Source organism: Arcobacter rhizosphaerae, assembly GCF_049472155.1.
GTDB lineage: Bacteria > Campylobacterota > Campylobacteria > Campylobacterales > Arcobacteraceae > Arcobacter_B.
On record NZ_JBMOVW010000005.1, the window covers coordinates 1 to 57,671 of the forward strand.

The window sequence follows — 57,671 nt, forward strand, 5'->3', positions numbered from 1 at the left end:
ATTACCAAGCATAGAAGCAAAGACTTCTTCGGAATCCATTGATCCCTAAATTATTTGTTTCAAATCCTATATATTAATACAAAGCATTACTGATTATTATTGTAATAATCTTGTAACATTTTGTTGAACAGCATTAGCTTGACTCATAGCATAAGTACCAGCTTGCGCAATAATATTTTGTTTGTTGAAATTAGCACTTTCAGCAGCATAATCAACATCTCTAATAACAGATTCAGCAGCTTTAATATTAGTTTGCTGAGTCATTTGGTTTCTAATAGCTGATTCTAATTGGTTTTGAGTAGAACCGAAGTCCGCTCTCCATCCATTTAGAGTATTTAAAGCTGTATCTATAGTTGCCATATATCCTCTAGCTGCACCAGCACTAAATGTAGCTGCTGCACCACCAGAAGCGGCACCTGATTTAATTGCTTCTAAACCTAAACCTGAAACATTTGCTTTAACACCAGCAGTAGTAGCAATAGTATCAGTACTAGTTTCACCCATTTGGAACGTTAAGGCAGTTGCACTAGTTCCATCAGATGCTTGAAGTAAATTAGTACCATTATAATTTGTTTGTTTTGCAATATTATTTAATTGATCTAATAATTTATTTATATCTTTACCAATAGCAGTTCTACCTTCTTCTGACGTAGTATCAGTACCAGCTTGGATAAGTTTAGTTTTAACAATATCTAAAATATTAGACTGTTCAGCCATAGCTTTATCAGCAATTTGTGTTAAAGCAACAGCAGAGTTACCATTTGAAATTGATTGACCAATTGAACTAGCTTGAGTTCTAAGTTTATCAGCAATAGCAAGTCCTGAAGCATCATCACTTGCTTTATTGATTCTTAAACCAGAAGAAAGTTTTTCTAATGAATTTTTTAAACTATAATTTGTATTTGTTGCAGATTCTTGTGCTTGCATAGAAGCAATATTTGTATTAATTCTCATAATAAATCCTTTTTTGAGATAAAAAGATTTACCCTGACACGGGAGCCTAAAACATTCTCACCTAAATGAGCATAGAGGTTTACCTCTTCGGAAACAATTGTTCCCTAAATTTTATATAATCTAATTATTGCACACCAATTCTTAAAGTTAGATTAAATTAAAAATATTTAGAGGTATATTTTATTTTTATAAAAAGTTTTTTGCTTATTTATTATTTATTTCTTGATTTTTACTTAGTTTTTGAACAGCTTCAATAGTTTTGATATTGCTAGTTACTCTTCTTTTCATATTGTGTTTTTTTACATGTTTAGCAAGTATTTTTAAATATTTTTTATGATTTCTAGAACCTTTTTCAAAAGTTGCTAGTTTTTTTTGAATTTTTAAAATATCACTTGGAATTGAAGAGTTTTCCATAATAATCCTTGACTAAATGTGTTGAAGTTTTGAAATATATTTTTTATTATGAAACTACTGTAGTAGTCTCATAACATTTTGTTGTACGTTATTAGCTTGACTCATAGCATAAGTACCAGCTTGAGAAATAATATTTTGTTTGTTGAAATTAGCACTTTCAGCAGCATAATCAACATCTCTAATAACAGATTCAGCAGCTTTAATATTAGTTTGCTGAGTCATTTGGTTTCTAACAGCTGATTCTAATTGGTTTTGAGTAGAACCGAAGTCTGCTCTCCAAGCATTTAAAGTATTTAATGCATTATCAACTGTCGCTAAGAATCCTCTAGCTCCTGCTGCATCAAATCCACCAGCAGAAGTACCTGCATTTGCTCCAGATTTTAATCCACTTAAAGCAAGTCCTGAAACAGTTGCTCTTACTCCTGATGTAGTTGAAATAGTATCAGTACTAGTTTCACCCATTTGGAATGTAAGCTTAACTGCTGAATCTCCAGCTGTACCTTGAAGTAATGATGTACCATTATAATTTGTTTGGCTTGCGATATTATTTAATTGTGTTAATAGCTTATCAATATCTTTACCAATTGCTGATCTACCTTCTGATGATGTAGTATCAGTAGCTGCTTGGATAAGTTTAGTTTTAACAATATCTAAAATATTAGATTGTTCAGCCATAGCTTTATCAGCGATTTGTGTTAAAGCAATAGCAGAATTACCATTTGAAATTGACTGGCCAAGAGAACTAGCTTGAGTTCTCAATTTATCAGCAATAGCTAAACCAGAAGCATCATCACTTGCTTTATTGATTCTAAGTCCTGAACTTAATTTCTCTAAAGAGTTTGTTAAAGTTTTATTTGTATTTGTATTAGCTTCTCTTGCTTGTAGTGAAGCTATGTTTGTATTAATTCTCATTTTATACCTTTTTTAGTATACATTACATTATGATAAATAATATCTAAGCTAAGTTTAAATTTTGTTTAAAATAACGCCAGATTCGATATGTTTAGTGTATGCAAACTGATCAAATAGTGCAAATTTTTCTATTTTATGTGTTTTACTTAAAACCTCTAAATCCCTATGAAGGGTTTCAGGGTTACATGAAATATAAATTATTTGATTATAGTTTGTAACAAGTTCTCTTGTTAAATCATCTAATCCAGCTCTTGGTGGATCAACAAAAATAGTACTAAATTCATACTCTTTTAGGTTTACATCTTTAAGTCTTGTAAATTCTCTTTTTTCTTCAAGTGCTTCTACGAATTCTTCAGCACTCATTCTAATAAATTTGATGTTAGAAGTATTGTTTAATTCACAATTTTTTAAAGCTGAATTTATTGAGGTTTTTGAAATTTCAGTGGCTAAAACATTTCTAAATTTTGTGGCTAATGGGATTGTAAAGTTTCCCCCACCACAGTATAGTTCACATAAATCTTTTTCTTGTGATTCAATATTATTAAGAACCCATTCGATCATTTTTATATTTACTTTTGTATTGGGTTGAGTAAAACCACCTTCTTTATATTGAAAGTGAAAATTTTGATTGTTAATGTGTAGTGTTTCATTTATATAATCAGCACTTAATACGACTTTTTGCTTTCTACTTCTTCCCATAATTTTAATGTTGTATTTATTTTCTAATTCTTTTGCTTTTTCATTCCAAGCTTCATCTAATTTTCTATGATAAATAATAGTTACAAGCATATCTTTAAGTGTTGAACCTAAGAATTCAATAGCATATATTTTAAAAGACATTGTTTCATTTGATGATATATCGTTTAAAAGTTTTGGCATAAGCTCTTTTATCTGTAGACTTACGATTTGACATGAATCTATTTGTAAAGCAGTTTTGTCAAAACTAGTCATAGCATAAGATAAAGTAGGTTTATCATTTTTATCAAAGTCTTTCCAAATTCTAAATTCTGCTCTATATCTAAAGTTTTCTTCATCACTTTTAATGATATCAAACTCTTGAGTTGTAAAATTTGAAAATCTTTGTTTTTCTCTTTTTATTTTTATTTCTAGTTGTTCTTCATAAGTTTTGTCATACAGTGTACATGAACCACATTTGCCAAAATATTCACAATTCATCAATTATCCTCTTTTATTTAATACGATATTATATAGTATTTACTATAATACGCCCATGAAAGAAAATTGGCAAGAACAACTACACACATTATTAAATTGTGATTTAAAAGAGCTTTACCCTTTAGCACGGAGTTTAAACAGAAAATTAGAGTTTTACGTAGGACCTACAAACTCAGGAAAAACTTACAATGCTATGAAAGAATTAAAGCAAGCAAATTCAGGATTATATTTAGCACCATTAAGGCTTTTAGCATTAGAAGGTTATGAAGATTTAAAAGCTTCTAATATAGATGCAAGTTTAGTCACAGGAGAAGAGCAAATCTTCAATGAAGAAGCTGCTCATGTTTGCTCAACAATAGAAATGCTTGATTTTGATTTGGATGTTGATGTAGCAATAATTGATGAAGTCCAAATGCTTGATGATACAGATAGAGGTTGGGCATGGGTTAATGCTATTATTGGAGTTCCTTCTAAAAAAGTTATTATGACAGGAAGTGTAAATGCTTTAGAAGCAGTTAAAAAAATAGCTTCTTATTTAGGTGAAGAACTTAAAGTTGTAAAACATAAAAGAAAAACACCTTTGGATGTTATGCAAAGACATACATCTTTAGATAATTTAAGTAGTGGTACTGCACTTATTGCATTTTCAAGAGCAGATGTTTTAAAATTAAAGCAAAAGTTACAAAAAAAATACAGGGTTTCAGTAATTTATGGAAATCTATCTCCTGAGGTAAGACGTGATGAAGCAAGACGCTTTAGAGAAAATCAAAGTGATATTTTAATTGCGACAGATGCAATAGCAATGGGATTAAATCTTCCAATTCATACTATTTTATTTACAACAGATACAAAGTTTGATGGTGTAAGTAGAAGAAAACTAACAGTAAATGAAATAGTTCAAATTGCAGGACGTGCAGGAAGATACGGACATTTTGAAGCTGGACTTTTAGGTGCAACTAGAAGAGATGTTTTAAAACATATTCAAAATGAATATAAAAAGCCTATAAAAACAATTAAACCTCCTTTTAAAGTAAAAATAAATGCGGCACAATTAGAAGGTTTAGCCAGTCATATTAAAACAAAATCTTTAACAAAAACTTTAATATATTTTGCGAAAAATATGTCTTTTAGTGGTCCTTTTATTGCTTCAAATATTTCCTCAATGCTAGAAGCTTCAAAAATTGTAGATTCAAGGCATAATTTAAAGCTTGAAGATAAATATTTATTAGCACAAGCTCCAATTACGACTAAATCTCCAATTATTTTACAAGCTTATCAAGCATATATCGCAGCTGTTATTAGAAAAAAAGTTTGTAGATATAGACCTTCAATCACTCTTCCTAAAAAAAATGCAATTACTCAAAGGGATTTACTTTTAGTTGAAGATGAAGTAAAAAAAATATCTCTATATTTATGGCTTTCTTATAAGATGCCAGAGATTTTTCCTGATCATGATAAAGCTTATATTTTAAGAAACTCTTTTAATTCATTTATTGAACAAACTTTAAAGTCTAATTTAGTTCAAGATGTAAATAATAACTTTAAAAAGACTCAGAATAAAACATTTAATAACAAAAATAATAAAAAAAGAGTATATGGAAGACGAAGGAATAGAGATACTTTTAAGTAGAAAAAACAACACAATTAGATAAAATATGTAAATTATAAAGATATACAAAAACTAAAAGGAATATATGCCATGATAAAATTGTTTAAAGGTAGTGATTATGATACTTTTCAAAAAGAGCTACTAAAAAGCAATATAGATACTAGCAAAGTTCAAAAGCTAATAGATAATGGTATAGATTTGAATCAAGTTGATGAAAAAGGACGAACAATCCTTTTTTCTCTTGTAGCAAAAAGAAAAATTGATGCTATTAAAATACTTTTAGAAAATAATATTGATGTTTCCATTGAAGATGAGTATGGTAAGACTGTTTTAGCAGAAGCTGTATCAAGAGCTGATGGAATGATGATAAGATTTTTACTTGATAATGGATGTTCTGTAAATACTAAAAATTCTTCAAATAGAACTATTCTTCAAGATGTTGCACTAGAAGGGGACTATAAAACTTTTAGAGTTCTAATGAACTATAATCCTGAATACAATTTAAAAGATAATTACAATAAAACAGTTTTATATGATGCTGTAGAAGGTGGAAATATAGATATTGTAAAAGAAGTAATACATAATATTGATGATATCAATCTTTTAGATGAGAATGAACAAACAGTTTTATATCCTGCTGTTTTAAAAGAAGACTCTGACATAGCAAAAACACTTATTTTAAATGGGATAGATATTAATAAAAAAGATATAAATGGACAAACTGTACTTTTCAACGCAATTTTGCAGGGTGAAGAAAATATTGATTTGCTTACACTTTTAATTAAAAAAGGCATAGATCTAAATACTTTTGATAAAAATAATAGAACTATACTAGATGAGATTTTATATATTTTAGAGTTACAAAAATTAAAATCACAAGACCTAGAAGGAAAATATGTAGTTGTTAAGCCTGAAAAAAACTATTTGGATATTGCTTCTTTTCTAATTAAAAATGGACTTTTAGTAGATAGATTTGATGATGAAGGTAATACTACACTTTCAAAAGAGATTGAAAAACAAAACTATGAAAATATTGAGTTCTTATTGAATAGTGGTGCTAATATAAATACTAAAGATGAAAAAGGTCAAACAGTATTATTTAGAGAAATAATAAAAGGCTATCCAAACTTTAAAATGATTAACTTTTTGGTTGAAAAGGGTATTGATATTAATATCAAAGATGAAAATGAGAAAACAGCTTTTGATTATTTAATAGAGAAGGTTTATAAAACAGAAAACTTATTACAAAATGATGAAGCCGAACCAAAGGGTTATTTGATTTTATTAAAGAAGCTGTTACCTTTAAAGCCCAAATTAGATGCAGTAAGAAGTGATGGGCAAAATGTTTTATTTGATGTAGTAAAATATAATCATTTTGAATTAATAAAAACTTTACTAAACTATGGGATTAATCCAAATATAAAAGATAAAGATGGAAATACTCCTTTATCAATTATGGTTGAAGCAGGTTCAAAAATTAAAATAAAAGAAGCAAGAGAACGTTTTTTTGAAAGATTAGTATTTTTCTTAAAATTTAGAGTAAATGTTGAAGTTCAAGATAAAGATGGAAGAACTGTTTTTCATAAAGCAGTAATTGCAGATGATTTAGAACTTGTTGAAAAACTATTAACTAAAAAAGCAAATTTAGATATAAAAGATAAACAAGGAAGAACAGCTTTACATCATACTCAATGGAGTGGAAACTATAAAATAGCTAGATGGTTAATTGCAGCAGGGGCTAATATGAATGAACCTGATAATGCAGGTTTTACACTTTTAAACTATGCAGCAATTTTTGGTCATGTAAAGTTAGTTGTAGCACTAATTGCTTCTGGAGTTTTAATGTATAATAAAAACCCAAAGAGTAAAAAAGTGGCACAGTTTTTTAAAGATAAAGAAAAAAATCTTCTCAAATTATTAAAAAGTAATATTAGTGATGATAAAATGCGACAATCATTAAGAGAAGTTGCAGAAAATTTAATTAAAGAAGTAAATGAAGTTTTAAAAGGATAATTTATATGAACAATAAGTCAATCATTATTTTAGCTGCTGGTGCTGGTACAAGAATGAAATCTCAAAAGCCTAAGGTTTTACATGAAATTTCTGGAAAACCAATGTTGTATTATTCAATAAAAGAAGCTTTAAAATTAAGTGATGATATAACTGTTGTTTTATACCATCAAGCTCAAAGAGTTCAAAGTGAGATGGAAAAATATTTTGAAAATATTAATTATGTAATTCAAGATCATAAAAATTATCCAGGTACTGGTGGGGCTGTTATGGGAATAACTCCTAAATATGAACAAACATTGGTTTTAAATGGAGATATGCCATTAATTCAAGCAGATGAACTTAAAAAATTTGATATTGATGCAACTATTGTAATGTCTGTATTAGAGCTTGATAGTGCTGATGGATATGGAAGAGTTATTGTTGAAAATGGAAATGTTAAAAAAATAGTTGAACAAAAAGATGCATCTTTAGAAGAATTAGCAGTTACAACTGCAAATGCAGGGATTTATCAGTTTGAGACTAAATTTTTATTAGATAATCTTCCAAAACTTTCAAATGAGAATGCTCAAAAAGAGTACTATATTACAGATTTAATTGAAATGGCAATAAATGAAGGTAAAACATTAAAGCCTTTAGCAGTAAATGAAGAAAACTTCAAAGGAGTTAATTCAAAGGTTGAACTAGCTGATGCAGAAGTTATTCATCAAAATAGAATAAAAAAAGAGTTTTTAAAAGCTGGTGTTATTATGAGATTACCTGATACTATTTATATAGAAGAGGGTGTTCAAATAGAGGGTGAGTCTATTTTAGAAAATGGAGTAACACTTTTAGGAAATACAAAAATTGTAAATTCTCATATTAAAACAAATACAGTAATAGAGGATTCAATTTTAATTGATAGTGATGCTGGGCCAATGGCAAGAATTAGACCAGGAAGTGAACTAAATTCTACTCATATTGGTAACTTTGTTGAGACTAAAAAAGCAAAATTAAATGGTGTTAAAGCAGGACATCTAACATACCTTGGAGATTGTGAAATTGATGAGGGAACAAATATAGGTTGTGGTACAATTACTTGTAATTATGATGGAATTAATAAATATAAGACTATTATAGGTAAAAATGTATTTGTAGGTTCAGATACACAGTTAGTTGCACCTGTAACACTTGAAGATGATACAATAATCGGTGCAGGTTCAACAGTTACACAAGATGTAAAAAGTGGCCAACTTTATACTACAAGAGCTAAAAAAAGAGCAGTTGAAGGTTACTTTTATAAACATTTTGAAAAAAAGAAATAAAAGAAGATAAATGTTACTAAAAGACAAAAAAATATTAGTTGCAGTTACTGGTTCTATTGCAATTTATAAAGCCTTAGATTTAATAAGATTGTATATAAAAGCAGGTGCAAAAGTAAGAGTAATTATGACTGAGAGTGCCAAAAAATTTATTTCACCTATAACTTTTGAAGCTATTTCTCAAAGTAAAGTTTTAGATGAGCAAAATGAAAATTGGGATAAAAGTCAAGATTATAATCATATTGATATTGGTAAATGGTCTGATATTTTTGTAATAGCTCCTTGTAGTGCAAATACAATTAATAAACTATCAAATGGAATAGCAGATAATTTATTAACTCAAGTAGCTCTTGCATATCCAAGAATGAAGCTTTTAGCTCCTGCTGCTAATACAAATATGCTAAGAAATCCTATAACTCAAGCTAGTATGAAAATGCTTAAACTTTGTAATTTTGAAATTATTCAAACTCAAACAAAAGAGCTTGTTTGTAAAGATGTAGGTGATGGTGCTATGGCTGATCCTGAGGCTATTTTTTATGCAACAGCAAGACAATTATTACAAGATGAATACTGGATAAATAGAAAAGTTGTATTAAGTGGGGGTGGAACACTTGAAAAAATTGATGATGTAAGATACTTATCAAATTTCTCTTCTGGAAAAATGGCTTCTTCTTTAGCAATGGCACTTTACTTAAAAGGTGCAGAGGTTTGTTTAGTTAGTTCAAGAGGTCATGAAAACTTGCCAAGTGATATTCATCTGATACCTGTACAAAGTTCACAAGAAATGTATGAATACTTAGTTGATTCAGTAAGAGTTGCTAAAAAAGGCGTTCTAACAAAAACTACTTTAATGGATGATTCAAGACCAGAACTTATTCAAAAAACTCCATTTTTATTTATGGTAGCAGCAGTTAGTGATTATGTTCCTAAGTTCCCACAAGAGGGAAAAATGAAAAAAGAAATGATTGGAGAGTCTTGGAACTTAGAGCTTAAAAAGAATATTGATATTTTAAGTTCTCTTGATAAAAGTGAAATGATAAGTGTAGGATTTAAAGCTGAAATGGATGAGACAACAGCTTTAAATTCTGCTTCTTCAATGTTAGAAAACAAAAATCTTGATGCAGTTTGTTTAAATATTTTAAATGAAGAGAACAATTTTGGTTCAGATACAAATGATATTGAACTTATTTTAAAAGATACATCATTTTCATTTAGAGGCGAAAAATTAGCAATATCAATGGGAATTTTAGATAAATTACAAAATGAGTTTATAGAAAATGACTAATGAACTAAAGATTCCAACTCATATTGCCATAATAATGGATGGTAATGGTAGATGGGCAAAAAGTAAAGGTCTTAAAAGAACAGCAGGTCATGAAGAAGGTGCTAAAGTTGTAAGAAGTATTACAAAATATTGTAATAATATTGGAGTAAAATTTCTTACTTTATATGCCTTTTCAACTGAAAATTGGAAACGTCCTAAACTTGAAGTAGAGTTTTTAATGAAGCTTTTAGATAAATATTTAAAAAATGAGTTAGAAGTTTATTTAAAAAATAATGTTAGATTTAAAGCAATTGGAGATTTGAGTAAATTTTCTAAAAAACTTCAAGAAACAATAAAAACAACTGAAGAAAAAACTTCTAAATCTACAGGTTTAACACAAGTACTTGCTTTAAATTATGGTTCAAAAGATGAAATTATAAGAGCTATTAAAAAATTAAATGAAAAAGCTTTAGATGTAACAGAAGAAAATCTTGAATCATGCTTAGATACAGCAGGTATTCCTGATGTTGATATAATGATTAGAACAAGTGGAGAAGTTCGGCTTTCAAACTATTTATTATGGCAAAATGCTTATGCTGAAATGTTCTTTACTCAAACTTATTGGCCAGATTTTACAAAACATGAGTTAGATGATATTATAAGTGATTTTAACTCTCGTGAGAGAAGATTTGGAGCTATTTAGTTTTATTTTTGGAGCGGTTATAGGTTCATTTTTAAATGTTCTTATTTCAAGACTTCCAAAAAATATATCAGTTGTAAGCCCAAGAAGTTTTTGTCCTTCTTGTAAAAAAACTATTTCTTGGTATTATAATATTCCTTTACTATCTTATATTTTTTTAAAAGCAAAGTGTGCCTTTTGTAAAGAAAAAATTCCTTTTTCTTATTTTATAGTTGAGTTATTAAGTGCTTGTCTTACTTTGGCTTTTTTTGTGAAATTTTCTCTTTCTTATGAGTTTTACATTTTTATACTTCTTTCTTATGTTCTTATTACTTTATCGTTTATTGATTTTAAATATAAAGCTGTACCTGATTATCTTTTACTTTTAGTATTAGTACTATCATTTTTTGTCACAAAACAACCTATATTAGAAGCTTTTAAAAGTGCATTTATTTTTGCAGGTGCTTTTGTTTTATTAAATTTTGTGTTAACTTTTTATGTTCAAAATATTAAATCAAGAATTTTAAAAGATGAAAGTTTGAAAACCCAAGAAGCCTTAGGTGAGGGGGATATCCCAATTTTAGCCATGATAGCAGTTATTATTGGAGTAAAAGCTGCAATAATTGCAGTGTTTTTAGCTTCAATTTTTGCTATAATACCAGCAATTTATTCAAGTTTTATAAAAAAAGATATTCAAACACCATTTATTCCTTATTTAGTTTTAGGTTTTTATGTTGAGTACTTTTTTGTATTAGAAGATTTTTTAAAGGTTAATATTTGAAATTAAAACAATATTTATATTCTCAGTTAGCAATTACTTTTTTCCCAATATTTTTTGGACTTTATTTTATTACATCTGTTGTATTTTTAGTAAAAATCGCCTCATTGACATCAATAATTACAATAAACTTTTTTGAGTTATTTACTTTATACACTTATGTTGTTCCACAAATTGTATTTTATACAGTGCCAATATCTTTTTTTATTTCACTTGTAATTACTTTATCTAAATTAGCAAGTGAATATGAGCTTACTGTTATTACATCTTTTGGATTGAATCCTTTAAAAGTAATGAGAGTTTTTGCTCCTTTAACAATACTATTATCAATTAGTTTAATAGTTGTTTCTATAGGTCTTATACCTAAAACTAAATTTCTAACAAAACAGTTTTTAGATGTGAAAAAGAAAGAGGCTAATTTTAATATTAAAGCAAGTGAATTTGGTCAAAAGTTTGGTGATTGGTTAATTTATATTCAAAATAAAGATGATAAAACTTATGAACAAATAAAGCTATTTAAAACACAAAATGAAAAAGATCAATTTATCATAAGTCAATCAGCAGTACTTAAAAATGATAAAGGAGATTTATCTTTTAAATTAGATAATGGAAAAGCATTTTTTATTGATGAAAAAGAAATAAATCAAGTTAATTTTGAATCAATGTTAATTAATGATTCTATAGCAAACAGCAGAATGGGGCAATTTACAACAACTTATGATTACTGGAAAGTGAAAATAAAAAAAGGTGAAGATATTGATGACTTTACTTTTTTTATTTTAACATCTATTTTTCCTACTATTTCATTGTTTTTAGTAATAGCTTTTGGATATTTTAATCCAAGATATGAAAAAAATAAAGCTGTAATGTACTCTTTAATTGCTGTTGTGATTTATTATGTAATAGCTAAGCCTTTAGGTAAGGAGTTAGAGCTTCACAGTTTATATATTCTTCCTTTAATTTGGTTAGTAGGGACATATTATATTTATAGTAAAACAGTAAAAAAAGAGTATTAGTTTATGAATTTAAAATTTAATATTTCTTATGATGGTTCAATATATAAAGGTTCTCAAAAACAGCCTGAGGGTGGAACTATTGAAGATGAACTTTTAAAAGTATTTAAAAGAATAAATATTGATACGAAGATTATTTTAAGTGGACGTACTGATAAAGAAGTTCATGCAACAGGTCAGGTTTTCAATTGTCAAGTTCCTTCTTTTTGGGAAAATCTTGAAAAACTAAAAGAAGTTTTAAATCATCAATTACCAAATTCAATAAAAATAAATCATATTTCAAAAGTAAATAATGATTTTCATGCTAGGTTTCATGCAAAAAAAAGAGTTTATCGATACTTAGTAAGTACGAAACCTACAAATCCATTTAATAGTAAGTATATAACTTATGAGCCTAAAATAAATGAACAACTTATAAATGACGCAATAAAAGAGTTTATAGGTATACATGATTTTAAATATTTTCATAAAATGGGAAGTGATAAAGATATTACTGTAAGAGAAGTTTTCAACGCATCTTTTTATAAATATAAAGATGTTTATGTTTTTAGGTTTGAAGCAAATTCTTATTTACGCTCACAAATCAGATTAATGGTTGGATTTTTGCTTCAAATATCAAGAGGTAAACTAAGTAAAAAAGATTTAGTTGAACAGCTAAGTTTAAAAAAGCATTTATATAAAGTTCCTGCTTTGGCAAATGGTCTTTATCTGGCAAAAATTAAGTATTAAAATAGGAGTAAAAATGGTTTTTAGAAAGAAAAAGTTTTACACCTTATCTGATATAAAAAATCAAATTGTATATACTCCTTTAATTTTTGTAATAATTTTAGCAATCTTTTCTTCTTTTGTAGTTTATTTATTTTATAAACATCAAGAAGTAAATAAAATAAAACTTTTAGTGCAGAGTGAAAATTTTTATAATCAAAACATTTTAAGTGATTATATAAGTTTAATCAATATAAAAAGAAGTGAAAAAATTGACTCACAAGAAAATAATCTTATAAAATATGTTTATGAATTAAAAGGTTATACAAGGTCTTTTTTATTAAGTAATAAAGCGATTGATTATCAAATTCTTGAAAATTATATGTATAATTTAGAACAAACACAAAATGTAGAGTTTATACTTTTTGATGCAATTAAATATAAAGTATTACACGGTCATAATATTTTGGAGTACCTACGTAAACAAACAAATTCCAAAATAGTATCTGAAAAGTTTAATCATTTTATGCTTAAAAATATTCAATATAATAGTAATGATAATATGACATATTGGATAGATAATCAGAAAAGAGAAGTTAGATTATCTTATTTTAACTTTATTAATCCAAATGGTTTAATGCTAGGAGTATTCTCTAAAGTAGATGATTTAAAAGCCTTAACAAAACAAGCAATTTTAAACTCTATATCTAACTCAAGTAAATTAGAAGAAAAAGCACATTTTGTTTTTTATGATATAAATGAAAAAGTTGTTTATAATTATAATGGTAAAAATAAAAAAATTTTAGTAAAAGATATAAGTCGATTTGATTTATTAGATAACAATGCTTATATTTATACTTTCCCTAAATACAACTATAAAGTTATTGTTAAAAATAATCATTTTGAAAGTAAAAAAAGAAAAATAAAACTAGATCAAGAAAATAAAATGCTTATAGGAATTTTTCTAATTTTATTTATTGCAATCTTACTTATTACAACTGCAAATATTTTTGGTAGGTTTATTAATAGTATTTTTAATAGATATAACAAAAGATTAGAGAGAAAAAATTTATTACTTTCAAAATGGAAAGATAGATATGAATTAGCAATTATAGCTTCAAATGATGGACTATGGGATATAAATTTAAAGACTAATAAAATTTTCTTTTCTAATAAATGGCTTGATATGTTTGGCTATAAAAGAGATGAAATACAAAACTTTAAAGAGTGGCTTACTTTAGTTCATGAAGAAGATAAACCAGAAGTTCTAAAAAAGTTTAGCCAACATGTTGAGGGAAAAACAGAGCATTTTATTTGTGAATATAGACTAAAAGATAAACTAGGGGATTATAAGTGGATTTTAGTTAGAGGAAAGGCTTTTATTGATGAAAATGAAAGCAGAATGCTTATGATGTCTATGGATATTGATGATAGGATGAATTTAACTAAAGAATTAAGAGATGTAGAGCTTTTAACTGAATTTGGGCGAATTGTAATTTTTAGATGGCAAAACAATGAAGACTTAACTGTAAAATTTGTATCTAAAAGTATTGAAACTTATGGGTATAGTCCTTTAGAATTTATAGAAAGTGATGAAGCATTTTTTAATTTTGTTTATGAAAAAGATATTTTAAAATTAAAAAATAGAATTATTAAAGCTATAAGTAATGATGAGAAATCTTTCACTAGTATACACCGAGTAATTGATAAACAAAAAAATATAAAATGGGTTTATAATAGAACTATTTTAGTTAAAAATGATTATGGACAGGTTACCTCTTTATATGGTTACTTAAACGATATTACTAAAATAAAAATGAATGAAGAAGATCTTAAAGTAAGAGTGAAAGAAGAAGTAGAAAAAAATATAGAGAAAGATAGAATGTTAATTCAACAAAATAAAATGGCCTCAATGGGTGAAATGCTTGGAAATATAGCACATCAATGGAGACAACCTTTAAATAATATAAATTTATTGTTACATTTTATCAGAGATAATTTTAAAAACTTTACAAAAGAAGATTTAAATGAATCTGTTGCTAGTGCTAAACTTCAAATTGATTATATGAGCCAAACAATAGATGATTTTAGGAATTTTTATCAACCAACAAAAGATAAAAGAATATTTGATATTAAAACTTCAATAATACAAAGTTCTAAAATTGTTGCTACTTCTTTTGAACAAAATAGTGTTGAACTTGAAGTTGTAGGTGATGATATTGAGATTGAAAATTATGAAAATGAGTTTGAACAAGTAATAGTTAACATATTAAATAATGCAGTTGATGCTGCAATTGTTAAAAAGAAAGAACTTAATTTTAATCCTAAGGTATATATAGAAATTAAAAAAGAAGATGATATAAAAATCTCAATTTCAAATAACTGTGGAAATGTTCAAAAAGATGTTCTTGAAAGAATGTTTGAACCTTATTTTACAACAAAATTTGAGAATCAAGGAACAGGTATCGGTCTTTATATGTCAAAGATAATTATAGAGAAAAACATGAAAGGTAAAATAGAAGTCTTTAATAAAGCTGATGGCGTAGAGTTTATTATAACATTAGGAGCTTAATAAAGAATTTGTTATAATGCTAGTTATTTATAACATTACAAGAGTTGGAAGAAGAAAATGAGCGAATATAAAACAAGAGTATTATTGGTTGAGGATGAAGATGTAGCAAGAAAAACTCTTGCATTTTATTTAAATACTATATTTGATGAAGTTATAGTTGCAAATGATGGAGAAGAAGGCTATTCTATAATAAAAGAAAATATCCAAGTTAATAAAGAGTTCGATTTAGTATTAACTGACCTTAAAATGCCTAATAAAAATGGTATGGATATGATAGAAGAAATATTAAAACTTGTACCTTCTCAAAGGTTTATAATTGTAAGTGCCCATAAAAATGAAGAAGATCTTTTAAAATTAATTAATTTAAGGGTATTGGGATATTTTGTTAAACCTTTAAATATTGATAATATGATGGAAATGCTTCAAAAAGCTAAAAATGAAGTATTAGAAGACAAAAAAGATACTTCTAAAAATAGTGACTTAATAGAGTTAAATAAAACATATACATATAATCTATCTAACAATAAATTATATAACCAAGAAAATATTGTAAAACTTTCAAAAAAAGAATCTGATATTTTAGTAGTGTTAACAAAGAATTTAGGAGAGGTTGTTTCAGTTGAGACTTTTAAAGAAGAAGTTTGGGGTGATATTGAAACTAACGATTCTGCTTTTAGAACAGTAATGAAAAGATTAAAAGATAAAATTATAGAAGATGATTTTGTAATTTCTCATAAAGGTTATGGGTATATAATAGAAAAACCTTTTATAAAATAAAACTATATTTTCTATTAAAATAAAAAAAAGGCAAAGAGTTAGACTCTTTGCCTTTTTTTATAGTTCAGATTCGTAAACTGAAACTTTTTGTGCTTTACTTTTTGCTTTTTGTAAAAAGTAAAGAACGGCAAATATACCTATACCTATGGCATAAGATATATAATGAGATGGTAAATGTAAGAATGATTCTACTATTTTTGGTAAGAACATAAATGGAACGATTGATAGGAATATAAATCTTTCTATTATATTTGTTCTTGTTACAAAATATCCTTGTGTGAAACAAGAGAATGCAACCATACCAATAAACGCAGTAGTAAATATTACTAAAATTTCAACTGGATTAGTAATCCAAATCCATCCTTTTGGATCTGCTGGGTTCATCGCATCAACACCTGATATTAATAATAACTCTGGGTTGAAGAAGAACATAAATGGTAAAATCGCTGTTCTAATATCATATTTAAACCCTTGAATACCTGTTTTAATTGGATCTGCTTTTGCTAAACCAGCAGCAGCATAAGCGGCCAGACCAACAGGTGGGGTATCATCAGCTAAAATACCAAAGTAGAATACAAATAAGTGTGCAGCAATGGCTGGAATTAAGAATCCATTATCTTGTGCAAGAATTAAAATTACAGGTGCAGTTAATGATGCCATTACGATATAGTTAGCAGTTGTAGGTAATCCCATACCTAATACTAATGATACAAATGCTGCTAAGAATAGAATAATAAAGATATTTCCACCTGATAATGTTTCAATTACTTCTAATAATACTTGACCAAGACCTGTTAATGTAATAGATCCAACAACAATACCTGCTAAAGCAGTAGCAATTGCAATAGGAACCATATTTTTAGCACCACTAATCATACCTGCTAAAATATCTACAAATCCAGATAACCAAATCTCTTTTGTTAATTTCTCTTTTGCTAGGAAAGCTCTAAATGGATGTTGTACAACCATTAATAACATTAATAACATAATTGCATTAAACGCAGCACTTGCAGCACTTTCTCTTAATACCATTAGAGTATACATTAAGAAGAATATAGGAACTAAATAGTGAACACCTTGTGCAAATGTTTTCCATTTTGGAGGTAAGTCCTCATCATCCATACCTTTAAGACCTAATTTTAATGCTTCTAAATGAACAATATAAAATAGTGCAAAATAAGAAACAAAAGCAGGAATAAATGCAGCAACAATTACATCTGTATATGCCATACCTAAGAATTCAGCAATAATAAATGCAGCAGCACCCATAACAGGAGGCATTAATTGACCATTTGTAGAAGAGGCAACTTCAACTGCCCCTGCTTGTTCTGGCCTAAATCCAGCCTTCTTCATTAAAGGAATCGTAAATGTACCAGTAGTAACTGTATTAGCAATAGAAGAACCAGAGATAATACCAGTAAATCCTGATGCAACAACAGAAGCTTTTGCAGGACCACCTCTATATTTACCAAGCATAGCAAATGCTAAATTAATAAAGTACTCACCAGCACCTGCTTTATCTAATAAAGCACCAAAAAGTACAAAAAGGAAAACAAATCCAGCAGATACTCCAAGAGGAACACCAAAAATACCTTCAGTTGTTAAGAACATGTGTCCAGCAAGTTTATTTAATGAAGCACCTTTATGGATAATCATTTCAGGCATATAAGGACCTAAAACATCATAAGCTAAAAATATAATAGCAATTAAACTAAGAGCAAAACCAAGTACTCTTCTACCTGCTTCTAATAAGATTACAATAGCTAAAAGAGCAATAGAAATATCTACAAGTGTATAATCTCCCGGTCTTAATGATAAATCTTCATAAAAAACAGCAATATATGAAGCTGTTCCTAAACCAACTGCCGCAAATGTATATCCAAACCATCTAATTTTTTTAAGAAAATAAGGTTTTCTAAACATTGGGTAGATTAAAAATGCTAATACAATAGCAAATGATAAGTGTACAGATCTAGTAATAGTAGAATTAATTGGTTCTAATACGATATATAATTGAAATAGTGACCAGCTTAAAGCAATAACAGAAATTAACCAAAACTCATAGTGTTCTGAACCAAAGACTCTTTGTCCTTCAAGTTCATTAACTACGGCTTCGGTTTCATGTGCCTGCTCTTCTTCTAATTCACTAAGTTTATGAGGCTTCTCTTCATAAATAGCCATAGTAAATCCTTTAATAATTATATTATTGTCATACGTCATCCAAATTGTGTTTTAAATGGCGTATAAAAATTAGGTTTCAAGGGCCTAAGCCCTTGAGTAGAGAGGAATTATTTTAAAATTCCAGCTTCTTTGAAGTACTTTTTAGCACCTTCATGCATTGGAGCAGAAAGACCATCTAATAAAGATTCTTTTGTGATATTTGCGTAAGCAGGGTGTAATTTTTTGAAAGCATCGAAGTTTTCTAAGATAGCTTTAACAACAGTATAAACTGCTTTATCACTAACATCAGTACTTGAAACTAATACAGCTTTAACACCAAATGTAGGTGTACCTTCTGGGTTTCCTTTATAAATTCCACCTGGAACATCAGCTTGTGCAAAATATGGATTAGCTTTAACTAATGCATCAACTTTATCACCTTTTAAAGGTGTGATTTTTACATCAACAGAGTTTGAAGCATCTTTAATATTTGCAGTTGGGTGACCTACCATGTAGAAGTAACCATCAATTTTATTATCTCTTAATGCATCTGGCATTTCAGCTGCTTTTAAAGCACCTGCAAATTTTAAATCATCTTTAGACATACCAACAGCTTTAAATAATGCTAAAGCAGTAGCTTCATTTCCAGAACCTGGATTTCCTAAGTTGATTCTTTTACCTTTAAGATCCATAACACCATTGATATTTGCATCTTTTCTAGTAACTAATGTAAATAATTCAGGATAAATAGCCATAACTGATCTTAAGTTTTTAACTGGCTTTCCTTTGAATTTTTTTGTACCTTGTGCAGCTTGGTAAACAACATCAGATTGTGCAATACCAAAGTCTAATTCTCCATTTTTAATAGTATTAATATTATAAACAGAACCACCAGTTGATTCAACAGAACATCTGATCTTAGTTTCTTTTTTGTATTTATTAACTAATCTACAAACAGCACCACCTGTTGGATAGTAAGTTCCTGTAACACCACCAGTACCAATAGTAATAAACTCAGCAGCAAATGCTGGAATTGTAAGTGCTCCTAATAAAGCAGCCGTAGCAATTTTTCTCATTTTTTCTCCTTTAGTTTTTTATATAAATTAGATGTAACAAAGTACATAGAATAATTATATCAGATATAGATAAATAATCAAACTGTAGCCATTACAATTAATTACATAAAAATTGTATAAAAATTACAATTAATCATTAATTTAGCATATAAAAATTAAAACTATTCTTAAAAATGGCTACCAAAGTGTATAATAAGTGGGATATGTTACATTAAATGTTAAGAAAATTTATTCTAAAAAATATAAAAAATTTTAAAAATTTTTCAAAATAACACTTGACAAAGATACACTCAATAAGTTATAATTCTTTAGCAGTTTGAGAGAACGAGTGCTAAAAATTAAAAAATGGTAAAGAATTATGATTGATAAAAAAGAGTTTTTACTACAGTCTATCATTAGAGCATATATTGAACATTTAGAACCAATTGGATCTACACAACTTAAATCAATGTATGATATAACTTATTCGCCTGCAACAATTAGAGGATACTTTAAAAAATTAGGTGATGAGGGATTTTTAGCACAAGAGCATATTAGTAGTGGAAGAACTCCAACTACAGAAGCTTTAAAACAATATTGGAAAAGTAAGTTAAATTTTAAGATTTCTGAAATTAATTTAAAAGCTTTACAATATTATGCATCTCAAGTAGGAGTTACTGTATTTTTAAAAAAAGAAGACTCTGATTTACTGCAAAATATTATAAATGTTGAAGATAAATATATGATATTAGAGTTTACTTCATTTGCGATAAATGTAAAATATTCTAATGCACTTTATAGATTTTTAAAAGATATGATAAGTTTATCTTTAAAGGATATTTTAAAAATCTCAAAAGATGTAGGCGCGTATGAAGTTTATAATGCAATTATTTATACATTGCAAAACTCTAACTTTGAAGTTTTTAATTACAAAGAGTTTTTAAATTTAGCTTTAAGTTATAACTTTGATGAAATGACAATTGATAGTTTTTTAAAAGGTGAAATTTTAAATAAGGTAGAAGAAGGATTATATTTTGAAAATCTTTTACCTCAAGATTATATTGGTATTTGTCATACGTGTAGCATTGAAGGTAAAGATGTGAAAATGTTAGTAATTGGAGAACTTGCAAAAGATTATGAGTTCTTTTATAAAAAAATAATAAGCTTTTAATAATAGGAGAAGAAATTGAGTGAAGAAAAAAAAGACGAAGTTTTAAACGAAGAAATTGTTGAAGAGCAAGAGACTCAAGAAGCTTCTGAGGAAACAAAAGAAGTAAATGAAGAAAAAGAGTTAAGCCCTGAAGAAAAAATAGCTCAATTAGAAGCTAAATTAAAAGAATCAGAAGATAAGTATTTAAGAGTTCATGCAGATTTTGAAAATATCAAAAAAAGGCTAGAAAGAGAAAAATATGCAGCTATTGATTATGCAAGTGAAAAGTTTGCAAAAGACTTATTAGCTCCAATTGATACTTTAGAAATGGCTTTAGCTGCTGAGGAAGCATCAAAAGATATGCCAGCAGAAGAGTTACTTGGAAAGTTAAAAGAAGGTGTTGAATTAACAATCAAAAACTTCTATACAGCATTTGAAAAACATGATATTTCAGTAGTAGAAACAGATGGTGAGTTTGATCCAAACTTCCATGATGCAGTAATGCAAATTGATAGCCCTGATCATGAAGATGGACAAATAGTTCAACAGCTTCAAAAGGGTTATAAATTAAAAGAGAGATTATTAAGACCAGCAATGGTAAGCATCTGTAAAAAATAGATAAAAGTCCTCTTTTGGAATATTTCGGCGTTGGTCTGCAAAATTTAAGAGACTCACTTACTGAAAGTAAGCTCCTCCCTTGAATTTTTTGCCCGCCTTGAACTATCCTCAAAATAGAACTTTTATATTTTGAGGATTGACCGGAATGTCATAAAACTAATAGATTTTAAAATGTATATTTGAAAACAAAAATAAAAATTTGATAAGGAAAAAAAATGAGCAAAGTAATTGGAATTGACTTAGGTACAACAAACTCTTGTATGGCAGTTTATGAAAATGGAGAAGCAAAAGTTATCTCTAATAAAGAGGGTAAAAATACTACTCCATCAATCGTAGCATTCACTGATAAAGGTGAGGTTTTAGTTGGTGATCCAGCAAAAAGACAAGCTATTACAAATCCTGAAAAAACTATTTATTCTATTAAAAGAATTATGGGTCTTATGATGGATGAAGAAAATGCTAAAGAAGCACAATCAAAAGTTGGATACAAAATCGTTGATAGAAATGGTGCAGCAGCTGTTGAAATTGCTGATAAAGTATATACTCCACAAGAAATTTCTGCAAAAATTTTAGGAAAATTAAAAGCTGATGCAGAAGAGTATTTAGGAGCACCTGTAACTGATGCAGTTATTACAGTTCCTGCGTACTTCAATGATGCGCAAAGAAAAGCAACTCAAGAAGCTGGTACTATTGCTGGTTTAAACGTATTAAGAATTATCAATGAGCCAACAGCTGCTTCATTAGCTTATGGTTTAGATAAAAAAGGTGAAGAAAAAGTATTAGTATATGATTTAGGTGGTGGTACTTTTGATGTTACTGTATTAGAAATTGGTGATGGTACTTTTGAAGTATTATCAACTGATGGTAATGCTTTCTTAGGTGGAGATGACTTTGATAATGCGATTATTGATTGGTTAGCAAGTGAATTTGAAGCTGAAAATGGTTTTGATATTAAAAATGACAAAATGGCATTACAAAGATTAAAAGATGCAGCTGAAAATGCTAAAAAAGAGTTATCTTCTGCTGATTCAACAGAAATTAATTTACCATTTATCTCTATGGGTAATGCAGGACCAGTTCACTTAGTTAAATCTTTAACAAGAGCTAAATTTGAGTCTATGACTGAGCACTTAATCAATGAAACTTTAGATCATATCAAAGTAGCACTTGATGATGCTGGATTAGATAAAAATGAAATTGAAGAAGTAATTATGGTTGGTGGATCAACTAGATTACCAAAAGCTAATCAAGTAGTTAAAGAGTACTTTGGAAAAGATTTAAATAAAGGTGTTAACCCTGATGAAGTAGTTGCTGCTGGTGCTGCTGTTCAAGCTGGTGTATTAAAAGGTGATGTAAAAGATGTATTATTATTAGACGTAACACCATTATCTTTAGGTATTGAGACTTTAGGTGGAGTTATGACTAAGTTAATTGAAAAAGGTACAACTATCCCTGTTAAAAAATCTCAAGTATTCTCTACAGCAGAAGATAACCAACCAGCTGTATCTATTCACGTTGGTCAAGGTGAAAGAGAGTTCGCTAAAGATAACAAATCTTTAGGTATGTTCGAATTATCAGATATCCCAGCAGCTCCAAGAGGTGTTCCTCAAATTGAAGTAACATTTGATATTGATGCGAATGGTGTTTTAAATGTATCTGCTAAAGATAAAGGAACTGGTAAAGAAAATAAAATTACTATTTCTGGTTCATCTGGATTATCTGATGAAGAAATCGAAAAAATGGTAAATGAAGCAGAAGCAAATAAAGAAGCTGATGAAAAAAGAAAAGAAGTAATTGAGGTTAGAAACCAAGCTGATGCTTTACTTCACTCAACTAAGAAAACTTTAGAAGAGAATGAAAGTGCTGTTTCAGAAGAAGAGAAAAAGAAAATCATCGATGCAGCTGCTGAACTAGAAGAAGTTCTAAAAGATGAAAATGCAACAAAAGAGCAAATTGAAGAAAAAGTAAAAGCTTTAACTGAAGTTTCTCATAAGTTAGCAGAAGCTATGTATGCAAAAGAGCAACAAGCTCAAGGTGGTGCACAAGGTGCTCAACCAAACCAAAAAGCGAAGAAAGACGATGACGATGTTATCGATGCTGAAGTAGAGTAATCTCTACTTCATGCAAACCCTAATTTTTTTACTATTAGTCTTTTTAATAGTTATATTCTCAGTTTTATTATACTTCAAAAGTAAACACTCTCGTGTTGATAAACTAAATAAAGGTATCTGTCCAGATTGTGGAGCTACTACAAAAACTTTTTATGATGAAAATACAAAAACAACTTTTAAATCAGAAGCTATAAGTGCTAGAATGCTAAAAAGTGGAGGATGTTCAGGAGTAAATGATATAGAGTATAAATGTAAACAATGTGGATTAAAAGAGGTTTATTCTCAAGGCTAATAATAAATAAAAGTAGAAACTACTTTTATCTATTATTGATTAATTTTAAATTTTCTTCTTTTAAAATTAAAATACCTACTAAAATAAATACTATATTTTTAACTATATATTGTCCTATTATTGTAAAAGCATAAGGTGCTTGTGTAAAACTTAATTCAGGGAATATGAATAAAGGTAAAAATGTTAAAAACATGTGAATTAAAAATAATAATGTTATATATCTAGTATATATACCTAAAATAAAACCTATTCCTACTACAACTTCCCATGTTGCTAAAAGTTTAATTGAAATTTCACCAGGAATAGCTTCATTGAAAATCCAATTGATTGTGTTTATTGCTAATGTTTCTGCTGGACTTAATTCTGGAAAAAATTTTAATATTCCATACCATAAAAAGATTATTCCAAGTGAAATTCTTAAATAATTCACTATATTGTTCATACAAACTCCTACTATTAATTTTGATAATTATAATCAAATTATGCTAAAATATAGTGTTATTAATGACTGTTAACCTTTTATTTATATAATAATAAAACTCAAAAATATTAGAACTCTCAATGTTTGAGTATTAGGAGAATTATGAAGCTTATTATATTTACAATTTCTTTAATTTTATTTTTTTCAGGATGTTCTTCAAATAAACAAGAGCCAACTCCTACTTTGAAGAAGTCAACTTATGATTATATGCATGGTTTTTTTGATGATGATTTAGATGAAGCTTTAATTGTTTTTAAAAAAGCATGTGAGAAAGCTTCAAAGAATCATATTTTTGAGAATGTGTGTGAAAACTCTTTATATTATGAAAATGGTGAGGAGTTTTTTACAAAATATTTTACTCCAAGAATTTTGGTTTCAAATAAAGGTGACTTAGGTTTAATTACAGGTTATTATGAACCTTTACTCTATGGGAGCTTGAAAAAAACTCAAAGATATAAGTATCCAATTTATAAGACACCAAAAGATTTAGTCACATTAAAAGATAAGCAAAAGTATATGAATTTTAAGAGATTTAAATATAAAGCAAAAGTAAAAGATGGACTTCTATATCCTTATGATTCAAGAGAACAGATTGAGAAAAGAGAAGATTTAGAACCCATAGTTTATGTAGATAATAAAGTAGATTTATTTTTTTTACATATTCAAGGCTCAGGTAGAGTACAACTAGAAAATGGTGAGATTATAAATATTGGTTATGCAAATCAAAATGGAAGAAAATATGTAGCTATTGGTAAGACTATGCTTGAAAAAGGTTACTTAGAAAAAGAAAATATATCTTTACAAACAATAAAAAAGTTTTTAGATGAAAATCCAAATAAAATTGATGAGATTTTAAATACAAATCCTAGTTATATATTTTTTACAAAAAATGAACAAACAGCAACAGGGAGCTTAGGAGTACCTCTTCTAGCAAAAAGAAATATAGCAGTTGATAGAAGACATATTCCTTTAGGAATGCCAGTTTTTATTCAAACAAAAAATCCAAAGACGAAAGAACCTATAAATAAATTAGTTGTTGCAGCAGATACAGGTGGTGCTATAAAAGGTGAAGTTAGAGCTGATTTCTTTTTTGGTTATGGAAATAATGCCGAAGAGTTGGCAGGACTTATGAAGGAAAAAGGAAGACTTTTTATTTTAGTACCTAAGATATAGATGTTGTTCTTATGAACAACATCCATTTCCACAGCAGTTATCTCTTGCATCACTATAAAATGAGATAACAAAGTTATTATACATTTCTTGAACATCAAATTCGTGTTTTTTACAGAATTCTTCGTTCATTTGATTTTTCATTTCGATTGCTTTTAAAAGAGCTTCATCTTTAGATTGAAAAGTTAAATTATTTTGTAAATTACTTCTTTTAAAGCAACCACATTGATTGGCTACTATAATTTTGTACATTAATATAATCCTTAATATTTTTTAAATGAAATGAAACTTTATCAAAACTTTTCAAAGAAAAAGTTTATCTTTAAAATTACATTAACTAATTATACTTAATTAAAGCAGTTTAAGAAGTAAATCTTGATAATATTACATTACTAATTTATAAAAGGAAAAATATGCACATTACAAATGTAATTTCTCAATGGTTTGGCAAATTTGCGAAAACTCAATTCCCCTCACCTATTCAAAGTATTATTAATAGAGGGTATGTTAAGTTTTTAGGCTTAAATATGAGTGAATTTAAGCACCCAAAACATTATAAATCTTTAAATGCTTTATTTACAAGAGAGCTTGAGATACAAAGAGAAGTTAAGAGTGCTGCTAATGAGTTTATCTCACCAACTGATAGTTTAATAACACAGTGTGGAAAAATTCAAGGGGATTTAGCTTTACAGATAAAAGGAATGGAATACTCTTATGAGGATTTATTAACTTTTTATTGTAAAGATAATTTTGAAAGGTTAGAAAATGGAGATTTTATGAATTTTTATTTATCTCCAAAAGATTATCATAGATACCATTCTCCTTTTGATTTTGAGTTAAAAAAACTTATTCATGTTCCAGGTAAACTTTATCCTGTTAATTTAAAGTATTTAAATAAAGAACTAGAACTTTTTGTTCAAAATGAAAGAGTTATTATAGAGTGTGAAACAGACGGAAAAGTTTTCTATATGGTTTTTGTAGGTGCACTTAATGTTGGACAAATGGTATTTGAATTTGAACCAAGAGTAGAAACAAATATTGATACAGCTGAAATTAAAGTATATGAATATGAAAATATTAAAATAAGCAAAGCTGACTGTTTAGGTTACTTTAAAATGGGCTCTACAGTTGTTATGCTTTGGGAAAAAGATTTTGTTCAAATAGAAGAGCTTTTAGAGCAAAATATTAAATATACAGATAAAATTGCTACATTAAAATAAAAATAAATTTTATATTAATGTAAAAAAATTACGTTATAATTCCCTTAATTAAAAATAATTAGGGAAATTATGACTAACAGAATATTTTTTAAAGTAACATGGATGTTAATCCTCTTACTTCTTGCATATTTATTTTTTGTAGTTTTTTTCTTATCTCCTAAAATAAATACATACCTTGCAAATACTCAAAAAGAACAAATAAAAGAAAAATTTGAAAAAATTGTATCTACTATAAATTATAAATCTAAAAGCTTTAAAGATAAAGAAAAATTTATTTATGAAATTGATTTTTTACTAAAAAATATAAGTTTAGGTAAAAATGGCTATGTTTATATTTTTGATAAAACAGGAAAATTAATAGTTAATCCTTCTTCTGAATTAAATACAAAGAATGTAAAAGAAATAAAGTTAAAACAAGAAAATATTACTTTATATGATAAGGTTATGGAATCATATAAAAAAGAAAAAACATTTACATATAATTGGAATAGAGTATATGATCCTAATAATTTTACTTATGAAAAAGTTTCTTGGATAAGATATAATAAAACGTTGGATTACTATATAGTTTCATCAATTTATACAGAAGAATTTTCGATCTTTTTAGCAGGTATAAATTCACTTCTTTTAAATATTTCCTTATTACTTTTTTCAGTGTTAGCGATTATTGGGATTTTTATTACAATCAAAGTTATTAGTCCTTTAAATAAAATGTTAAATGAAGTTAAAGATGAAAAAACAAAAGAGTTTTATCTTAGTAAAAAAACAAATGATGAAATAGGTTTTCTTGCTAATCAATTTAATAGTATGATAAATCAAATTGAAAATAATAAGCAAAATTTAGAAGTTGAAGTTAAAGCTAAAACAAAAGAAATTCAAGAAAAGCTTTTTTATGATGAGTTAACTACTTTAGAAAATAGATATGCTCTTGAAGAGAATATTAAAAATGAAGATTTTGTTTCTTTGATTATTATAGATATTGATTCTTTTAATGATTTAAATGAGCTTTATGGATTCTCTTCTGGAAACCTTGTATTAATTGAAGTAGCAAAAAGGTTAAGAACTTTAGCTATCAAATATAATTCAACTGCTTATAGGATTTATGGAAATGAATTTGCGATTGTTAAAAATAATATGTTAGATACAAAAAAGTTCCAAGATTTAATGAGAGAGCTAAATAAGTTATTCAAGAATAAATCAATATATTTAGAAAATTTAAATATAGATATTTTTATAGATATTACCACTGGTATATCTTTAGGACAAGAAGAACCTCTAAAAACAGCTGGAATTGCACTAAAAAAAGCAAAATCAAGTAATCTTAAATCAGTTTCTTATTCAGATGAATTTGATACAAAAGAGTTAATAAAAAAAGCTATATATTGGAGAGATAAGATAAAAGATGCAATAGAAAAAGACAATATTGTACCTTTTTTTCAAGCTATTTGTAATGATAAAAAAGAAGTTGTTAAATATGAAACTTTAATGAGAATAAGAGATAAAAATGAAAAAGGAGAAGAAGAGTATATTCTTCCTTATAAATTTTTAGATGTGGCTATTAAGACAAAACAATATCCTTATTTAGCCTCTCAATTATTCAAAAAAACTTTTGAAGCTTTAAAAAATACAGATAAACAAATAAGTATAAATTTAAGTTTTAAAGATATTCAAGATAGAACTTTTGTAGAAATGTTAGATAATTATTTAAATCATATTGATAATGTTTATAAAAATAGATTAGTTTTTGAACTTTTAGAAAGTGATTTTATTTCAGACTATAAAATATTAAATGAATTTATAAAAAAATATAGAGCTCAAGGTATAAAAATAGCTATTGATGATTTTGGTACAGGATATTCAAATTTTGCTCATATTTTAGAAACAAGACCTGATTATATAAAGATTGATGGTTCTTTGATAAAAAGTATTAATGAAGATAAAAACTCTTATGAAATAGTAAAATCAATAGTAGAATTTTCAAAGGCATTAAATATAAAAGTTATAGCTGAATTTATACATAGTGAAGAGGTATTTAAAACTGTATTAGAAATGGGTGTAAATGAGTTTCAAGGGTACTATTTAGCTAAACCTAATATAAATATTGATTGATTTTAATAAAACACAAGCTTATTTATGTAAAATAAAAAATAAATTTATAACACTAAGGATTAAAAATGTCAACTATTACACAGCTAGGTTCACTTCCTTTAGCAGGAACAAAAAAAGGACAAATTTCTATTTCAAATGTAACTGAGCCTTATGGGAAAGATACAGCAGATATTGTAAGTATTGGTATTTCTTTAAATGGTCAAGATGTTCAGTGGAAATCACATATTCCTTATGAAAATTTAGATGAGGTTATTGAAATTTTACAAAAAGCAAGTGCAGATAAAAAAGCTTCAGAAGCTTAATTTATTAGACCTATTAAGCTTTATGCTTAATAGTAGGTCTTAATTCTTGTTGCCATAAGGCCATACCACCAAATAAATGAGCAGTATTTTTATACCCTTGTTCAATTAAGAAATTACCAATTGTTCTAGTTCTATTTGCATGGGCACAAATAAGTACAATGGTAGTATTTTTAGATGGGACAATTTTTTCTAAATCCTTCATCCACTCTTCAACATTATGGTTACCATATATATCAAAAAAAGTCATTTTATGGGCATTTTTTATAACACCTGTTCTTTCCCATTCATCTTCTCTTCTTACATCTATCATTACAACACTTGAATCATCTATCATTTTTTCTACAGTTTTAGGTTGTAAGTCAACTAATTCACTCATTTTAATTATCCCTTTAAATATAATAAAAAATTATAATAAAAAATATATATAATATAAGTTAAACAAATTAACAAACTCTTTATATTTATAATATATAATGTCATGATTATAATAATGATTTATTTAAAGGCTAGTTTTATGAAAAAAATATTAATTACATTTCTTTTTACAGTGGTTTCACTTTTTGCATTTGAAGAGTTAACTACAGATAATTTTCAATCTAAAATAAAAGGTAAAAATGTTATTATCGATTTTTATGCTGTATGGTGTCCTCCTTGTAAAGTATTAAATAAAAAACTACAAGAGTTTGATATAATAAAATCAGATAATATAAGTATTTATAAAGTAAACATAGATGAGCAATTATCTCTTGCAAAAAAATACAATATCACTAAACTTCCATCATTAGTATATTTTAAAGATGGAGAAGCTATACAAACAATAGTTGGAATACAATCAGCAGTTGAACTTCAAAAAAGTTCAAGAAAAATTTTCGAATTAGAATAGGAGTAATTTAAGTGTTTATAATCAGATCGATAATTTTATTAGCATTACTTTTTCAATCAGTTTTTTCAATTGAGAAAAGAGTCATTTTAGAACCACATCAAGCTTTTCAACCAAGCTTTAGTAAAACACAAGACGCAATTAATTTTAAGTTAGGTTTAGGACAAGACATTTATCTTTATGATGATAAATTAAAAGTTTTTATTACTAAGCCATCAAAGATAGAAATTACACAGGATTTAAATATCCCCGAAGCTGTTCCTTATGAAGAGTGGATGGTGCAATTTGATAACTTAGATATTAATATTCCCATTTCACTTTTAAAGTCAAAAATTGATTCAAATAACTATGAGATAGAAGTTAAGTTTCAAGGATGTTCAAAAGCTGGACTTTGTTATGCTCCAATGAGTGAAAAATATACTTTAGACTTAGTAGGATTTGGTGATACGAATAATTCTGTTGTAAAGACAGATGTTCAAAAAGAAAAAAGTGTTGAAACAAAAGAAGAAACACAAGCTTTAAATGAAACAGATGAAATAGCAAATTTACTTAAAGGTGGAAGCTTTTTTGTAATACTTGGATTCTTTTTCTTAGCAGGACTTGGACTATCTTTAACTCCTTGTATTTTCCCAATGATTCCTATTCTTTCATCTATTATTGTTAAAGCAGGAAATGAAAGTGAAATAACACCAGCAAGAGGCTTCTTCTTATCTTTTGTGTATGTAATTTCAATGGCATTAGCATATACAATTGCAGGAGTAGTAGCAGGAGTATTTGGTGCAAACTTACAAGTAGCACTTCAAAATCCGTATGTTTTAGTAGTATTTGCAGGTATATTTGTTGCACTTGCCTTTTCTATGTTTGGATATTTTAAATTGGAGTTACCTCAAAGTATTCAAAATAAAATCACAAAAACAACAGATGGAAAAGAAAAACAAGGTGTTGCAGGTATTGCGATTATGGGATTCTTATCAGCACTTATAGTAGGTCCTTGTGTTGCAGCGCCACTTGCTGGAGCTTTAGTATATATAGGACAAACAGGTGATGCTGTACTTGGTGGAGCAGTACTATTTGTAATGAGTATGGGTATGGGTGTACCTTTACTTTTAATTGGATTAGGTGCAGGAAAATACATGCCAAAACCAGGTGGTTGGATGGATTCTGTATCAAAAATATTTGGTATTGTAATGCTAGGTGTTGCAGTTTGGATGCTTGATAGAGTGTTAGATCCTATTTATGTTATGTGGTTATGGGCTTTATTATTATTAGCTACAGCAATTTATTTAAAAATATATCAACATATTTTAGCTCAATTGATTACAGTTGTGATTTTTATATATGGTGTTTCTTTAATGGTAGGTGCTTTAAGTGGTGCTACAAATCCTTTAAAACCTTACTCTATGTTTACATCTTCAAAAGGTGTAGTTTTACAGCAAAAAGCTTTAGATTTTAAATATGTAAAGAATTTAAAAGAGTTAGAAGATGCTATAAAAGCTTCTTCTAAACCTGTAATGTTAGACTTTTATGCTGATTGGTGTGTATCTTGTAAAGAGTTAGAAGCAATTACATTTAAAGATCCTGCGGTTATTGAAAAGCTAAAAGGCTTTACTTTATTAAAAGCTGATGTTACAAAAAATACAGATGATGATAAAGCTTTACAAGCTAAGTTTGGAGTAGTTGGTCCTCCTGCACTTATCTTTTGGGATGAAAACAACAAAGAAATCAAAGCTTCACAAATTGTAGGCTACAAAAATCCAAAGGATTTCTTAGAAATTGTAAATAAGAATTTCTAAGAAAAACCACTTTAAAACTAATATTTGTTATACTTCCTAAAAATTTATATAAAGGTTTTTAATGAACTTTAAAACTATTTTAGGAAGTGTAGACTTTCTTGAATCTCTTAGGGGAAAATCAGCTTCTTTTTTATTGAATACAAGTGTTACAAAAACTTGTGAAATACCTAATATTTCCCAAGCTGGAATTCCTGGAAGATTATACCTTACCCCTACACTTGATAGTGAGTTTTTATGTGTAAAAGAAGTTAGATCTTTAGAAAATATAGCTCAAACACCAAAAGGTGTACCAACTCCTGCACTTATTACAAGAGCTGTACATGAATTAAAACCTTTTTTAAATATAGAAATACTAAATTTAGGTTTAGAAGTAATTCCTAAATTAGACTATTTTAAAGTTCATAATTTTGATTTAAAACCAAGTGAAGCTATAAATAAAAATGCAAACATAAACGCTATGGATGTTTTCCAAAAAGGTGTTGAATTTGCTCAAAATCTAGAACTTCAAAGTGATTATGTGATTTTAGGTGAGTCAGTTCCAAGTGGAACTACAACAGCTTATGCAACAGCTAAAGCATTAGGATATAAAGCTGATGAACTATTTTCAAGCTCATTTAAAAATTCGCCAGATGATATAAGAGCAAAAACTATAGATGAAGCTATGGCTTTAATAAATGAAGAGGATGATGTTTTTGCTAGATTGTCAAAAGTATCTGATAATATGTTGATTTTTACAGCAGGGTTTATACTGGGGTCAACGGGAAGAGATGATTTAAAAGTAGTTCTTGCAGGTGGTACACAAATGGCAAGTGCTTTACTTATTGCTAATTCAATTGTTGAGGGCATGGGTGGAGTTGTTGATACTAAAAATATTGCTTTATGTACAACAAAATGGATAAAAGAAGATAAAAATTCAGATATAAAAGCTTTATTAGAGCAGTTAAACTTTTCTATAAATGCTTATGCAAGTGATTTTGACTTTAGTTTATCTTCACATCCTGCTTTAAAGCTTTATGATGAAGGTGAAGCAAAAGAGGGTGTTGGTTGTGGAGGTGCTCTTTGTTATGCTTCTATAAATGGAGTTGATAAACAAGCTCTAACAGATAAAATTGAAAGTTTCTTAGGATAAGATAGTGGAAGTATTTATTTCAACATTTTTAAAAATGTTTTTTATTATGACACCATTTTTTGTGTTGTCAGTATTTTTAACAGTAACAAATGAAGCAACAGTTAAAGAAAAAAAAGCTTTAGCTATAAAAGTTACTATCTCAGTTATTGTTATGAGTTTAGTTTTAGTTTTCTTTGGAAAACATATTTTTGAAGTATTTGGTATAACTTTAGATGCTTTTAGAATAGGTGCAGGGGCTTTACTATTTTTATCAGCTGTTGATTTAATCAAAGGAAATAAAGAGGGTAGTAAAAAAAGCGTTGATAATGTAAGTGATTTAGCAGTAGTACCTTTAGCTATTCCTATTACAATAGGCCCAGGTACTATTGGTATTTTACTTGTAATGGGTGCTACTTTTGATAATACTTCCTCTATGCTTATGGGAAGTCTTGCTTTAGTTTGTGCTGTTTTAATGATAGGTTTTATGCTTTATATGTCTACTTACATTGAAAAAGTAGTGGGAAAACAAGGTTTATTAGTAATCTCAAAAATCACAGGTTTATTTTTAGCTGCCTTATCAGCTCAGATTGTATTTACAGGTATTAAAAACTTTTTAGGATTATAATGAAAATATTTTACTTTGGTGGTCAAAAGTCAGGAAAAACTTCAAAAGCTAGTGCTAAAGCTTTAGAGTTATCAAAAGATAAAAAGCCATATTATGTGGCAACTTATGATAACTCATATAATGATGAGGCTATGGCTGAGCGAATTTCAAGACATATAGATGAGAGAAAAGATGACTTTTTATCTATTGAAGAGCCAAAGGATTTAATAAAAGTTGTAAAAGAGGGTAAAACTTACCTGATTGATTGTATGACAATGTTTATATTAAACAATATGGATGATGGAATAGACTCAATGAAAGAACAGTTGAATCAAATATTTGCACTTGATTGTAATGTAATTTTTATTTTAAATGATATTGGAAATGGTGTAATTCCTATGGAGAGATATAGTAGAGACTTTGTGGATATCTCAGGTCTTTTAGGACAATATTTAGCTCAAAAATGTGATGAGGTTTATGAGGTAAAATATAGCTTGGAGAAAAGACTAAAATGAAAACAGTTTTAAATGCCTTTTATTTTGCCCTTTCATATTTCTCAACTATTCCTGTTTTTGTAAAAAACATGGAAATAAACAACGAAACTTACAAATACACTTTAGCTCTTTTACCTTTAGTTGGAGCTATTATCTCAACACTTGTGATAGTTTTAAATCTAGGATTAAATGAGCTATTTAATCCTTTATATGCTTCTTTTATAAGTGCTGTTATATATCTTGCTTTATATGGTTTTTTACATCTTGAAGCAGTTTGTGATGTGGTTGATGCTTGGTTTGCTTCACATGGTGGAAAAGATGCTTATAAAATCATGAAAGAACCAACTATTGGAGCTATTGGGGCTTTATATACTTTTAGTTTTGTTTTACTAAAAGTTGCAGCTATTACGTATTTACTTTTTGAAGAGCAGTATGTTCTGTTTTTTATAATCTGTATGTTTTCAAGGCTGAATTTTATTTATCTACTTGGCTATTTTAAATTTGCTAAAGATAGTTTTTTATCTCTTGCCTTTCAAGATGCAGGAGTAGGAAAAGTTAAAATTTTTAGTCTTTTATATATAGTTTTTGCTCTGTTTCTTGGCTCTCATGTTTTAACCCTTTTATTTGTTTCACTATTTAGTTTTTATTTGATTTTAAAGAAGCTAGATAAGCAGTTTGGTTTTGTAAATGGGGATTGTTTAGGTTTTACTTTAGAGCATGTAGAACTAATCTTACTTAATGTGGTATTGGCTTTAGTAGTATGAATACTTTTGAGCATGGTGGTCAAGTAGAAGCTTTTGCCAAAGAGCTTGAGTGCGAAGTAAAAGATATAATAGACTTATCTTCAAATATCAACTTTATTAAACCAAATATCAATTTGGATTTTAACTCACTTGATATTTCAGCTTATCCAACTTATGATAGTTTATATGAGAAAATAGCTTTAAACTATAGTGTAAAGCCAAATCAAATTGAGCTTTTCAATGGTGGAAGTAGTGCTATTTTTACTTTGTTTAGGCATCTTGATTTAACACACTGTACTATTTATAGTCCTGCTTATTTAGAGTATAAAAAAGCTTCTATAAACTTTGGCTATGAACTTCGAACTATAAATAGATTTGAAAATGTTTTTTTACCTGTAAAAGAGGGAAGTTTAGTAGTTTTTGTAAATCCTTCAACTCCTGATGGAACTTATTATGATATTGATAAACTACTTGAGTATTGGATGAATAGGCATTGTACTATTTTGATTGATGAGAGTTTTTTAGATTTTTGTGATGGAAAATCAGCTACAAAATATATCAAAAAATACGACAAACTTTATATCTTAAAATCAATGACAAAGTTCTATTCAAGTGCAGGTATTAGAGTTGGAACTATTGTTTCAAATGAGCAAAATATAGATAGTTTAAGAAGGTTTGAACCAATGTGGAAACTATCTCAGTTTGATTCAAACTATTTACAAGCTGCTTTGGAAGATTACACTTTTAAAAGAATTGCAAAAGCTATAAATGTAAAGAATAGAATCCAATTAGAAAAGATACTTCAATCTTGTAATCTAATAGAGCATATCTATCAAAGTAGTGCAAACTATGTTCTTGTAAAACTTAAAAACATAACAGCAAAACAGTTTCAACAGAAACTAAAACCTTATAAAATCATGATAAGAGATTGTAGTAATTTTGATTTTTTAGATGGTACTTATGCAAGAATAGCTGTGAAGTCTTCACATAGTAATGAAGTGTTAAAAGAGGCACTAGATAAGATATGCTAATAGACAATAAGTTTTTAAAATACTTCTCTTTTATACTATCTTTTGTATTTATAGCTTATGTGATTTATATGATAATCACTTCATTTTTTATTGTTAAAAATCAGTTTATAGATATAAGTGATAGCACTTATGTAAATCAAGTAAGAGTTGATGATTATACAAAAAGATTAGCTTCATACTTAACAAAAGATTGTATCAAAGGTGATGAAAAGTGTGAAGTTCAAGCAATGCTTGATTTCACAACAGCAATACCATATAAAATAAATGAATCAGTTGCAAGAAGTGCAAAACAAGTTGTAAAACAAAACTTTGGTGACTGTGATGATAAATCAAATCTTTTAATCTCTCTTCTTAAAGTAAGTGGTTATGAAGCTTACTTTGTACTAGTCCCAAAACATATATTTGTAATAGTAAATCTAAAAGAAAAAATAGCAAATAAGAAAGCTTTATATGTAAATGATAAGAGATTTTATATCTTAGAAAGCACAGCAACAGGTTCTAAAATAGGCTTTAGATTGAAGTATAAGTTTGATGAAATAGAAGCGATAATAGATCCTTTTGAGAATAAAAAGTTAGTAATTGAAAAGTTGGAGTATGGATGATAGCAGTAATTCAAAGAGTTAGTTCTTCCCGTGTAACAGTTGAAGGAAAAGTGGTTGGAAAAATAGGGCAGGGTTTAAATATCTTACTTGGTGTAAAAAAAGGCGATAAACAAGAAGATATAAGTAAGCTTGTAAGTAAGATAGCAAACCTTAGAATCTTTTCTGATGATGAAGGAAAGATGAATTTATCTCTTTTAGATGTAAAAGGTGAAGCTTTGATTATCTCTCAATTTACTCTTGCAGGAAATGTGAAAAAAGGAAGACGACCTAGTTTTGATAGTAGTGAAAAACCTGATATTGCAAAAGCTATGTATGAACAGTTTGTAAAAGAATTTGAGTCTTTAGGAATTCACACTCAAATAGGAGAGTTCGGAGCTAATATGGATGTTGATATTCACAACGATGGCCCCGTAACTTTTATTTTAGATAGTAGTGAGTTAAATTAGATATTTACTCATCTACCATTTATGGAATAGTTTGAATCTCAATGATTAAACAGTCCCGTAGAAATCATTAAGAATATAGTAAACGAAGGATATAAATTTAAATAGGGAAACTTTTGGTAATTATATTTTATTTCATGTAAGGATGTAGTTTATTTTTACCAGTTTCTTTCGCTATATATAAAGCTTCATCTGCTTGTTTGTATAACTCATCTATTTCTAGGTTTTTAGTTGCTTTTTGAGTTGTGATACCTATTGATAGAGTTATTTTTTTATGTTGAGACATTTTATGCTCAATATTTAAATCAAATACTTCTTTACGTATTTGTTCTGCAATATTTATGGCACTGATTTGATTTTCTCTTTCTATAACAAATAAAGCAAACTCTTCCCCTCCCATTCTAAAGGCAATATCATTGGCCCTTTTTTGATGATTAAGTAATATTTTTGAAACTTCTTTTAAAACTATATCACCTTTTAAGTGTCCATAGTTATCGTTATATTTTTTAAAGTCGTCAATATCTATCATTATAAAAGATACATTTTGATTAGCATTTATAGCGTTTTGTATTTCTTGAGGAATTATTTCATTAAAATATCTTCTATTATAAAGTGAAGTTAATTGATCAATATTCGTAAGTTTTATAATATCTTCTGTAGATTTATCTAATTTTTTAGTAATACCTTTAACGTAAACAAAATAAGTACTTACTATAAAAAATCCTACTAAAAAAATCAAAGTACTTAGTTTAGTCTTTTCAGATAGAAGGTTTATCTTATCTTCTTGGGTATTTATAAGAACTATTATTTCTCCTACATTTCTTTTTTCTATATCATAAAGTTCCAACATACCTATTTCATAGTTTATTGATATGTTCTTTTGTATTTTAAATATATCTACATCTTTATCTATCAAGTTTTTTATATTATCATCAATATTTTCAATTGTTGAATTTATTATATAGTATTTTGCAGTTTCTGGATAGTTTTTTATTTGTTTATTTAGTTTACTTGTAAGTCTTATATTTTTTAGATTTATTAAATCTTTTTTTATGGCTACAAGTATTTGTGCATTAAGAATATTTGATAAATATTGAGTCATATAATCTACTTCTTCTCCTAATTCTAAAAAACCTACAAGCTTTCCTTTTATAAAATACGGAGTTACATAACGACTAGTTAGATTGTGAGCAATACCAAATTCAATTCCTACACTATCTTTTAAGGTATTTTGAGCTTTTTTTAGTGTAAATCTATCTATTTTATCAGAGTGTTTTTTATAATTATGAACTCTTAAAAATACTCTTGAATCTAAATCATGAAAATAAAAGTGCGTAATACCAAAAGATTTATTCAATCTTAAATAGGTGTCTTTTGTATAATCATAAAGAGCTTTTCTATTTTTTTGAAGATATAGTTCAGCAATTGTTTTATCATTTTTGATATTATGTAAGAGTTCTTTATAAATATTATTATTTTCATTTATTTTACTTTCATAGATTCTTTCAATATTTAGCAAAATATCTTTTGTCCGATTTTTTTGATAATTATTGTTTAATTTATCAAGTGAAAACAATGAAAAAGCACCAATTATTACAAAAGCTATAAAAAATGGAATAAATACTTTTATAAATAAATACTTATGACTTTTCATTATTTTCCTTAATATAAGAATTTATATTAAGTATATAGCAATAATAATTACATATAAATTATAAGGTTTTACTAGTATTAGAGAATTTAGGAAGATTTATTTCAAAAATAACACCATTTGTTAAATTTTTTGCACTTAAATTACCTTTGAAGTGCTTAGTTGCAATTTCATAAGATAAAAACAATCCTAATCCTGTTCCTTTTGATGAGTGTTTCGTCGTGAAATATATATCAAATATTTTAGGCAGAATATTCTCTTTTATTTTATCACCGTTATTTTCAATTAGAATTTTGATTGAATCTGCTTTTTCTTCTAATGATATTTTTATATATTTATCTTTATTAGTACTTTTTACTAAAGCATCTTTTGCATTATTTAAAATATTTAAAAGCAATTGTCTAAACTTGATATTATTACCTTCTATACGAAGTTCTTTATTATCATAATTTTTAATAAGTTTTATATTTTCATGTTTTAAAGTAGCGTCTATTAGGTTTGTTGTAAGATACATACATTTTGTAACATTGAAATAAATTAAATCATGTGAGTCATCTGTAAATAAAGTGAAATTTTCAATAACTTTTGATAAGTCTTGTGTATAATCAACAATTGTATCTAAATTTTGAATAAGCCTTTTATCTTCAAGTATATTTAATTGTTTTTCTATTTTCATACTACTTGCTAGGGTTGATATTACTGATAAAGGTTGTCTCCAATGATGAGCAATATTTTTTATTATTTCTCCCATTTGAGCAAGTCTAAAGTGATGTTTTAGCATATTTTCTTTTTTGCGATTTTCTTTTATTGCCTTTTCTATTTTATGGGCTAATACACTATTTAACTCTTGAAGTTCTTTTTCTTTTTCTTGTGTTAATTTTATAGATGGAATTACTATAAATATAGCTTCTAAAAATAGCGTAAATAAAGTACCAATTAAAATAAAGAGCTCTCTTTCTAAAAGGTTTTGAGTCATATCCTGACTCTCTTTTTCAAACTGATATACTGCATGATTTAGTTTAGGCAAAAGATTAAAAGAGTAATCATGTATTTTTTCTAAAGTCTCTTTTTGTTTATTTTTATAAAATTCTTTAAGCATGGATATATAAGTAGTTACTTTTTTATCTAAGTTATAAGGCTTTTTAAAATATATATTTTGGCTTTCTTTTGTATTTAGATTATTAGTGATGTATTTATGCTCTTTTTCCATAAGAGTAATTAATTCATAAAAATGTATTTTAAAATTTTTATTATTTGATTCATAAAATCTTTCTGCCATAAGTGCAGTTTTTTGAGAAAGCATTCTTTGTTTTCCACTAAGATTGATTATATTTGCATAAACTTTTTGTTCTTTGATTAAAGTACTCATAGTATAGTAGGCGAAGAAAGACCATGATGCTAGAGTTATGAATATAATAGTATATATGACTTTTATGTCAAATAAGTTTTTTATTTTCTGATACATTATAAAATCCTAAGATAGAAAAATATCATATAAGTGTTTTATAAATACTTAAATATGTTTTTATTTATTTGTGATAAAGTATGAGAAAATGACTCTAATTTAATTTTTACTATAATATCACAAAATATAAGTTCAGGAATAAAATGAAAAATATCTCTATCTTTGGAACTAGTTCAGATGCTGGTAAATCAACTATCACTTTCGTAATAGCAAAAATACTTCAAGACTTAGGTTATAGTGTTGCTCCTTTTAAAGCACAAAATGTATCTAATAACTCACATGTATGTGATGATGGTAGTGAAATAGCAATAGCTCAATACTTTCAATCAGAAGTTTTAGGGGTAGAGACATCTTATCACTTAAACCCAGTACTTTTAAAATCAGGTCGTGGAAGTTCTGCTTCACTTATAGTAGAAGGTCAAGTAGTTACAAACAAAGATGTAAGAGAATATTATAGAGATTTAGACTTATTAAAACCTGCAGTTAAGAGATGTTATGAGTACTTAGATGATAATTATGACATAGTAGTAAGTGAAGGTGCAGGAAGTCCAGTAGAGTTAAATCTAATGGATAAAGACTTATCAAATATCTTTATAGCAGATGAATACAATACAAAAATTATACTTGTAGCAGATATAGAAAAAGGTGGAGTGTTTGCTTCTATTTATGGAGTTTATCACTTATTACCAGAGAAACTAAGAAATAATGTAGTTGGAGTTATAGTAAATAAATTCAGAGGTGATTTAACACTTTTTGATGAAGGTATTAGAATTATTGAAGAAGAGTTTAAAATCCCTGTATTAGGAGTATTACCATATATTCCATTTAACTTAGGATTTGAAGACTCTGCAAGTCTAAAAAACTTCGTACAAAAGCCAAAAAAGAAAAAACTAGATATTGCTGTTATCTCATATCCTTTTATGAGTAACTATAATGATATAGAACCATTAATTGCTGATGATGAAGTATTTGTAGAGTTTGTAGATTATAATATATCTTTAGAGAAGTTTGATTTAGTAATTCTTCCTGGTTCAAAACTTGTAATCAAAGATTTAAAATGGCTAAAAGATATGGGGCTATTTGATCAAATAAAAAACTATGATGGATATATCTGTACTATTTGTGGCGGATATGAGATGATGTTTGAAACACTTAATGATAAGTATGCTTTAGAAAATAGCGAGCCTTTAGTAGAAGAGGGCTTTGGAAAAATACCATCAAATATTGTTTTTGAGAAAAAAAAGGTTTTAAAAAAGCAATCTTATGATTTATTTGATTGTAAGATATATGGTTTTGAGATACATCATGGGGTTTGTGATAAGTATCCATTATCTTATGAGTCTAATAAATTCAAAGGAACATTTGTTCATGGTATCTTTGATAATGATGAGTTTAGAACATCATATTTTAAAGCAATCAATAAGGACTATATAGGTTATAGTTTTAAAGAGTATAAGAAAAATACAGTTGATACTTTTATAGATGAGATGAGAAGTAGATTAGATGTGAAGAGGATAGAGCAGAGTGTTTTATAGTATTGCTTTAATAGCTTATGTTCTTGATTTAGTTTTTGGTGAGTTTGAAAAACTGAAGTTTATAAAACATCCAATTATTCTAATAGGAAATTATATCTCTTGGTTTCAAAAGAAGTTTTATAAAGACTCTATTTTAAGAGGTGCATTTCTTACAATATCAACAGTACTAGTGGTATTTGTAATTTCGTATGTTTTATCACTAATTGATAATATATTTGTTCAAGGTTTTCTAGCTTCTTTTACTCTAGCTTCAAAGATGTTATATGAGAGTGTAAAAGATATAGTTAGTTCCAATGACTTAGAAGTAAAAAAACAAAAGATTTCATATTTAGTAAGTCGAGATACAAGTGAGATGTCAAATAGTGATGTGAATAAAGCAGCAGTGGAAACTTATGGAGAGAACTTAAGTGATGGTGTAATAGCTCCTTTGTTTTATCTTATATGTTTTGGAATAGTGGGTGCTTTCATATATAAAGCTATTAATACACTTGATTCTATGGTAGGATATAGAAATAAAAAATATGAGAACTTTGGTAAAGTATCTGCAATATTAGATGATATAGTAAACTATATTCCCTCTCGAATTACAGCCGTGTTAATAGCAGTGTTTTTCTTATCAAAATCTGCACTTTTAGAGTTTAGAAAATATGGGGAAAAACATGATAGTTTAAATGCAGGACTTCCTATCTCAGCTATTGCTTTAGGTTTAGGTGTTAAACTTGGCGGTCCTACTTCTTATTTTGGGAAACTAAAAGAAAAACCATTTTTTGGTAGAGGTAGAGAAATTATAGAAAATTATGATGTGCTAAATGCATTATCAATTAAAAGAAAACTAGATATATTTATAATAATTGTATTAATTTTAGGAGTACTATGATGACTTATGAAGAGTGGTTTATCAAGCAAGGTAATCTTCATGCAAATGTGATGAAGAAACTAGGTGATAAATCTGTTGATGAGGTTATAGAGTATTTTAGATTTGACAATATGGTTAAGAATGAACCAGATTTTTGTCCTTTATACAAAGACAATAAAAAATGCCATGATTACGAAGATTTAAACTGCTATTTATGTGCCTGTCCAAACTTTAGATTTAAAATGGAAGGTTTTGAAGTAGTTGAGGGTAGAACACTTTTTTCAAAGTGTGGAATTAACTCAAAAGATGGAGCTCAGTATAAAGGTGATGATTATATTCACCAAAACTGTTCTGGCTGTATTGTGCCCCATAGGGCCAAATATATTAAAAATAAATTTTCAAGGGATTGGTTTGAAGTTATGAAAGATGTTAGAGAAGAATCTTAGTTCTTCTCTTTCATATTTATCACAAAGTGATTTTTTTCATCTTTATAGAAGTACTCTAACTTATAACCATGTAAATTAGCAATAGTTTTAACTATATAAAGTCCAAGACCAAAGCCATCACTTCTTTTTTCTTCTTGACAAAAAGCTTCTGTATAATACTCAAGTTCATGCTTTAAAGGTTCACCTTTTGAACTTACAATAATTTGTTCTTTTGAAGCATTTATAATAGCTTTTTTATTTGGTGAAAATTTTATTGCATTATCAATTAAATTTTTAAGAACTATTGAAAACATATAAATATCAACTTCAAATTTAAAATCTCTAATTTTTGAAGCAATATTTTCAGGGTTGATCATCATAATTTCTAATGTTTTATTATAGATATTGAAAAAAGATGTAAGCTCTTTATACACAACTCTATTTTGAGATGTGATTTTCTCAACAGTTGCTAACTCTTTGATAATGGCATCCATTCTTTTAAAAGCTTTTTGAAGATTATCTCTAGCTTTTTCATCTTCAAGAGTCTCAGCTATGAACATGGCTTTTGTAATAGGTGTTTTAAGTTCATGCATCATATTTCTCATAAATAAATCTTTTGATTTAGTTTGATTACTTATGATAGTTAAAGCTTCGTTAAAACTTTTTGCGATGGTTCCTATTTCATCATTGCTTACACTTTTTATTTTTACATCTTTTTTCCCATTTGAAAACTCTATAATTTGTTTATTTAAAAGCTTTAAAGGTAAAAGTTTTCTCTTTAAAGTTATGTATAAAAAAAGTAAAGTTACTAAAGATAAAATCATTGCAAGTATAATAATAGCAACACTATAATTATGGTTTCTAATATCTTTAAGCATAATATTATAACCATATTGTTGTACATAAATATAATAGTGTTCATTGTATTTATAAACTCTATATGTTCCTAAATAGTTTTGAGTAATAGTAAGCTCTTGGGCTTGCTTAATTATTTCAAGTTTTGCATCTCTTTCTTTTATAGGTTCAACTTTAAATTTTTCGAAAAGATTTTCAAGTGTTTCAACTGTAGGAAGGTTTTGAAAAGCACTCAAAAAGTTTTCTGCAATTAGTTCATATCTATTTTGTAGGGTTATTTCATGTCTTTGTTGATCAAATCTTATAAATAAAGCAAATGTAATCATAATGGCCACAAATGCTAATGAAAATATCATATTAATAAAAGCAGAAATAGAAATATTTTTTGTCATACTAGTTTATATCCAATACCTCTAACTGATTTGATATAAGTTTCACTATCATCTATTTTTGCTAGTTTTGTTCTTATTCTTGAAATAATTACATCGATATTTTTAAGAGATGAATCATCTTCAATATGATCACTTGCATAAATAAAATCTTCTCTTGATACAACACCACCATTTCTTTGAATAAGAAGCTTTAGGATGTCATATTCTGCTAAAGTTAAAGTTAAAGCATTATCTTTAAAATTGATTTGCATATCATCTTCTTTGATTTCAAATGTTGTATTAGCTTGCTTTATATCACTTTTAACTTCAGGTGTGTTTGTCTCAACTCTTTTTAGAATAGTTTTTATTCTAGCTTGAAGCTCTCTTGGGTTATATGGTTTTGGAAGATAATCATCAGCACCTCTTTCTAAGCCCATAACCTTATCTAAAATATCATCTCTTGCACTAGAAATAATAATAGGTATTTCACTTTTTTCTCTAATTTTAGGAATTAATTCTAAACCATCAATTTCAGGAAGAGTTAAATCTAAAATTAGAAGTTTATAGTCTTTATTAACACTTAACATTGATAGCCCTGTGTATGGGCTATCTGTGTTAGTAACTTCTATATCAAATGAGGCTAAGTAATCAGTAATGATTTGAGCTAATTCTAAATCATCTTCTATCATTAGTACTTTAATTATGACAAATCCTTTTTATTTAGTTACAAATAGAATTGTTTGACCATATCTATTTACATAAATTCTTTTGTGTTGTTTATTATACTTACTTAAAGCTTTTTCAACATCACTAAAATCTTTTATTTCAACATCTTCAATTTGAATTATAATATCTCCTGGTTGGAAACCAGTTTTTTCAGCTTTTGATTTTGGTTCAACATCTGAAATTAGAATACCTTGTGCACTTAATGGCAGTCTATATTGTTTTCTAATATTCATATCAATATTTTTAAGTCTTAATCCACCAAGAACTTTACTATTATTTGAAGAAATTTTTATTAAAGATTCTCTATTTCCTAAAACTATATCAAGTTTAATATTTTTCTTATTTCTTTCAAGTGAAATAGTTACTTTTTGTTGTGGTTTAAATGAAGCAACAACATTTTGTAAAGATGTTCTATCAGTTATTTTTTTGCCATTTATAGCATAAATTAAGTCACCTCTTTTAACTCCATATTTTTCAGCTGGAGTTCCAGTAGACACATCAAGAACTAAAGCACCTTTTTTATGATTATATACTTTTGACAAGTCTTTATCTAAGTCACCAATAGCAACACCTAAATAACCTCTAGTTACTTTCCCATCTGTTACAAGTTTTTTAACTACATCTTTTACCATGTTTACGGGAATAGCAAAACCAATTCCATTATTACCACCACTTTTTGATAAAATTGCAGTATTAATACCAATTAGCGCACCTCTTGAATCTATTAAAGCACCACCTGAATTACCTGGGTTTATAGAAGCGTCTGTTTGAATATAATTTTCATATCTGTTGATACCAACTTTATTTTTATTAAGTGCTGAGATAATACCTTGTGTTACAGTACTTCCTATACCAAAAGGATTACCCATAGCAAAAATTACATCACCAACTTTTAGTGAAGATGAATCACCTAGTTTCATAGCTTCAAGGTTTTTACCTTCAATTTTAATAACAGCTAAGTCACTATCTGCATCTCTTCCAATTAATTTTCCATTATATTCTGTTGTATCATCACCAATAGTTACTGTAATTTCTTCTGCATTTTCAATAACATGATTATTTGTTACAATATATCCATCTTTTGAAACAATTACACCAGACCCAAGCGATCGTTGAACTCTATTTTGTCTAAATTGATTACCAAACTGTTCTCCAAAAAATCTTTTGAAGAATGGGTCATTAAACATTTCAAGAGGTAAATTATTTACTCTTGTATTTACATGTCTTTTAGCAGAAATATTAACTACTGAATGCATAGAGTTTTCAATATTTTTATTAAATGATAATATTTCAGTAGTAGAATTAGGAACCACTCTTTGAGGGTTTTTATTCATCATTTCAAAGTCAATTGATTGTGCAAATAATTGACTTGCAATCATTGCTGAAGCGAATAAAAGTTTTTTCTTCACAATTCATCCTTTCGAATTTTGATAATATAATTGTAGAGTATGTTTGTAAACTATTTTTCAATAAATAGTTAATAAATGGTTAATAGTTAAAACTAAGGCAAAGCCCTAGTTTTAGTGTTTATAAGTCAGTTTTTAAAACTGCTCCAGAACTTGCATTTGTTACAAGTGCTCTGTATTGTCCTAACCAAGAAGAGTTAAGAGGTTTTTTAAGAGGAGTGAATTTTGCTTTTCTTTCTGCTATTTCTTCATCAGTTAAGTTTACAGATAAGATATATTGGTCAACATCAATATGAATTTCATCACCATCTTTTAGTAAACCAATCATACCACCCTCAGCAGCTTCAGGAGAAACGTGACCGATAGAAGCGCCTCTTGTAGCACCAGAGAATCTACCATCAGTAATTAATGCAACTTTATCTCCAAGTCCCATTCCCATAATAAGTGAAGTTGGAGCTAACATCTCTTGCATACCTGGACCACCTTTTGGCCCTTCATATCTAATAACAACTACATCACCAGCTTTAACCTTGCCTCCAACAATACCAGCAATAGCTTCTGGTTGTCCATCAAAACATACAGCTTTCCCAGTGAAAACTCTATCTCCTGTTATACCAGCAGTTTTGATAACAGCACCTTGTTCTGCAAGGTTTCCGTATAAAATAGCTAATCCACCAACTTCTGAGTATGGATTGTCAATAGTGTGAATAATATTTGTATCTTTAATTTCAGAGTCTTTGATTTTTTCTAAAGTTGAAATTCCACCAATAGTTGGATTGTCAATTAGAATATCATCACCTCTTTTTGACATCTCTTTCATTACAGCATTTACTCCACCAGCTGTATTAATATCTTCCATGTGTACAGTTGATAAAGATGGAGAGATTTTAGCAATATGAGAAACTCTTTTTGAAATAGAGTTAATATCTTCTAAGTTGAAATTTACACCTGCTTCTTTAGCAATAGCTAACATGTGTAAAACAGTATTTGAAGATCCACCCATTGCCATATCAACTGCAAAAGCATTTCTTACAGCATTTTCATTTAAAATATTTTTTAATTTGTACTCTTCTCTTGCTTTTTCATCTTTTGCTATTTCACAAATTCTTCTTGCTGCTTGTCTATATAACTCTTCTCTTTGAGGAGTAAGTGCTAAGATTGTTCCATTTCCTGGAAGAGCAATACCCATAGCTTCCATAAGAGTATTCATAGAGTTTGCAGTAAACATTCCTGAACAAGAACCACCACTTGGACAGGCATTACATTCGATATCTTTTAATTCTTCATCACTCATTTCACCTGATTCATGTTTTCCAACAGCTTCAAAAGCAGTAGCTAAATCAATAGGAGCTCCATCTTTTGTATGACCCTTTTGCATTGGTCCACCTGATACAAATACAGTAGGTACATCTACTCTTAAGGCACCCATAATCATACCTGGTACAATCTTATCACAGTTTGGAATAGCAATCATTGCATCAAGTTTATGTGCATTCATTACAGTTTCAATAGAGTTTGCTATTAGTTCTCTTGATGGAAGTGAAAATAACATACCATCATGTCCCATGGCAATACCATCATCAACTCCAATAGTGTTAAACTCAAATGGAACACAACCATTTGCTTTAATCTCTTCTTTTATAATTTCACCAACTTTATTTAAAAAGAAGTGACCAGGAATAAGTTCAATAAAAGAGTTTGCTACACCAATAAATGGTTTATCAAAATCTTCATCTTTTAATCCAGTAGCTCTTAATAAAGATCTATGTGGAGTTCTATCATATCCTTTTTTTATCTCATTACTTCTCAATTATAATCCTTTGAATTCTTCTTATATGTATAGCAGATATTATACATTTATTGATTTTCATTTTTTATTAAAACAGCTAAATTTTAAAAAATTTTGAAATTCTTTTCAAAAACCCTTGACAAAGAAAAAAAAATCTATTATAATTCCAGTCCAATTTAAGAAGAACGGTTCAAAAAACCGAAGAAAACTTAGATTTAAAAGTGCGAGTGTGGCGGAATAGGTAGACGCGTGGGACTTAAAATCCCATTCCGGTTTCGGAGTGTGAGTTCGATTCTCACCATTCGCACCACTTTTTTAGAATTGTAGAGAGTTGACTGAGTTGGTCGAAAGTACCGGTTTTGAAAACCGGCGAGGTTCACGCCTCCGGGGGTTCGAATCCCCCACTCTCTGCCACTTCTTTTTTAATCATGCAAAATCATCTAACTTTTATCATTGTTAATGATTTTCTGACAATTGGAGCTATAGCAAAGCTGGTAATGCCCCGGATTGCAAATCCGGTATGCGTTGGTTCGAGTCCGACTAGCTCCTCCATTTTATCTTTTAAACTTACCTGATTAATTCAAGATATTTAAACTTTATTCCTAATGTTAATATTTCATTATTTGTTTTTACAAATTGCACAGGAAGTTCTTTGTTCATATCAAACATATTTTTATTTATTGGATATTTAAGGCCTATTGTACCTTTTGTTGATTCTATTATGATATCTTTGTACTTTTTTAATATTGCACAGTTTTTTACTTTTACTTTATGATTTGTAAGTTCACTTATATTTAAATCTATTTGATTCTCAAACTTTTTAAACTGATTTATATACTCTTTTAGAGATAACTTATATTTATTTTTAATAAGTTTTGATTTTTCTTTTATTAATTCAAGCTCTAAAAATAAAAATATAGGATTTTTTTCTTGGCTAAATTGATAAGTGTTTTTTCTATGGATTCTTCTTAAATACTTTAAAAGTTCTTTTTCATCAAAGTTTTGATCATTTTTTATTTTTTCAAGTTCTTTGTTGATATCTATAAAATCAATTATCTTTTTATTTTTTTTGTATATGGCATATTTTTTGTTTTCTTTCACAAAAAAAACATCATTTCTAAAATGTTTTATAAACTCTTTTTTTGCTATTTGTATTTTCCCTTGAGTATCTATGACAAAATACTTTTCATCTTCATTGATAAGTGCATATCCACTATTAAAAATACCATAGTTTTTAAATTTAGGCTTTATTATCTCTTCGCCATTTTTATTTATGTATCCCCATAATTTTTCTTTTTTGCTAAAAACGGGTTTTTCATTTAGAATGCTTAAATTTACAATATAATCATATTCTTTACTTTTGATAATAGGTTTTTCTCTTTTTTTATCAATTTTAATATATTTAAATTTCTTCTTTTTTGTTACTTCTATAAAATTATCTTGATTTAAAGTATTACATAAAGCTTTATTTGAATAAATATCATTTGTTTCCAAATCAATAATAGTACACAAATAATTTTTATAGTTTTGAGTACTCTTTGTTTTTTCTTTTTGAATCTGAGCTAATACACCTTTTGTTAATATATGATGATATTTACATTTATATATCAATTTTAATTGACCATTTTGATATATACCATCTTTATGAATAAGTCCATATTTACCTTTACTATTAATTACTTCAAGGTAGGGTTCATTTATAAAAAAGGGTAATTTTTTATTTTCATAAAAGTTATATATGAATTTATCTTCTTTATAGTAAAGATATCTTACTTCAAGATTCTTTTCAAAATTCCAAAATATCTTAATATTAGACTTTTTAGTTAAACTAACAAGTATTTTTTCATTGTATTTTGGAATTAATTCTATTCTTCTAGTAAGTTTTTTTGTTAATATTTCATCTTTTAAAATATCTTCAAGAGATAGTTTGATGATTTTTGCTTTTCTTGGTTTTTCTAGTTCTAAAAGATAAGGTTTTCTTTTATTTGTATTATTTACATAAAAAGCTTTTAGGGCTTTTACTTCATTTTGTGATAAACAAAGATTACTTTGCCATTTTCTTGCATCTTGAGAAAGTTCAAGTATATAAAATGTATAATTTTTTTCTAACAAATTCTTATAGTCTTCTTTTAAAAACTTTTGTAATATTATATATTTCTTTATTAATTTTTTGATATTCATTTAAATTCTATGTTAAATACAGCACCTGTGTATTCTTTTCCTTTATATTCATATTTTTCATTTAAAACTTCTATTTTAGCTTTATGATTCTTAGAAATAATATCATTGGCTAAAGATAAACCTATTCCTGTTCCAACACTTTGATGTTTTGTCGTGAAGTAAGGTTCAAATATTCTTGAAATAATATCTTTTGAGATACCACCTCCATTATCTTTTATTGTAATAATAAGTTTTGAATCAATCTTTTTTGTAGATATAAATATTAGTTTATCTTCTGTATCATTTAAGTTTTCTTTTAAAGCGTCTTTTGCATTATTTATAATATTTACAAAAGCTTGTACTAATTGATTTTCATATCCTGGAATAGAAATATCATCTTCAATGTTTTTAATCAAAGTAATATAGTTGTTTTTTAAACTAGGTGTTACTAATGAAATAGTTTTATTTATTGCTTTTATTAAACTCAAATCTTCTTTTGGTTCAGCATCTTTAATAAATGTTCTAAAATCATCAATTGTTTGGGATAAATATTTAGTTTGAGAAACAATTGTATTTGAACTCTCTTTTATATCTGAATCTTCTAATATCCCACACTCTTTTTTTACAACTAAAGCACTTGCTACTGTTGAAATTATTGTTAGGGGTTGTCTCCATTGATGTGAAATATTACCAATCATTTCACCCATTGATATTAATTTTGATTGGGTTTCAATAAGTTTTTGTTTACTAATATCTTTCATATTAATTAAGAAACGTTTTTTATCAGGCATTAAAGTTATACTCATACTTACAGTTATTTGTTCAAGGTTTTTTGTTATACATCTTTTTTCTATGTTTTCTACTTGTCCTTGGTTTAAAACTATATTTAGTATTTCTTTCATCTTTTCGATTTCATCTTCTACAATTAAATCATAATATGATTTTTCTACTAAATCCTCATTTTTATAACCTGTAATTTTTAAAAATGATTTATTAAATTTTATTAAATCTGCATTTTTATCTAAAATAGCAATTGGATCCATTGAGTTTTCAAAGATGGCTTTAAATTCTTCTTTTTGTTCTTCTATTCTTTTTTCAATCTTTTTTTGTGTTGTTAAGTCTGTTTGAAAACCAATAAATCTAATAGGTTTACCATCTTTATCAAAAATAGCTTTTCCCCTATCATAAATCCATAACCATCTTCCGTCTTTATGTTTAATTCTATGTATATTTTCATAAAATTTAGTTTTATTTTCAAGGTGCTCTTTTATATCTATAAGTGCTTGTTCTTTATCTTCTGGATGAACTCTGATTTCCCATTCTTTTATTGAGTTTTTAATCTCATGTTCTTTATAGCCAAACATATTTTTCCAGGTAGGTGAATAATATATATAATCTGTCTTTAGATCCCAATCCCAAAGACCATCTTTTGTACTATTCATAGCTAGTTCAAATCTTTGATTAAGTTCGTTTAGTTCTTTGTTTGTTTTTAGTAGTTTTTTTGTTAATAAATCTCTTTGTTTTAATAAATAAAATAAAAATATAATACCAATAATAAATAAAATAGTGGAAATTAAAAATATAGTGATTAGATTTTCTTCGTTTTCTTTAATTTGTTTGATTTGTATCTGAACTTGTTCTTCTAATCTTTGATTAAATTCTTTAATACTTTGAGATGGTAATTGTTTGTGAATAATTGAAAACAGTAATTTCTTATTTTTGTATTTTATCGGGTATGAATGAACCACAACTTTTATTATTTTACCAGAAGCTAATTTATGATTAAAAATAAAAAAATTTCTATTTTCAATTTTAGCTAAGTGCATTTCTTTTGAAATTTGTTCTTTTGTAAAAGTATTTATATCTTTTATATTCATTTTTTTTAATTTATTTATTGAGTAGCCATATAAATTGCTTGCAGCCTTATTTGCTTTTACTATTTTCCCATTTTTAGGATCAATTAAAAGCATTACGTCTGAATTAGTTTCAAATGTATTTAAAAGCTCTTTAGTAGCGCCATTAAGTGTAAAAAAAGGTAATAAAAATAATAGTAAAAATTTATTCATAATATGCTCTTTTATATAGTATTATTAATTCTAGTTAAAACTATATAAAATAAGTATTAAATTAAAAAATTAGATATTTAATTTGTAACCAACCCCAGAAATATTTGAAATTGAGTCTTTCCCTATTTTTTTTCGTAGTTTATTTAATAAATTTTTTAAAGCTGAATCAGTAGTTTCATAGGAATCTTCCCAAATATTATTTTTAAGTTCTTCATGAGATATGACTCTAGCATTATTTTTTATAAAATAATCAAGCAAAGCTACCTCTTTTGACGTAAGATTAATTTCTTGTTTATTAGAGTCTTCTAGTTTCTTATTTAAGACATTGTATTGAATCTTATTTTGAAAATTTATAATAAACATTGCATTTTCATAAATATCTTCTGCACATTTTAATAAAGCTTGATTCAAAGTTTCAAAATTAACAGGTTTTGTTAGATAATCAATAAGTTTAAGTTTTGTAGCTTTTAAAAGGTAGTTTGTTTCAGTATATGCACTTAATAAAATCACTGGGATTTTTTTATTGATTTTTCTTATTTCTTCTACAAAATCTAAACCATTTTGCTTAGGTAAATTTATATCAGAGATAATAATATCTATTCTTTGTTTTTCCAATATTTCTTTTGCATTTTCAACACTTCCTGTATCAAAAACATTTTTACATAATAAAAGAAGAACTTTCTTTATATTTAATCTTATGTTTTCTTCATCCTCAATGTAAAGAACATTTAGATTCTTTAAAATATTGTTAAATTTTTTAATATTATCTTCACTCATTATTTACCTTATTTCGCTTCTTAGACTAATTATAACTTTAATAAATTAAATTTAAAATTATTTAAATATGTAATATTTATAAAAAAAATGGAAAAAAAAGTTATAATATATGATATATAAGTTAATGTTTAATATGTAATTAAACATAATATGTTTAAAATAATAAAAAAAATTACTAAGGCTATATCATGAGAGTTTCTAAAATATTAAAATATTCATTTTTATCTATTATTGCTAGTACAACATTACTTAATGCCTATACATTAAAGCAAAGTGTTGAAAAAGTCTTAGATAAAAATCCAGAGATAATTGCAGAAAAGAAAAATCAAGAAGCATTTAAAAAATATGTTGATGAAAGAAGAGGTAATTATTACCCTCGAATTGATATTGATGGTAGAATTGAAAAAGTAAATACAGATAAAAATTATAATCAACCAAATCCTAATAATAATGAAGATGGTTCAGATCAAGAAGATGGTTATAACTTTGGTATTGCTTTAAATCAAATGCTTTATGATGGAGATTTAACTCCAAGTAGAGTAAGAGAAGCCAAGCATAATGATATCGCAAATAAATATAGGACAAATAGAAACATAAGCAATATAGTATTAGAAACAATTAATGCATATACTGGATATGTTCAATATAATGAATTTCTAAAACTAACAAAAGGTATGATAACTACAAATGAAGATAATTTAGAAATAGCTAAACAAAAAGAAGAAATAAGTGGTGAAGTACTAGAAACTTATCAAGTAGATTCAAAACTTAGTTTTGTAAAAGAAAAATATATTGAAGAGCAAGATTTAAAATCCTCAAAAATTAGTACTTTTAAAAGATATATCGGTGAAAAACCTACAGGTAATGAGTGTAGACCTTTTATCAATGAAACTATTGTTAATAAACTTTTACAAGAAATAGTAGAGCAAGCAGTTTTAAATAACTATGAAATTTTAGAACAAATTGAAAGAGTAAAAGCTCAAAGAGAAAAAATTGCACAAGCAGATGCAACTTTTTTACCAAACTTAAGTCTTGAATTAAAGGCTATTACAGATAATGATTTAAGCTTAAATGAAGAAGGAAAAGAAAATCAAGTTTTCGGTAGAATAAATTTGGCATGGAATATTTATAATGGTGGTTCTGATTATGCTATATCTAAACAAGAAGAACTTTTTTTAGCGGAGCAAAAACAAAGATTAGATGCTATTACAAAAAAAGTAGTTGAATCTGTAAAAGTTACTTATCAAAGATATAAAAAGAATAAAGATAGAATAAATGTTCTTAAAAAATATGTAGTTGCTAATGAAAATATTGTTGAAGTATATAAAAGTGAATTTGAAGCAGGAACAAGAACTTTTGTAGATATTTTAGATGCCCAAACAGTATTATATGAGGCAAAAAAAAGTTTAGTAATTAGAGAGTATGAATTATATTCAAATTATTATGATTTACTAAATAGTTTATCTATTTTAATTCCGACTGTTTTAGATTCAAATATAGCACAATGTGCAAAAACAAATATAAAACAAGATGTTCAAAAAAATAATACTACAAAAAACAATTTAAATGTTTCAGAAGAGTTAACAGCTTTATTAGGCGATGAAGAAGCAAAAAATAGTCTTGAAAATAAAGAAGAAGATGTAGTAGTTAATGAAAGTACAGATGATTTAACAGAAGAACTTTTAGAAGTAACTGATACAGTAGAAGTAAGAGAAGATAGTAGTATATCAGAGCTTCTTAATTCATCAGAAAAAACATATACTATTAATATTACAACAACAAAAGGTTTAAATGCTGCAAAAAACTATGTACAATCAAATGGTTTAGATAGTTCAAAAGCTTATACTTATGAATTTGGACCTAGTATGAAAAGTGCAAAGGTAATTTATGGTATATTTGATTCTGTAAAAGAAGCAAAAGCTGCATTATCTTCTTTACCTAAATCAGTTTTAAAAGGTAATCCATATATAGATAATGTTAGTAAACATCAAAAACTATATAAAAAGTATCATTAATTATTTAAAAGGTGAACATGGAAAATCATGATTCAAATGAAATCAGAACGGAAACCTTATCAAACTTAAAAGACAGACGGAAAGTAGATGACTTACTAGGTTGTCTACTTTTTTTATCAAAATATCATAAAAGAGAAACATCAGAAGCCTCTTTAACTTATGGCTTGCCTATACATAAAACTTCTATGAATATCTCTATGTTTCATCAAGCTGCAAAGAGAATAGGTCTAGTTCCTAAAACTGTAAAAAGAGAAAATATATCTGATATAACAAAACTAGCTTTACCTTCTGTTTTAATTCTTAATAAAAATAGGGCGTGTGTTTTACTTGATTATGATTTAGAAGAACAAATTGCTAATGTTATTGTACCTGGTTTAAGTTCAGGTGAGACTCAAATAACAATAGAAAAACTAGAATCAGAATTTACAGGTGATGTTTTAATCATTAAACCAGAGTACAATTTTAATAATAGAATAGAAAAAGAAGTAATTGTAGATAGTCCTAAAGAATGGTTTTGGGGTACTATGTTTAGAAATAAAGGTATTTATAAACAAGTAGTTTTAGTATCTTTATTTATTAATATTTTTATTTTAGCAACACCTTTATTTACAATGAATGTTTATGATAGAGTTTTACCAAATAATGCAATAGAAACATTGTGGGCTTTATTCATAGGAATATCGCTTGTAATGATTTTTGATTTATTATTAAAAGTATTACGTTCTCATTTTTTAGGTATAGCAAGTAAACGTGCTGATACGGTTATGTCAAATAAGATATTTAATCATTTAATGAATATAAAAATGGATGCAAAACCTTCTTCAACTGGTCAATTTGTAAGTAGATTACAATCCTTTGAAAGTGTTAGAGAATTTTTTACAAGTGCTACAATTGCAGCTATTGTTGACTTACCTTTTGTTATAATTTTTATTTTAGTAATTGTTTTTATTGCAGGACCTTTAGCTTATATAACAGTAGCAACAGTACTAATATCTATAACTCTTTCTTGGTATTTACAAAGACCCTTAAAAGCTTTAATTGAGAAATCTGTAAAAGAAGAACAAATTAAACAAACTACTTTAATAGAAGCAGTTGCAGGTTTAGAAATAATAAAAAGTGTAAAAGCTCAAAATAGAATGAAAACACACTGGGATCAATCTATTAACAAAACAGTGCATTATTCTGATAAAGGTCATTTTTTATCTCAAAGTATTACTTACTTTACAGCTTTTTTATCTCAGTTTTCAAATATTGCTATTGTTGCAGGTGGAGTTTATTTAGCACAAGATGGAAAGATTACAATGGGTGCAATTATTGCAGCAATGATTTTAAATGGTAGAGTAATTGCCCCAGTTTCTCAACTTGTAGGTATGATTATTAAGTTTGATAAAACAATGCTTTCTTTAAATAATCTTGATGAAATTATGAATATGCCTGTGGAAAAAGAGAATAAATCTTATATTAGTAGACCTAATTTAAGAGGAGATATAACATTAAAAGATGTTGAATTTGCATATAAAGATCAAAATCATCAAACTTTAAAAAACATCAATCTTACAATTAAAGAGGGTGAAAAAGTCGCAATTTTAGGAAAAATTGGTTCAGGAAAATCAACTTTATTAAAACTAATTATGAATTTATATGAACCTAAAAAAGGATCAGTATTAATTGATGGTTTAGATACTAGACAAGTAGATCCTACTGATTTAAGACATGCAATAGGATGTGTTCCTCAAGAACCATTTCTATTTATGGGAACAATAAAAGATAATTTAACAATAGGGGAACAATATGTTTCAGATGAAGAATTATTAAGAGTTTCGAAAATTGCAGGTTTAGATGAATTCCTAGGAAAACATGAAGCAGGTTATGATTTACTTGTTGGAGAGAGAGGAGAAGGCTTAAGTGGAGGTGAGAGACAATCTGTAACTTTAGCTAGAGCTTTAATCTCAGATCCTAGTATTATTATGCTAGATGAACCAACGAACTCAATGGATAGACAAACAGAAAAAGCATTTATTAAAAGGCTTAAAACAATTATTGAAGATAAAACTTTAATAGTTGTGACTCATAAAACATCTTTATTAGAATTAGTAGATAGAGTGATAATCGTTGAAAATGGACAAATAGTAGTTGATGGGCCAAAAGAAGAAGTTTTTACTACAAAAGCGAGTAATTAATGAAAGAAAATGATTTAAACAATAATAAACCTAAAAATGAAAATTTAGAACATTTAACAATTCTTGGTAATGATAAACCAGAAACTTCATCTATTTATGATTCAAGTATAAAAGAAAATAAAAATTATGAAAAAGAGTTTGAGGATGTAAGACCGAAAAAAAAGAAAAAAGGTTTTTTTTCTAGTATTAAAAAATTATATGGCTTTGATAATGAAGATGAAGATTTAGAGTTTGTTTATTCTACATACTCTTTTGCTAATGAAAAACCTTCTTTACGATCAAATGTAATTGCTTTTACAATTATTGGTATCTTTACAATATTTTTAATATGGGCTTCTTTAGCCCAAATTGACGAACTAGCAAGGGGTAAAGGAAAAGTAATCCCTACAGATAAAATTCAAACAGTTCAATCTTTGGATGGTGGTATCATTTCTGAAATTTTAGTAAAAGAAGGACAAAGAGTAAAACAAAATGATCCTTTAATGAAAATTGATACAACAAGGTTTCAAGCTTCTCTTGAAGAAAGTAAACAAGAATATTTATCTTTATTAGCTTTAAAAGCAAGGTTAGAAATTGAGTCTCAATTAGATTTAGATAAAAAAATTCCTGAATTAAAATTTGATGAAAAAGTTTTAAATGATCCGTCAAGATATGATAAGACTGAGAAATTACTTTTAGAAAATAGAGTTAATGAGTTAAAATCATCGATTAGAGTTTTAGAAAATCAAGTAAATCAAAAAATACAAGAACAACTAGAAATACAAAGTACTATTAGAAAATTAACTAAAAGTTTAGAGTTTATTGAACAACAAAGAAAAACTATTAAAAAACTTGTAGCAAGAGGCGTTAAATCAAGGTTTGATT

Annotated in this window: 51 protein-coding genes and 3 tRNA genes (1 of these 54 running past the window's edge); 36 read left to right on the plus strand and 18 right to left on the minus strand. The window is 27.2% G+C overall.

The annotated features are described in order from the left end of the window. Positions 1–96 precede the first annotated feature (96 nt). The 4 genes from ACH5BH_RS08985 to trmA form a co-directional block, all read right to left on the minus strand. Entirely contained in the window at positions 97–954 is an 858-nt protein-coding gene (locus tag ACH5BH_RS08985) for a flagellin (protein ID WP_423298107.1), read from the minus strand. A 204-nt stretch (positions 955–1,158) separates the two neighbouring features. Next, complete coding sequence (locus ACH5BH_RS08990; RefSeq protein WP_404308168.1) at positions 1,159–1,368, minus strand: hypothetical protein; 210 nt, start codon at positions 1,366–1,368, stop codon at positions 1,159–1,161. Positions 1,369–1,422: 54 nt separating this feature from the next. Then, the gene (locus tag ACH5BH_RS08995; protein ID WP_404308166.1) at positions 1,423–2,280 is read right to left on the minus strand and encodes a flagellin N-terminal helical domain-containing protein; all 858 of its coding nucleotides are present in this window, start codon (positions 2,278–2,280) and stop codon (positions 1,423–1,425) included. 54 nt (positions 2,281–2,334) lie between these two features. Further along, the gene (trmA, locus tag ACH5BH_RS09000) at positions 2,335–3,456 is read right to left on the minus strand and encodes a tRNA (uridine(54)-C5)-methyltransferase TrmA (RefSeq protein ID WP_423298108.1); all 1,122 of its coding nucleotides are present in this window, start codon (positions 3,454–3,456) and stop codon (positions 2,335–2,337) included. A 55-nt stretch (positions 3,457–3,511) separates the two neighbouring features. On the opposite strand from trmA, the gene ACH5BH_RS09005 reads away from it, so the two are divergent. The 10 genes from ACH5BH_RS09005 (at position 3,512) to ACH5BH_RS09050 (ending at position 16,164) form a co-directional block, all read left to right on the plus strand. Then, entirely contained in the window at positions 3,512–5,086 is a 1,575-nt protein-coding gene (locus ACH5BH_RS09005; RefSeq protein WP_423298109.1) for a helicase-related protein, read from the plus strand. A 69-nt stretch (positions 5,087–5,155) separates the two neighbouring features. After that, positions 5,156–7,078 (plus strand): ankyrin repeat domain-containing protein, encoded by a 1,923-nt coding sequence (locus tag ACH5BH_RS09010; protein ID WP_423298110.1) that lies wholly within the window; start codon positions 5,156–5,158, stop codon positions 7,076–7,078. A gap of 5 nt (positions 7,079–7,083) precedes the next feature. Next, positions 7,084–8,379, plus strand: coding sequence for a bifunctional UDP-N-acetylglucosamine diphosphorylase/glucosamine-1-phosphate N-acetyltransferase GlmU (glmU, locus tag ACH5BH_RS09015; RefSeq protein WP_423298111.1), 1,296 nt, complete (start codon positions 7,084–7,086; stop codon positions 8,377–8,379). A 10-nt stretch (positions 8,380–8,389) separates the two neighbouring features. Further along, the gene (gene coaBC, locus ACH5BH_RS09020) at positions 8,390–9,661 is read left to right on the plus strand and encodes a bifunctional phosphopantothenoylcysteine decarboxylase/phosphopantothenate--cysteine ligase CoaBC (protein WP_423298112.1); all 1,272 of its coding nucleotides are present in this window, start codon (positions 8,390–8,392) and stop codon (positions 9,659–9,661) included. After that, the gene (locus ACH5BH_RS09025) at positions 9,654–10,343 is read left to right on the plus strand and encodes a di-trans,poly-cis-decaprenylcistransferase (protein WP_423298113.1); all 690 of its coding nucleotides are present in this window, start codon (positions 9,654–9,656) and stop codon (positions 10,341–10,343) included. The genes coaBC and ACH5BH_RS09025 overlap by 8 nt, the downstream gene beginning before the upstream one ends. Further along, positions 10,318–11,100 (plus strand): prepilin peptidase, encoded by a 783-nt coding sequence (locus ACH5BH_RS09030; RefSeq protein ID WP_423298114.1) that lies wholly within the window; start codon positions 10,318–10,320, stop codon positions 11,098–11,100. The genes ACH5BH_RS09025 and ACH5BH_RS09030 overlap by 26 nt, the downstream gene beginning before the upstream one ends. After that, entirely contained in the window at positions 11,097–12,113 is a 1,017-nt protein-coding gene (locus ACH5BH_RS09035) for an LptF/LptG family permease (protein WP_423298115.1), read from the plus strand. Before ACH5BH_RS09030 ends, ACH5BH_RS09035 begins: the two co-directional genes overlap by 4 nt. A gap of 3 nt (positions 12,114–12,116) precedes the next feature. Further along, on the plus strand, positions 12,117–12,839 hold the full coding sequence (truA, locus tag ACH5BH_RS09040) for a tRNA pseudouridine(38-40) synthase TruA (RefSeq protein ID WP_423298116.1): 723 nt from the start codon (positions 12,117–12,119) through the stop codon (positions 12,837–12,839). 13 nt (positions 12,840–12,852) lie between these two features. Next, positions 12,853–15,387 (plus strand): sensor histidine kinase, encoded by a 2,535-nt coding sequence (locus tag ACH5BH_RS09045; RefSeq protein WP_423298117.1) that lies wholly within the window; start codon positions 12,853–12,855, stop codon positions 15,385–15,387. 57 nt (positions 15,388–15,444) lie between these two features. Then, entirely contained in the window at positions 15,445–16,164 is a 720-nt protein-coding gene (locus ACH5BH_RS09050) for a response regulator transcription factor (protein ID WP_404308145.1), read from the plus strand. A 57-nt stretch (positions 16,165–16,221) separates the two neighbouring features. Here ACH5BH_RS09050 and ACH5BH_RS09055 read toward each other — a convergent pair whose 3' ends face one another. Both ACH5BH_RS09055 and ACH5BH_RS09060 read right to left on the minus strand, forming a co-directional pair. After that, positions 16,222–18,345 carry a TRAP transporter permease gene (locus tag ACH5BH_RS09055; protein ID WP_404308143.1) on the minus strand — a complete coding sequence of 708 codons (2,124 nt, stop codon included), beginning with the start codon at positions 18,343–18,345 and terminating at the stop codon, positions 16,222–16,224. Between the two features lie 107 nt (positions 18,346–18,452). Continuing rightward, positions 18,453–19,400 carry a TAXI family TRAP transporter solute-binding subunit gene (locus ACH5BH_RS09060; RefSeq protein WP_404308141.1) on the minus strand — a complete coding sequence of 316 codons (948 nt, stop codon included), beginning with the start codon at positions 19,398–19,400 and terminating at the stop codon, positions 18,453–18,455. Positions 19,401–19,758: 358 nt separating this feature from the next. Here ACH5BH_RS09060 and ACH5BH_RS09065 point away from each other — a divergent pair, with 358 nt between their 5' ends. From ACH5BH_RS09065 to ACH5BH_RS09080, 4 genes are all read left to right on the plus strand, one after another. Beyond that, entirely contained in the window at positions 19,759–20,550 is a 792-nt protein-coding gene (locus tag ACH5BH_RS09065) for a heat-shock protein (RefSeq protein WP_404308139.1), read from the plus strand. A gap of 15 nt (positions 20,551–20,565) precedes the next feature. Next, positions 20,566–21,147: a nucleotide exchange factor GrpE gene (grpE, locus tag ACH5BH_RS09070; protein WP_404308137.1), complete on the plus strand. Its 582-nt coding sequence runs from the start codon at positions 20,566–20,568 to the stop codon at positions 21,145–21,147. Positions 21,148–21,362: 215 nt separating this feature from the next. Then, positions 21,363–23,258 carry a molecular chaperone DnaK gene (dnaK, locus tag ACH5BH_RS09075; protein WP_404308135.1) on the plus strand — a complete coding sequence of 632 codons (1,896 nt, stop codon included), beginning with the start codon at positions 21,363–21,365 and terminating at the stop codon, positions 23,256–23,258. 10 nt (positions 23,259–23,268) lie between these two features. Continuing rightward, the gene (locus ACH5BH_RS09080) at positions 23,269–23,550 is read left to right on the plus strand and encodes a hypothetical protein (RefSeq protein ID WP_404308133.1); all 282 of its coding nucleotides are present in this window, start codon (positions 23,269–23,271) and stop codon (positions 23,548–23,550) included. Positions 23,551–23,575: 25 nt separating this feature from the next. Here the strand turns inward: ACH5BH_RS09080 and ACH5BH_RS09085 are convergent, their stop codons facing one another. Continuing rightward, on the minus strand, positions 23,576–23,992 hold the full coding sequence (locus ACH5BH_RS09085) for a DoxX family membrane protein (protein WP_404308131.1): 417 nt from the start codon (positions 23,990–23,992) through the stop codon (positions 23,576–23,578). 141 nt (positions 23,993–24,133) lie between these two features. On the opposite strand from ACH5BH_RS09085, the gene mltA reads away from it, so the two are divergent. After that, on the plus strand, positions 24,134–25,204 hold the full coding sequence (mltA, locus tag ACH5BH_RS09090; protein ID WP_423298118.1) for a murein transglycosylase A: 1,071 nt from the start codon (positions 24,134–24,136) through the stop codon (positions 25,202–25,204). Positions 25,205–25,213: 9 nt separating this feature from the next. Here the strand turns inward: mltA and ACH5BH_RS09095 are convergent, their stop codons facing one another. Beyond that, positions 25,214–25,453, minus strand: a complete 240-nt coding sequence (locus ACH5BH_RS09095) for a hypothetical protein (RefSeq protein WP_423298119.1) — start codon at positions 25,451–25,453, stop codon at positions 25,214–25,216. Between the two features lie 161 nt (positions 25,454–25,614). Here ACH5BH_RS09095 and ACH5BH_RS09100 point away from each other — a divergent pair, with 161 nt between their 5' ends. The 3 genes from ACH5BH_RS09100 to ACH5BH_RS09110 all read left to right on the plus strand — a co-directional run bounded on the left by ACH5BH_RS09100 (position 25,615) and on the right by ACH5BH_RS09110 (position 28,832). After that, complete coding sequence (locus ACH5BH_RS09100) at positions 25,615–26,421, plus strand: phosphatidylserine decarboxylase (protein WP_423298120.1); 807 nt, start codon at positions 25,615–25,617, stop codon at positions 26,419–26,421. 69 nt (positions 26,422–26,490) lie between these two features. Then, complete coding sequence (locus tag ACH5BH_RS09105; protein WP_423298121.1) at positions 26,491–28,530, plus strand: EAL domain-containing protein; 2,040 nt, start codon at positions 26,491–26,493, stop codon at positions 28,528–28,530. Between the two features lie 65 nt (positions 28,531–28,595). After that, positions 28,596–28,832: a hypothetical protein gene (locus ACH5BH_RS09110; protein WP_404308121.1), complete on the plus strand. Its 237-nt coding sequence runs from the start codon at positions 28,596–28,598 to the stop codon at positions 28,830–28,832. A 13-nt stretch (positions 28,833–28,845) separates the two neighbouring features. Here ACH5BH_RS09110 and ACH5BH_RS09115 read toward each other — a convergent pair whose 3' ends face one another. Further along, on the minus strand, positions 28,846–29,208 hold the full coding sequence (locus ACH5BH_RS09115) for a rhodanese-like domain-containing protein (RefSeq protein WP_423298122.1): 363 nt from the start codon (positions 29,206–29,208) through the stop codon (positions 28,846–28,848). A gap of 138 nt (positions 29,209–29,346) precedes the next feature. Here ACH5BH_RS09115 and ACH5BH_RS09120 point away from each other — a divergent pair, with 138 nt between their 5' ends. The 9 genes from ACH5BH_RS09120 to dtd all read left to right on the plus strand — a co-directional run bounded on the left by ACH5BH_RS09120 (position 29,347) and on the right by dtd (position 36,533). Then, positions 29,347–29,715, plus strand: coding sequence for a thioredoxin family protein (locus ACH5BH_RS09120; RefSeq protein ID WP_423298123.1), 369 nt, complete (start codon positions 29,347–29,349; stop codon positions 29,713–29,715). An 11-nt stretch (positions 29,716–29,726) separates the two neighbouring features. After that, positions 29,727–31,505, plus strand: a complete 1,779-nt coding sequence (dsbD, locus tag ACH5BH_RS09125; RefSeq protein ID WP_423298124.1) for a protein-disulfide reductase DsbD — start codon at positions 29,727–29,729, stop codon at positions 31,503–31,505. Between the two features lie 61 nt (positions 31,506–31,566). After that, positions 31,567–32,634, plus strand: a complete 1,068-nt coding sequence (locus ACH5BH_RS09130) for a nicotinate-nucleotide--dimethylbenzimidazole phosphoribosyltransferase (RefSeq protein WP_423298125.1) — start codon at positions 31,567–31,569, stop codon at positions 32,632–32,634. 4 nt (positions 32,635–32,638) lie between these two features. After that, the gene (locus ACH5BH_RS09135; protein ID WP_423298126.1) at positions 32,639–33,238 is read left to right on the plus strand and encodes a MarC family protein; all 600 of its coding nucleotides are present in this window, start codon (positions 32,639–32,641) and stop codon (positions 33,236–33,238) included. Further along, positions 33,238–33,732, plus strand: coding sequence for a bifunctional adenosylcobinamide kinase/adenosylcobinamide-phosphate guanylyltransferase (locus ACH5BH_RS09140; protein ID WP_404308109.1), 495 nt, complete (start codon positions 33,238–33,240; stop codon positions 33,730–33,732). The genes ACH5BH_RS09135 and ACH5BH_RS09140 overlap by 1 nt, the downstream gene beginning before the upstream one ends. Beyond that, positions 33,729–34,475 carry an adenosylcobinamide-GDP ribazoletransferase gene (locus ACH5BH_RS09145; RefSeq protein ID WP_423298127.1) on the plus strand — a complete coding sequence of 249 codons (747 nt, stop codon included), beginning with the start codon at positions 33,729–33,731 and terminating at the stop codon, positions 34,473–34,475. The genes ACH5BH_RS09140 and ACH5BH_RS09145 overlap by 4 nt, the downstream gene beginning before the upstream one ends. Beyond that, entirely contained in the window at positions 34,472–35,485 is a 1,014-nt protein-coding gene (locus tag ACH5BH_RS09150) for an aminotransferase class I/II-fold pyridoxal phosphate-dependent enzyme (protein WP_423298128.1), read from the plus strand. The genes ACH5BH_RS09145 and ACH5BH_RS09150 overlap by 4 nt, the downstream gene beginning before the upstream one ends. After that, the gene (locus ACH5BH_RS09155; protein WP_423298129.1) at positions 35,479–36,087 is read left to right on the plus strand and encodes a transglutaminase-like domain-containing protein; all 609 of its coding nucleotides are present in this window, start codon (positions 35,479–35,481) and stop codon (positions 36,085–36,087) included. Before ACH5BH_RS09150 ends, ACH5BH_RS09155 begins: the two co-directional genes overlap by 7 nt. Continuing rightward, positions 36,084–36,533 carry a D-aminoacyl-tRNA deacylase gene (gene dtd, locus ACH5BH_RS09160; protein ID WP_423298130.1) on the plus strand — a complete coding sequence of 150 codons (450 nt, stop codon included), beginning with the start codon at positions 36,084–36,086 and terminating at the stop codon, positions 36,531–36,533. The genes ACH5BH_RS09155 and dtd overlap by 4 nt, the downstream gene beginning before the upstream one ends. A gap of 127 nt (positions 36,534–36,660) precedes the next feature. On the opposite strand, the gene ACH5BH_RS09165 is transcribed toward dtd, so the two are convergent. Further along, on the minus strand, positions 36,661–38,184 hold the full coding sequence (locus tag ACH5BH_RS09165) for a diguanylate cyclase (RefSeq protein WP_423298131.1): 1,524 nt from the start codon (positions 38,182–38,184) through the stop codon (positions 36,661–36,663). Between the two features lie 58 nt (positions 38,185–38,242). Further along, the gene (locus ACH5BH_RS09170) at positions 38,243–39,646 is read right to left on the minus strand and encodes a sensor histidine kinase (RefSeq protein ID WP_423298132.1); all 1,404 of its coding nucleotides are present in this window, start codon (positions 39,644–39,646) and stop codon (positions 38,243–38,245) included. 143 nt (positions 39,647–39,789) lie between these two features. On the opposite strand from ACH5BH_RS09170, the gene ACH5BH_RS09175 reads away from it, so the two are divergent. From ACH5BH_RS09175 to ACH5BH_RS09185, 3 genes are read left to right on the plus strand one after another with little or no spacing between them, the layout of a single operon-like run. Next, on the plus strand, positions 39,790–41,181 hold the full coding sequence (locus tag ACH5BH_RS09175) for a cobyric acid synthase (RefSeq protein ID WP_423298133.1): 1,392 nt from the start codon (positions 39,790–39,792) through the stop codon (positions 41,179–41,181). Further along, positions 41,171–42,058 carry an adenosylcobinamide-phosphate synthase CbiB gene (cbiB, locus tag ACH5BH_RS09180; RefSeq protein ID WP_423298134.1) on the plus strand — a complete coding sequence of 296 codons (888 nt, stop codon included), beginning with the start codon at positions 41,171–41,173 and terminating at the stop codon, positions 42,056–42,058. Before ACH5BH_RS09175 ends, cbiB begins: the two co-directional genes overlap by 11 nt. Next, positions 42,055–42,483 carry a hypothetical protein gene (locus ACH5BH_RS09185; RefSeq protein WP_423298135.1) on the plus strand — a complete coding sequence of 143 codons (429 nt, stop codon included), beginning with the start codon at positions 42,055–42,057 and terminating at the stop codon, positions 42,481–42,483. The genes cbiB and ACH5BH_RS09185 overlap by 4 nt, the downstream gene beginning before the upstream one ends. Here the strand turns inward: ACH5BH_RS09185 and ACH5BH_RS09190 are convergent. From ACH5BH_RS09190 to ilvD, 4 genes are all read right to left on the minus strand, one after another. Continuing rightward, on the minus strand, positions 42,480–43,709 hold the full coding sequence (locus ACH5BH_RS09190; RefSeq protein WP_404308089.1) for an ArsS family sensor histidine kinase: 1,230 nt from the start codon (positions 43,707–43,709) through the stop codon (positions 42,480–42,482). The two genes, ACH5BH_RS09185 and ACH5BH_RS09190, sit on opposite strands and share 4 nt — an antisense overlap. Then, a complete protein-coding gene (locus ACH5BH_RS09195; RefSeq protein WP_423298266.1) occupies positions 43,706–44,392 on the minus strand; it encodes a response regulator transcription factor in 687 nt (228 codons plus the stop codon). Before ACH5BH_RS09195 ends, ACH5BH_RS09190 begins: the two co-directional genes overlap by 4 nt. Before the next feature lie 12 nt (positions 44,393–44,404). Then, the gene (locus tag ACH5BH_RS09200) at positions 44,405–45,823 is read right to left on the minus strand and encodes a Do family serine endopeptidase (protein ID WP_404308087.1); all 1,419 of its coding nucleotides are present in this window, start codon (positions 45,821–45,823) and stop codon (positions 44,405–44,407) included. Between the two features lie 118 nt (positions 45,824–45,941). After that, positions 45,942–47,630 carry a dihydroxy-acid dehydratase gene (gene ilvD / locus ACH5BH_RS09205; protein ID WP_423298136.1) on the minus strand — a complete coding sequence of 563 codons (1,689 nt, stop codon included), beginning with the start codon at positions 47,628–47,630 and terminating at the stop codon, positions 45,942–45,944. A gap of 202 nt (positions 47,631–47,832) precedes the next feature. Here ilvD and ACH5BH_RS09210 point away from each other — a divergent pair. The 3 genes from ACH5BH_RS09210 to ACH5BH_RS09220 all read left to right on the plus strand — a co-directional run bounded on the left by ACH5BH_RS09210 (position 47,833) and on the right by ACH5BH_RS09220 (position 48,161). Next, positions 47,833–47,919, plus strand: a tRNA-Leu gene (locus ACH5BH_RS09210). 15 nt (positions 47,920–47,934) lie between these two features. Next, positions 47,935–48,023, plus strand: a tRNA-Ser gene (locus ACH5BH_RS09215). A 62-nt stretch (positions 48,024–48,085) separates the two neighbouring features. After that, positions 48,086–48,161 (plus strand) — tRNA-Cys (locus tag ACH5BH_RS09220). Positions 48,162–48,176: 15 nt separating this feature from the next. On the opposite strand, the gene ACH5BH_RS09225 is transcribed toward ACH5BH_RS09220, so the two are convergent. The 3 genes from ACH5BH_RS09225 to ACH5BH_RS09235 all read right to left on the minus strand — a co-directional run bounded on the left by ACH5BH_RS09225 (position 48,177) and on the right by ACH5BH_RS09235 (position 52,612). Next, positions 48,177–49,790, minus strand: coding sequence for a WG repeat-containing protein (locus ACH5BH_RS09225; protein ID WP_423298137.1), 1,614 nt, complete (start codon positions 49,788–49,790; stop codon positions 48,177–48,179). Continuing rightward, entirely contained in the window at positions 49,787–51,835 is a 2,049-nt protein-coding gene (locus ACH5BH_RS09230) for a PAS domain-containing protein (protein WP_423298138.1), read from the minus strand. The genes ACH5BH_RS09225 and ACH5BH_RS09230 overlap by 4 nt, the downstream gene beginning before the upstream one ends. A gap of 69 nt (positions 51,836–51,904) precedes the next feature. Beyond that, positions 51,905–52,612, minus strand: a complete 708-nt coding sequence (locus ACH5BH_RS09235) for a response regulator transcription factor (RefSeq protein ID WP_423298139.1) — start codon at positions 52,610–52,612, stop codon at positions 51,905–51,907. A 188-nt stretch (positions 52,613–52,800) separates the two neighbouring features. Between ACH5BH_RS09235 and ACH5BH_RS09240 the strand changes: the two genes are divergently transcribed. The 3 genes in view from ACH5BH_RS09240 to ACH5BH_RS09250 are tightly spaced (at most 17 nt apart) and all read left to right on the plus strand, a layout consistent with a single transcriptional unit that may run on beyond the window. Next, positions 52,801–54,627 carry a TolC family protein gene (locus ACH5BH_RS09240; RefSeq protein WP_423298140.1) on the plus strand — a complete coding sequence of 609 codons (1,827 nt, stop codon included), beginning with the start codon at positions 52,801–52,803 and terminating at the stop codon, positions 54,625–54,627. Positions 54,628–54,644: 17 nt separating this feature from the next. Continuing rightward, positions 54,645–56,807: a type I secretion system permease/ATPase gene (locus tag ACH5BH_RS09245; RefSeq protein WP_404308074.1), complete on the plus strand. Its 2,163-nt coding sequence runs from the start codon at positions 54,645–54,647 to the stop codon at positions 56,805–56,807. Beyond that, positions 56,807–57,671, plus strand: the 5' portion of a protein-coding gene (locus ACH5BH_RS09250) for an HlyD family type I secretion periplasmic adaptor subunit (RefSeq protein ID WP_404308072.1). It continues 686 nt past the right edge of the window; 865 of the gene's 1,551 nt are visible here — the first part of the coding sequence; it begins with the start codon at positions 56,807–56,809; its stop codon lies beyond the right edge, outside the window. The genes ACH5BH_RS09245 and ACH5BH_RS09250 overlap by 1 nt, the downstream gene beginning before the upstream one ends.

What these genes read in the sequence shown, in the direction of transcription:
- ACH5BH_RS08985 (WP_423298107.1), bottom strand. Translation starts at nt 954, where the DNA reads ATGAGAATTAATACAAATATTGCTTCTATGCAAGCACAAGAATCTGCA.
- ACH5BH_RS08990 (WP_404308168.1), bottom strand. Translation starts at nt 1,368, where the DNA reads ATGGAAAACTCTTCAATTCCAAGTGATATTTTAAAAATTCAAAAAAAA.
- ACH5BH_RS08995 (WP_404308166.1), bottom strand. Translation starts at nt 2,280, where the DNA reads ATGAGAATTAATACAAACATAGCTTCACTACAAGCAAGAGAAGCTAAT.
- trmA (WP_423298108.1), bottom strand. Translation starts at nt 3,456, where the DNA reads ATGAATTGTGAATATTTTGGCAAATGTGGTTCATGTACACTGTATGAC.
- ACH5BH_RS09005 (WP_423298109.1), top strand. Translation starts at nt 3,512, where the DNA reads ATGAAAGAAAATTGGCAAGAACAACTACACACATTATTAAATTGTGAT.
- ACH5BH_RS09010 (WP_423298110.1), top strand. Translation starts at nt 5,156, where the DNA reads ATGATAAAATTGTTTAAAGGTAGTGATTATGATACTTTTCAAAAAGAG.
- glmU (WP_423298111.1), top strand. Translation starts at nt 7,084, where the DNA reads ATGAACAATAAGTCAATCATTATTTTAGCTGCTGGTGCTGGTACAAGA.
- coaBC (WP_423298112.1), top strand. Translation starts at nt 8,390, where the DNA reads ATGTTACTAAAAGACAAAAAAATATTAGTTGCAGTTACTGGTTCTATT.
- ACH5BH_RS09025 (WP_423298113.1), top strand. Translation starts at nt 9,654, where the DNA reads ATGACTAATGAACTAAAGATTCCAACTCATATTGCCATAATAATGGAT.
- truA (WP_423298116.1), top strand. Translation starts at nt 12,117, where the DNA reads ATGAATTTAAAATTTAATATTTCTTATGATGGTTCAATATATAAAGGT.
- ACH5BH_RS09045 (WP_423298117.1), top strand. Translation starts at nt 12,853, where the DNA reads ATGGTTTTTAGAAAGAAAAAGTTTTACACCTTATCTGATATAAAAAAT.
- ACH5BH_RS09050 (WP_404308145.1), top strand. Translation starts at nt 15,445, where the DNA reads ATGAGCGAATATAAAACAAGAGTATTATTGGTTGAGGATGAAGATGTA.
- ACH5BH_RS09055 (WP_404308143.1), bottom strand. Translation starts at nt 18,345, where the DNA reads ATGGCTATTTATGAAGAGAAGCCTCATAAACTTAGTGAATTAGAAGAA.
- ACH5BH_RS09060 (WP_404308141.1), bottom strand. Translation starts at nt 19,400, where the DNA reads ATGAGAAAAATTGCTACGGCTGCTTTATTAGGAGCACTTACAATTCCA.
- ACH5BH_RS09065 (WP_404308139.1), top strand. Translation starts at nt 19,759, where the DNA reads ATGATTGATAAAAAAGAGTTTTTACTACAGTCTATCATTAGAGCATAT.
- dnaK (WP_404308135.1), top strand. Translation starts at nt 21,363, where the DNA reads ATGAGCAAAGTAATTGGAATTGACTTAGGTACAACAAACTCTTGTATG.
- ACH5BH_RS09080 (WP_404308133.1), top strand. Translation starts at nt 23,269, where the DNA reads ATGCAAACCCTAATTTTTTTACTATTAGTCTTTTTAATAGTTATATTC.
- ACH5BH_RS09085 (WP_404308131.1), bottom strand. Translation starts at nt 23,992, where the DNA reads ATGAACAATATAGTGAATTATTTAAGAATTTCACTTGGAATAATCTTT.
- mltA (WP_423298118.1), top strand. Translation starts at nt 24,134, where the DNA reads ATGAAGCTTATTATATTTACAATTTCTTTAATTTTATTTTTTTCAGGA.
- ACH5BH_RS09095 (WP_423298119.1), bottom strand. Translation starts at nt 25,453, where the DNA reads ATGTACAAAATTATAGTAGCCAATCAATGTGGTTGCTTTAAAAGAAGT.
- ACH5BH_RS09100 (WP_423298120.1), top strand. Translation starts at nt 25,615, where the DNA reads ATGCACATTACAAATGTAATTTCTCAATGGTTTGGCAAATTTGCGAAA.
- ACH5BH_RS09105 (WP_423298121.1), top strand. Translation starts at nt 26,491, where the DNA reads ATGACTAACAGAATATTTTTTAAAGTAACATGGATGTTAATCCTCTTA.
- ACH5BH_RS09110 (WP_404308121.1), top strand. Translation starts at nt 28,596, where the DNA reads ATGTCAACTATTACACAGCTAGGTTCACTTCCTTTAGCAGGAACAAAA.
- ACH5BH_RS09115 (WP_423298122.1), bottom strand. Translation starts at nt 29,208, where the DNA reads ATGAGTGAATTAGTTGACTTACAACCTAAAACTGTAGAAAAAATGATA.
- ACH5BH_RS09120 (WP_423298123.1), top strand. Translation starts at nt 29,347, where the DNA reads ATGAAAAAAATATTAATTACATTTCTTTTTACAGTGGTTTCACTTTTT.
- ACH5BH_RS09130 (WP_423298125.1), top strand. Translation starts at nt 31,567, where the DNA reads ATGAACTTTAAAACTATTTTAGGAAGTGTAGACTTTCTTGAATCTCTT.
- ACH5BH_RS09140 (WP_404308109.1), top strand. Translation starts at nt 33,238, where the DNA reads ATGAAAATATTTTACTTTGGTGGTCAAAAGTCAGGAAAAACTTCAAAA.
- ACH5BH_RS09145 (WP_423298127.1), top strand. Translation starts at nt 33,729, where the DNA reads ATGAAAACAGTTTTAAATGCCTTTTATTTTGCCCTTTCATATTTCTCA.
- ACH5BH_RS09150 (WP_423298128.1), top strand. Translation starts at nt 34,472, where the DNA reads ATGAATACTTTTGAGCATGGTGGTCAAGTAGAAGCTTTTGCCAAAGAG.
- ACH5BH_RS09155 (WP_423298129.1), top strand. Translation starts at nt 35,479, where the DNA reads ATGCTAATAGACAATAAGTTTTTAAAATACTTCTCTTTTATACTATCT.
- dtd (WP_423298130.1), top strand. Translation starts at nt 36,084, where the DNA reads ATGATAGCAGTAATTCAAAGAGTTAGTTCTTCCCGTGTAACAGTTGAA.
- ACH5BH_RS09165 (WP_423298131.1), bottom strand. Translation starts at nt 38,184, where the DNA reads ATGAAAAGTCATAAGTATTTATTTATAAAAGTATTTATTCCATTTTTT.
- ACH5BH_RS09170 (WP_423298132.1), bottom strand. Translation starts at nt 39,646, where the DNA reads ATGTATCAGAAAATAAAAAACTTATTTGACATAAAAGTCATATATACT.
- ACH5BH_RS09175 (WP_423298133.1), top strand. Translation starts at nt 39,790, where the DNA reads ATGAAAAATATCTCTATCTTTGGAACTAGTTCAGATGCTGGTAAATCA.
- ACH5BH_RS09185 (WP_423298135.1), top strand. Translation starts at nt 42,055, where the DNA reads ATGATGACTTATGAAGAGTGGTTTATCAAGCAAGGTAATCTTCATGCA.
- ACH5BH_RS09190 (WP_404308089.1), bottom strand. Translation starts at nt 43,709, where the DNA reads ATGACAAAAAATATTTCTATTTCTGCTTTTATTAATATGATATTTTCA.
- ACH5BH_RS09225 (WP_423298137.1), bottom strand. Translation starts at nt 49,790, where the DNA reads ATGAATATCAAAAAATTAATAAAGAAATATATAATATTACAAAAGTTT.
- ACH5BH_RS09230 (WP_423298138.1), bottom strand. Translation starts at nt 51,835, where the DNA reads ATGAATAAATTTTTACTATTATTTTTATTACCTTTTTTTACACTTAAT.
- ACH5BH_RS09235 (WP_423298139.1), bottom strand. Translation starts at nt 52,612, where the DNA reads ATGAGTGAAGATAATATTAAAAAATTTAACAATATTTTAAAGAATCTA.
- ACH5BH_RS09240 (WP_423298140.1), top strand. Translation starts at nt 52,801, where the DNA reads ATGAGAGTTTCTAAAATATTAAAATATTCATTTTTATCTATTATTGCT.
- ACH5BH_RS09245 (WP_404308074.1), top strand. Translation starts at nt 54,645, where the DNA reads ATGGAAAATCATGATTCAAATGAAATCAGAACGGAAACCTTATCAAAC.